Source organism: Novosphingobium sp. BAM6 (genome assembly GCF_057784955.1).
On sequence record NZ_JBYNTR010000001.1, the window covers coordinates 1 to 55,179 of the forward strand.

Genomic DNA, 55,179 nt, shown 5'->3' on the forward strand with positions numbered 1-55,179 from the left:
CAACCGGTTCATCCGCGAATACAACGCCGACAACCCCAAGCCTTTCATCTGGAAGGCTAATCCGGACGACATTATCGCCGCTCGAAATCGCGGGTTCCAAACGTTGGAGTCAATCCACTAGCCATAACGATGAACTCAAAAAACGACGGCGCGGTCGAAGTCGTTGCGATGCGAACGTTGGACAAGCCGTAGCTTCTACGTGAAAAAGCCCGGCCCAACGCTCGAACGACACATTGAACCGAGCTTCCCAAAGCGCGACGGCAAGGAAGGCGAGACGTCTCGCTAAGGCAGGAACGGAAGCCGGGCGAAATCTGGCTTAAAGCTTTGGCGGATCAATCATCCGTCATCAACGCCGATGGCAGCTAATCACCGTCGCGAACCCCAAACCGGCCATTCCGAAATCGGCCAAGATCCCCCTTCCCCCATTTACAATCTGTCATCCGCCCCGACCGCCCTCCGTCTATAGCGCCCGGACCTTCCGAGAGGCGCTGGCCGAGCCCCGGTCGCGGCGGGGGGATGGATTGCGATGATGACCAGCCGTGCCGATGCTCCCGATTCTCCAACGCCTGCGCGCCGTGCGGGGCGGCGCCGGGGAAGGGGGCTGGGCAGGGGGCTTGGGCGAGTGCTCGGGTGGTCGGTGGCGGGGCTGGTGCTGGCAGGCATAAGCGGGGCGGCGTGGCTGCGGCATCGCGTCGACAGCTACGTCGATCCGGGGCACGCGAAAGTCGCCGCTGCCGGGTTCGTGCCGAAGATGGCCGAGGTGAACGGCGTGCGCCTCAGCTATGTCGAGGGGCCGGACAATGGCCCGCCGCTGGTGCTGCTCCATGCCCAGTTGCTCGACTGGTTTTCCTACAGCCGGGTGCTGCCCGCGCTCTCGAAGCGCTTCCACGTCTACGATATCGACTATCCGGGGCACGGGGCGACGCGGGTGCCGCTGGGCTATCCGATGACCGCGAACCGCATCGGCGCCGACCTTGGCGATTTCATCGCGCGGCAGATCGGCCAGCCGGTGTTTGTCTCCGGCAACAGTTCGGGCGGCCTGCTCGCGACATGGCTGGCGGCGAACCGCCCGCAACTGGTCCGCGCGGCGCTGCTCGAAGACCCGCCGCTGTTCTCCAGCGAGTACCCGCGCATCAGGTCCACGATCGCCCAGCGTGCCTTTCGCACCAGCTATACCGCGACGAAGGACGTGCCCGATGATTTCCTGCTCTACTGGATCGAAAAGAACGCGCGCTTCTTCCGTCGCAACGTCGCGCCGGGCACGCCCTTCCTGCTGCGCCAGGCGGTGAAGGCGTGGCGGGCCGGGCATCCCCATCAGCCGGTCGAGATCGGGCTGCTGAAGAACGACACGGTGCGCATGCTGGTGCGCGGGCTCGACCAGTACGATCCCCGCTTCGGCGCGGCGTTCTATGACGGCACCTGGAACGCCGGGTTCGATCACGCGGCGGCGCTGGCGCGGATCGAGTGCCCGGTGCTGCTGCTTCAGGCGAATTTCAGGACGCTGCCCGATGGCACGCTCGACGGCGCGATGGATGCCGATGATGCGAAGCGCGCGATGGCACTTCTGAAGCACGGAACCTATCGCCGGATCGATGCGACCCATGTGGTCAATCTCGACCGGCCCGACGATTTCGTGAAGATCGCCGAAGGGTTCTTCCTCGGCGTCTGATCGGGGTAGAGGCGGGGTAGAGGGGCCTGTGCCTGTCTCTAGCCCGCTTCTACCCCGTTTTAGCCGATCTGTGTCAGCCGACCTGTATCAGGCGACCGGGTGGGCGCCGCACAGCTTGTTTCCGTCAGGATCGCGCAAGTAGGCAAGGTACAGTTCGCGCCCCGGCATCGAGCGGATTCCCGGCGGATTCTCGCAGGTTGTACCGCCTGCCGCCACGCCCGCTGCGTGCCATGCCTCGACCATTTCGGGGGTGTCCATGTGGATGCCGATGGTCCCGCCATTGGCGAAGCTCGCGGTCTCGCCATTGTTCGGCGTCAGCACCACAAGGCGCCCGCCCTTGTGCTCGTACATCAGGCGACCCGAAGCCGGATCGCTGGCTGTGGCGGTCCCGCCTGCTGCTGAAAAAATGGCGTCGTAGAAAGACTTGGAACGGGCAAGGTCATTGCTGCCGACACAGATATGCGTGAACATGGAAGCTCTCCGAATGCGAAACTCGCGTGCGTCGAGTGCGCTTGCCCGCCGCACTTGTCCACCTGTTTAGCGCCCCCCCCGCAAATCCGTGGGTGGACGCGCCTCGGAGCCTTTGGCATGCCGAAAAACCATGTGGCACATCTACCAATTCCCGCTCTGCCCCTTCAGTCGCAAGGTCCGTCTGCTGATGGCCGAGAAAGGGATCGCCTATGAACTCCAGACCGCAAGGCCCTGGGAAGGCGAGGATCGTTTCTTCGCGATGAACCCGGCCGGGCGTACTCCGGTGGTCCATGAGACCGAGCGCGCAATCACGCTGTCGGACAGCCGGGCGATCTGCGAATACTTCGAGGAAACCGTCGATCGTAATCCGTTGATCAGCGGAACCGCCCAGCAACGCGCGGAAATCCGCCGTCTGGTGGCGATGTTCGACGAGAATTTCTACGCCGCCGTCACCGAGCCGCTGCTCCATGAGCGTATGAAGAAGCGCCTTGTCCTGCGCCAGTCGCCCGATGCGAAGATGCTGCGCGAAGCGATGAAGCTGGCGCACGATTATCTCGATTATATCGACTACCTGATCGACAACCGCCCCTGGCTGGCGGGCGCGACGATCACACTGGCGGATTTCGCCGCTGCCGCGCAGATTTCGGTTGCCGACTATCTTGGTGGGCTCGACTGGTCGAGCCACGAGCAGGCGCGCGCCTGGTACATGTGGATCAAGTCGCGGCCCAGCTTCCGTCCGCTGCTGTCCGAGCGGATGGAAGTGATCCAGCCGCCCAGCCACTACGCCGAAGTGGATGCCTGAACACAGGTCGCAGGGCGGGGAGCGCAGCTCTGCGATGCCGTCACCCTTCGTCTCGCCGCGAGAGGGGCTGTTCGGTCGTATACAGAGCTGCCTTGCCAATCATCAGGGGTTGCGCAGCGTTCGCCGTGCTCTCGTCTCGCGCTTACCTTTTCCCAAGCTTGTCAGCGATGTGCGCGATGTGATCTATGCCAGCTGGGTGGTACCGGTTGATCGTTTGGTCGATGTGACCCCGCCTGGCGTCACGGTGCGGAGCGTCGATGGCCATGCCATCCTGACCGTGCTCACTTACGTACACGGTCATTTCGGCCCCGCGTTGGCAGGCCCTTTGCGCAGGCTGTTTCCCTCGCCAAAGCAAAGCAACTGGCGGCTTTATGTCGAACACATAGGCGGGCAGGAACCAGCGGCCGCGACCGTGCTGTTCCTTTGCAACGCGTTCGACAGCGACCTCTACGCGCTTGGCACCAGGCTGTTCAGCGATGCCATGCTCTCGCATCGTGCAGTGAATTTCGGTCATCGCCGCGATGGGCTTGACTGGATCAGCGGCGCCACCTCGGGCGGTGGCAGCGCGCCGGACTGGTGTTTGCGCGCGCAGGATACAGAAGACCGCACTCTGCCTGCGGAATTTGCGCCTTTCTTCAGCGGATACGATGAAGCGCTCGCGCAGTTGACGCTTCAGGACGAAGCCATCGCTCCTCTTGAAAACCCCGGCAGCCTTGCCTTTGCGGGAATAGATCTGCCCGTTGACCTCGACTCGATTATCCCCATGCAGGCGCTGGACTGGAGGCCGGGCGCCTTTGCAAGGGCCTTGGGACTTGATGTCCTGCCGTTGTGCTTTCGAGTGCCTGCAGTCCGCTTCACGGCGCTTTGGGAGCGTCGCGAGCGCATCTGACGCTGGTTTTACGGGATTACAGCATTGTCGTCGGTAAAGCGCCCGGTCTTGCGGAAAGGGGCCATCCAGCGGTTCAGGAAAAGCCCTATGGGGCGCGGCGTAACATCCAGAGCCTCCAAGCCGGGCAATGTCCCTGTCAGTATATTGCCAGCCTTCAGCACCTTGTACTGATCGACGCTGATTGGTGTGAAAGGCAGGGCGCGAAGCACCTTTGCCATGCCGTCCGACAGTGGCCAGATATGGCGCTTGCGCTCCTGCGCAGCAGCAATGCGCTGGGTGATTTCAAGCATCGAGATCGCCTCGGGGCCGGCAATCTCGTAAATCTTGCCTCCATGGCGCCTGGGGTTGGCGAGTGCGTTGACGATCGCCTTGGCCAAATCATCCACGTAAAGCGGTTGGAGCTTCGCTTCCGGCGCAAAGACCGGCATGACCGGCGCGCTTGCGATGGCATCGGCCAGCATCATCACGAAATGGTCATCCGGCCCGAACAATACAGAGGGGCGAAGTATCGTAGCCTGCGGATATGCAGTCAGTATTGCGCGCTCGCCTTCGGCCTTGGTCCGCAGATAGGGTACATCTGACGTAGCGTCCGCTCCGAGTACCGAGACATGAACGAACGCGCGGACCCCCGCAGCTTGTGCCGCTGCCGCGATCCTGCCCGCTCCCTCGCCCTGTACTGCATCGAGCGTGCCGGTGAACGCACCGACCAGATTGACCACCATATCCGAACCCTCGAACGCTGCCGTCAACATTTCCGGACGGGTGACGTCCGTGCCGATGAACTGGACTTGCCCCAGGTTGGCGAGCGCGCGCACGGCATAGGCTTTGCCGGGGCTGCGACTGGCGATGCGTAGGCGTGCGCCGTGCTCGAACAGGTGCTGCGCGAGATGTCGGCCAACGAAACCGCTGCCACCGATGACAGTGACGATTTTCCCGGAAAACGGGTGAGGGGCGGAAATAGAGTCGGGAAGCTGTTGGGTCACCTTGGATGTGTTCCTTGCAGGAAAGCCGGAGATGCGCACATCGCGGCTTCGTTTTCGTCAGCCATCTTCGTCAGTCATCGCCCAAATATAACGATTTTCTGCAGTTTCCTGTACCCAACGTGCAAGCGCGGCGCCGGCTTCGCGGCAAGTGAAGAATTTTCTGGGAAAATTTCTTCATGAACCGCGTTGACAACCCTCCCGTAGCTGCTTAGAGGCGCCCTCCTACCCAGCGAGGATGGCAAGCTTGCTCCCTCGCTACCGTGCCCAGATGGCGGAATTGGTAGACGCACCAGCTTCAGGTGCTGGCGCTCGCAAGGGCGTGGAGGTTCGAGTCCTCTTCTGGGCACCATTTACCTTTTCGAAGGTGAGTACAAGTAGTCGAAAGCCCCGGGAAACCGGGGCTTTTTGCTTTTCTGGCGACCGCGTATGTTCGCTCAGAAAAGGTTCTCATTCGGGACCGTGTGGGGCGCTTTTTGGGTTCTGTTCGGCGCCGAATATAGCCCTGCATGCGGCTGTTTGGTTTGTCGATGAGTGGCGGCGCTGGGTGCTCGATTGTGATCGGGGGGTGAGGCTTAGAAGCCGATGTGGAGATGTCGGCCCACGAAGATCAGGACGATCGCGCCCAAGATCGAGGCGAGACAGCCGGCGCGGTGAAATTCGGTGCGACCGCGGCTGGTGACAAGTCCGGCCACGAGCGAGCCGCCGATGCCCAGCAGGATCGTGGCGATCCAGCCCATTTCGATGGTGCCCGGATAGACGAATCGCGCCAGCACACCGACGATAAGTCCGCTGATGATGGCGCCGATGATATTGAACATGCTGTCGTTTCTTCCTGATCGCGCCGATGAGCGCTTCGTGGATGGCTCTGCTGCGCCTGCACAATGCCCGAGGCCGGGCGAGGTTTCCAGCGCGCCGTATACCTTGAGAAAGAGCAAACTGTCCGGGCATGGTGCAAGGTCTCGGCTGGTCGAGGTGAGGCCTCATTTCGTCGCACGCCCGATTCGCTTCATCGCGCATTTATGTGGAAAAATTCTGACGGAACGAGCGCATCTGACCCCTTGCCTTTGACGTATCACAGGAAAGTCCACGCGTCGCGAGAGGCGACGGGAACGATCGCTCCATTTTCGCTGCACTTGCATCGGCGTGGCAAAGGTCCACTATAGGTTGTGTCGCACGGCCCGCGTCGCCTCAAGACCTTGATGGTCCTCGGTGGGATGGCAATGTGCTGCCTCGACGGATCCGGTCAATGCGGAGCGTGTGATGCAGGTCTGTGTGATGGGGTCGGACAGGGAAGATCGTTCTCGATTGGGCTGTTCGTGGTAAAGGAAAGCGGATCGTCGCTTTCGTCGCCACGAGGCGGCCGTGTCTGGCTCTGAACGTTGGAACACAAGGCGTCAGGGCGGCAGGCCGCCTGCGCGGACAAAGGGGCGAACTGTGGATTTCAGGAACGATAGCGACGCGCGCGTGGACGGTTCGGATATCGAGGCCACGATCGACAGCAGCAGCAAGGAGGCGGGGAGCACCCCGGCCATCGCCATGGACAAGACCGATACCGCAACCGACACGCTGGTCGCCGATGCCCTGAGTGCGAATGCCCTGGGTAACGCGATGAAGGCCGCCGGTGCCGCCGCTGCCGAGAAGATCGATTCCAAGACCGTGCGTCCGCGCCGCTTCAACGTCGTCGTCGACGAGAGCCGCGATGCGCTGCTGACCGCGTTCGGCAAGGAAACGCTCGAAGACCGCTATCTTCTGCCCGGCGAGAAGTATCAGGACCTGTTCGCGCGGGTCGCTGATGCCTATGCCGACGATGAGGCGCATGCCCAGCGCCTGTACGACTATATTTCGAAGCTGTGGTTCATGCCGGCAACGCCGGTGCTGTCGAACGGCGGCACGGGCCGTGGTCTGCCGATTTCGTGCTACCTGAACTCGGTCGAGGACAGCCTTGAGGGCATCGTCGCCACCTGGAACGAGAACGTCTGGCTCGCCTCGCGCGGCGGCGGCATCGGCACCTACTGGGGCAACGTGCGCGGCATCGGCGAGCCGGTTGGCCTCAACGGCAAGACCAGCGGCATCATTCCCTTCGTTCGCGTAATGGATTCGCTGACCCTGGCAATCTCGCAGGGCTCGCTGCGCCGCGGTTCGGCGGCATGCTATATCGACGTGTCGCACCCCGAGATCGAGGAATTCCTCGAAATCCGCACCACCACCGGTGACTTCAACCGCAAGGCGCTGAATCTGCACCACGGCGTTCTGCTGTCGGACGAGTTCATGGAAGCGGTGCGCGATGGCACCGAGTTCAACTTGCGCAGCCCCAAGGATCAGTCGATCCGCAAGACGGTGGACGCGCGTTCGCTGTTGCAGAAGCTGGTCGAAGTGCGCCTGCGCACTGGCGAGCCCTACTTCGTGTTCTCCGATACCGTGAACCGCATGATGCCCAAGCACCAGCGCGATCTCGGCCTCAAGGTCTCCACCTCGAACCTGTGCTCGGAAATTACGTTGCCCACCGGTCGCGATCACCTGGGTAACGACCGCACCGCCGTGTGCTGCCTCTCCTCGCTCAACCTGGAAACCTGGGAAGAGTGGAAGGGCGAGAAGCACGTGGTGGAAGACATCATGCGCTTCCTCGACAACGTGCTGCAGGACTTCATCGACCGCGCACCGGACGAGATGGCCCGCGCCAAGTACTCGGCCGCGCGCGAGCGTTCGGTGGGTCTGGGCGTGATGGGCTTCCACTCGTACCTGCAAAAGCGCGGCGTGGCGTTCGAGAGCGCGATGGCCAAGGCGATCAACCTGCAGATCTTCCAGCACATCGCCGCCAAGGCGGACGAGGCCTCGCTGCTGCTGGCGCACGAGCGCGGCGCGTGCCCCGATGCGCAGGACATGGGCGTGATGCAGCGCTTCTCCAGCAAGATGGCGATCGCGCCCACCGCGTCGATCTCGATCATCTGCGGCGGCACCTCTGCCTGCATCGAGCCGATCCCGGGCAATATTTATACCCACAAGACGCTCTCGGGCTCGTTCTCGGTGAAGAACCCGTATCTTGAGAAGCTGCTGGCCTCGAAGTCGAAGGATTCCGCCAACGTGTGGAACTCGATCCTCGAAAAGGGCGGTTCGGTCCAGCACCTCGACTTCCTGACTCAGGACGAGAAGGACTGCTTCAAGACCAGCTTCGAGATCGACCAGCGCTGGCTGCTCGAATTCGCGGGCGATCGCACGCCCTACATCGATCAGGCGCAGTCGCTGAACTTGTTCATCCCGGCAGACGTCGACAAGTGGGACCTGCTGATGCTGCACTTCCAGGCGTGGGAGCGGGGCATCAAGTCGCTGTACTATCTGCGCTCGAAGTCGGTGCAGCGTGCGGGCTTCGCAGGCTCGGGCGGCGTTGAAGCGGACAACACCGCGATCGCCCCCAAGTTCGAGATCGGCGAGAGCACCGACTACGACGAGTGCCTTGCCTGTCAGTAAGCGCCTGTCAGTAAGCACCTGAGTTCTGATTGAACGCAAAGGGCGGTCCGAAATTCGGGCCGCCCTTTTTGTCGTCATTGTGACGCGACAGCCGGGAACCGGCGGGTTCCCCAACGCTTGTAAATTTCTGGCGTCATGCGGATTTGTGGCGGATGATCGATCCGGTCGCCGCGTCACGACGGCGCCCGGCTGGATGCCGACGAACAGGAGAGAACTTATGCGTAAGACCCGAATCATCGCTGCGCTGGCTGTCGCGGTGCTGGCCTCGACCACGCTGACCGCGTGCAACTATGGCCATCCGGGGCATCATCGCCCGCCGCATGGCGATCATGGGCATGACGGCCATCGCGGTGACGGCAACTGGGATGGTGATCACCACTAAGGATTGCACGCTTTCGTTCCCGCAGGCGCGATGTCTGCGGGAACGGGGCCGCATTTCAGGAGCCGTATTTCAGGGAAGCGCGCCTTCGCCGAAGGTCGCATCACCCCGGCGGGACAGCAACACGGTGTCGTCGTCGATGCCATCGACTTGCGAGGCCAGGACGAAGCTGCGCGCATCGTCGTTCGGCGTATCTGCGAGATGGATTTCCTCGCCCTCCACATGATCGACCGTGCCGAGAGGCACTGCGTCCGGATCGAGTACGGTCATGCCGCGCCGGATGGTTCCGGCAGAGGTCCACCAGCTGTGCTGTTCATTGATTCCGGCCATGGTCGTCCTTTCTGCCTCGTAGAGGCTCCCAAGGATCAAACCCTATCGGTAGCGAGGGTTCCGAAGCGGTCGAAAATGGGCTTTCGGGGTGCCTGAGGCAGGGGCATTCCGTTCATATCGACGCAAACCCGGCGATTCGGAGTGAACACAATCCCTTGCGATGGACTCTATCCACAGTCGCAAGATGTGCTAAAATATTTGTCAAAGCTGTGCAAACCTCAGGAAAAGCTATCCCTCTTTTCCAGGGTTTGCGGTTAGGATGACCGTCCTGCCCGTCGCTGCGCCGGCGCGGCCTTGTTGCCGCTGCCCGGAAACGCGCCGGGGCAAACAAAATTCGTCGTTCACCGGAGTTGTCCCGTCATGTCCCTTCTCGAAGCCCGCAAGACCTACAAGCCTTTCGAGTACCCCTGGGCCTACGACTACTGGAAGATCCAGCAGCAGCTGCACTGGCTGCCCGAGGAAGTGCCGCTGGGCGAGGACTGCCGAGACTGGGCGCAGAAGATTTCCGAGCATGAGCGCAACCTGCTGACGCAGATCTTCCGCTTCTTCACGCAGGCCGACGTCGAGGTGCAGGATTGCTACCACGACAAGTACGCGCGTGTGTTCAAGCCGACCGAGATCAAGATGATGCTCACCGCCTTCTCCAACATGGAGACGGTACACATCGCGGCCTATTCGCACCTGCTCGACACCATCGGCATGCCCGAGAGCGAATACGGCGCGTTCCTCGAATATGCCGAGTTGAAGGACAAGCATGACTACATGCACACCTTTGGCGTCGATTCGGACGAGGATATCGCCCGTACGCTGGCGATGTTCGGTGGCTTCACCGAGGGGCTTCAGCTGTTCGCCAGCTTCGCGATGCTGATGAACTTCCCGCGCTTCAACAAGATGAAGGGCATGGGGCAGATTGTCTCGTGGTCGGTCCGCGACGAGACGCTGCACTGCGAGGGCATCATCAAGATGTTCCATACTTTCGTGAAGGAGCGCGGCTGCCTCACCAAGTCGGTCAAGCAGGACATCATCGACTGCTGCATGACCACCGTGCGTCTTGAGGACAACTTCATCGACCTGGCCTTCGAACTCGGCCCGGTGCCCGGCATGAGCGCCAAGGACATCAAGCGCTACATCCGCTTCATCGCCGACTGGCGACTTGGCCAGCTGGGTCTGCCGCCGGTCTACCTGATCGAGGAGCACCCGCTGCCCTGGCTGACGCCGCTGCTCAACGGCGTGGAGCACGCCAACTTCTTCGAGACCCGCGCCACCGAATACTCGAAGGGCGCGACGCGCGGTGACTGGAACACCGTTTGGGCGAACTTCGATTCGCGTCGCAAGGCGAAGCTGGGCGAGACCGCCGCGAATGTCGAAGGCGGCGAGCCGGGCCTGTTCGGGACGACCGAAGCGGCAGAGTGATTGCACTCAGTCAGATGAAACGATGCGAAGGGCGGCTGTAAGGTCGCCCTTTTCGTATGGGGCCTTTCTGTATCGGGATTGCGCGGTTACGCGACGGACCATGCCTGATCTCTCCCAGCTGATTCTCGTCGCGCTCGTTTGCGTGAACCTTGCGGCTTTCGTCATGTTCTGGGTGGACAAGCGGCTGGCGCAGGCGGGGCGTTCGCGCCAGCGCATTTCAGAGCGCCATTTACTCACACTGGCATTTTTCGGTGGGACGCCGGGCGCCTATGCGGCGCGTTCGCTGTTCCGGCACAAGACGCGCAAGCAGCCGTTTGTGCGCAACCTTCACGCCATCGTGATTCTGCAGGCCATTGCGCTGGCGATCGGCGGCGGCTGGTGGCTGGGTGGTTGATGAGCCGTCGACGTGTTGAAGAATATGAGCCGGGTCTGGGTAAACCGAAGGCGTCGGAAGACGTAATGGGGGCGGGGCCGCTGGCCCCGGAACTGTCTTTTTTTCTGAACCAGCCGCCCGATCAGACCAGCCAGGTCTTGGGCGAGGGCATGGGCTCGTGCTTCTGGGCCAGCAGCAGGGACTTCACGCTGCGCACGATCACCAGCACGCTCGTGGCGATCAGCAGGATGATCCCGACCACTACGACGCTGAGCGCGATGCCGACCACGGTCCACAGCACGCTCATCCAGAACGTGCGGATCATGTAGGTGTAGTGCGAGACTTCCCACTCGGCGCGGGGCTCCTTGCGCCACAGGTAGGCCATGACCAGTCCGGCGATCGTCGAGACGCCGAAGGTCAGCGACCCGCCGAGATAGAGCAGCGCCAGAACTGAGGGCTGGTTGGCCTCGAAGTTGCTCTTCCTGCTGTTGCTGGCGCTGCCGCTGGTGGGCTTGTCCGTCACGTCATCATCCTGTCTGTTGTCGTCGCAGGAAAGCCCTGCGCGCAAACGCCGGGCGAGGCAACTGGCTCAACCGCACCTGCCTCGCCCGGTCCTGTCAGTGCAGACCGAGGAACAGTCCTGCCAGCGCCGCGCTCATCAGGTTGGAGAGGCTGCCGGCGGCCAGCGCGCGCAGGCCCAGCTTGGCGATCACCGGGCGCTGGTTGGGCGCGAGGCTGCCGGTCACGGCCAACTGGATCGCGATCGAGGAGAAATTGGCGAAACCGCACAGCGCGAAGGTCACGACGGCGACGGTGCGCTGGCTGAGCAGCGGGTCCTTGCCCATCTCGATGAAGGCGACGAATTCGTTGAGTACGATCTTGGTGCCGAACAGGCCGCCCGCATGCATCGCCTGTGTCCAGTCCGGCGCGGCGAGCAGGTAGAAGATTGGCGCGAAGACGTAGCCGAGCAGGGCCTGCACGGTCACGTTCTGGAATCCGAGCAGGCTGGCGATCGAGCCGAACAGGCCGTTGGCGAGCGCGATCAGTGCCACAAAGGCCAGCACCATCGCGCCCACGGCCACGGCCAGCTTCACGCCGGTTTGCGCGCCCTGCGCGGCGGCCATGATGATATTGGCGGGCTTTTCCTCGTCGTGCGGCACTTCGACCGGAATGTCGCCCTGACTGTTCGCCACTTCGTCGACATGGACGCCGGGTTGGTGTGCCACGTCCTGCCGGTTGAGCGCGGCGGCGGCGAGACCGGCGGGGGGCGGGGTGTTGTCGGAAAGGTGCGCCAGCGGATGGGTCTCGCCCGGCAGCGGGTCGGGCATGATCATCTTGGCCATGAAGATACCGCCCGGCGCGGCCATGAAGGCGGCGGCGACGAGATAGTCGATGCGGATGCCCATGCTGGCGTAGGCGGCCAGGATGGTCCCTGCGACACCGGCCAGGCCCACGCTCATCACGCAGAACAGCTGCGAGGGGTTGAGCGCGGCGAGATAGGGCCGGATCACCAGCGGGCTCTCGCTCTGCCCCACGAAGATGTTCGAGGCTGCGCACAGGCTTTCCACCTTGCTGATCCCCGTTACCTTCTGCAGCGCGCCGCCGATCCAGCGGATCACCAGCGGCATGATGCGCAGGTAATAGAGGATCGAGATCAACGAGGCGAAGAAGATGATCACCGGCAGTGCCGAGATCGCGAAGCTCGCCCCGCCCACGTTTGGCGCGGCGAGCGGGCCGAACAGGAAATCGACACCGGCATGGGCATAGCCGAGCAGGCTCTCCACCGCCGAGGCTGCGCCCGACAGCAACGTGCGCCCGAACGGAACGTAGAGCACCAGCGCGGCAAAACCTGCCTGAAGCGCGAAGGCAGCGCCCACGACTCGCAGGCGAATCGCACGGCGATTCGAGGAAAGCAGGTAGGCAATGGCAATGATGAGAGCGACGCCGAGGGCGCTGAAAAGGGTTGGCATCGAGAAAACTGTCCCCCGGGGCAGGTCTGAAGCGAAAATTGCGTGGAATTCTATAGGCCGACTGTCGCTGGCTTCTAGTCCAAAGCGCCACATTTGCCTAAATGCCTTGAGGATGTCGACCCGATCCTGCCCTCCCGCCCTGATGTTGTTCACTGTCCTGTACGGGGGCATGGTCACGCTGGGGGGCGTTCTGGGATCGAAACAGGTCGCGCTGGGGCCGCTGGCGGTGGAGGCGGGGATCTTCCCGTTCCTGACGCTGGTGGCGACATCGAGCGGCATCGCGCAGCTTTACGGCGCATCGACGGCGCAGCGGCTTGCCCGCTTCGGAATGATCCCGCTGGTGATGGCGATCCTGCTGACCCTGTTCGTGCTGCGCCTGCCCACTGATCCGGGCATGTACGAACCTGCCAAGGCCGCGTTCCCGATCGTGCTGGGACAGTCGTGGCGGATGATGGCGGCGGGTATCTGCGCCTATGCCGTGTCGCTGACGCTCAACATCTTCATCTTCTCGCGCCTGGGTGGTGCTGTGGGCGGAGGGCGCCTTGCGCCCTTGCGTGGCGCCATCGCTGCGGCGCTCTCGCAGATCGCCGACACGATGATCTTCATCACCCTCTCGTTCTATGGCGAGCGCGATATCCTGCCGATCATGCTGGGCCAGATGCTGGCCAAGGTCGTGCTCTCGGCCGTGCTCGTGCCGATCATCATCACCATCGTGGTGCGCATCGGGCGCAGCATTGATGCGCGGGAAGGCGGATTTTAAGCGTCGTTCGGCCACAAATGGCTTCAAATCCGGCGCGAGGGGGTTAAAGCACCCCCATGCCGAATCCGCACGATCCCCAGCTTCTCTCCAAGGCCGCAACCCTCGTCGACGCGCTGCCCTATCTGCAGCGATACGCCGGGCGCACGTTCGTCGTGAAATACGGCGGCCATGCGATGGGTGATCCGGCACTGGCGGAAGACTTCGCCGAAGACGTCGTGTTACTGAAGGCGATCGGCATCAACCCGGTGGTCGTCCATGGCGGCGGACCGCAGATCGGCAACATGCTCAAGACCATGGGCGTCGAATCGCAGTTCATCGACGGGCTCCGCGTCACTGACAAGCAGACCGCGCAAGTCGCCGAAATGGTGCTGTGCGGCGCGATCAACAAGGAAATCGTCGGCTGGATCGCCAAGGCGGGCGGCAAGGCGATGGGCATTTCCGGCAAGGACGGTGGCCTCGCCACAGCGCGCAAGGTCGCCCGCACGAAGAAGGATCCCGACAGCCAGATCGAGAAGGTCGTCGACCTCGGCTTCGTGGGCGAGCCCGAGCATATCGACATCCGCGTGATCGAGACGATCTCATCGGCAGGCTACATTCCGGTGATCTCGCCGATCGCGGCGGGGCCGGATGGCGAGACCTACAACGTCAATGCCGATACGATGGCAGGCGCCGTCGCCGCGGCGCTGGGCGCGGCACGCCTGTTCCTGCTTACCGACGTGCGCGGCGTGCTCGACAAGCAGGGTGAACTGCTGACCGACCTGACGCCTGCCGACATAGCCGCGCTTCAGGAAGACGGCACGATCTCGGGTGGGATGATCCCCAAGCTGGAAACCTGCATCCATGCGGTGGAAGCAGGCTGCGAAGCCGCCGTCGTGCTTGACGGACGGGTCTCGCATGCCATGTTGCTGGAAATCTTCACGCAGGAAGGAGCCGGCACGCTCATCCGCGCTGGCTAGTTTTCCTCGTCAAGAGGCTAGAACCAGAAAAAGGCCGTATAGTTTATCATGATGAAAATGCCCGCATTCCGCCCCGTTCGTCGACTGGCTCCTGCCGCAAGCGCGCTGGCCGTCGTCTCGCTGGCGCTGGCGGGTTGTCAGGGCGACAGCGATCCTTCGTCGGCGGCCAGTGCCTCGGCCAGCGCTGCCCCGGATGCACAGCCGTCTGCCGACGCCACGGGTTCGGCCAATGGTGCGGTCGTCTCCAACCTCGATTTCGGCGCGCTGACCGATCGCCAGCAGCCCGAGCGCCTGCTGCAGTTCTACACCAGCGCGATCCGGGCGCAGAACTGGAACGCCGCCGCGCGCGCATGGAGCCTCGATGCGCAGATGACGCCTGACAAGCTCAAGGCGGAATTCGCCGGTGCCGGTGCCCGCCTGACGCTGGGCAAGGGCGATGTCGAGGGTGCTGCCGGTTCGCTCTACTATGAGGCGCCGCTCGTCGTGGACTTCTCGGACGGTCGACCCTCGCAGCGGGGTACCATCGTTGTGCGCCGCGTCAACGACGTGCCGGGGGCGAGCGAGGAACAGCTCAACTGGCGGATCGAGCGGACGTCGACCTTCTCGTCCTGATGCCGGTCGGAGTGTGGCAGCGCCCGGTATGCCGGTCGCGGACCAGATTGTTCCCCGCGCACTCTTGCCGGAAGGCCGGGCTGCCCGCTATTGAGCGCGGATATCCATCCGGCAGTCCAGGAGCACGCCTTGATCTTCTTCACCCTCTACCAGATCGTGAACTATCTCATCACGATCATCGTGTGGATCGTGATTGTCCAGTTCGTGCTGGGCCTGCTGATCGCATTCAACGTGGTCAACACCCACAACCAGTTCGTCGCCTCGGTGTGGCGTGCACTCAATGCGTTGCTCGAACCGCTGCTGGCGCCGATCCGGAGAATCCTGCCCAATACCGGCGGGATCGACTTTTCGCCGATGGTGCTGATCATCGGCCTGAACGTGCTCAACATCATCCTCGGCAACCTTGCCCGCACCTATATCTGAGAGCTGATCCCGACATGACCGATACTGCGACCGCCGCTGCCGCCATCATCGACGGCAAGGCCTTTGCGCAAGGGCTGCGCGAGAAGGTGGCCGTCGCTGCCGCCGATTTCGAGGCGAAGGCCGGGCGCAAGGCGGGCCTTGCGGTGGTGCTGGTGGGGGAAGACCCGGCCAGCCAGGTCTATGTCCGCTCCAAGGGAAAGATGACTGTCGCCTGCGGGATGCACAGCTTCGAGCACAAGCTGCCTGCCGACGCCAGCGAGGCCGAACTGCTGGGCGTGGTTCAGGCGCTCAACGCCGATCCGGCGGTGGACGGCATCCTCGTCCAGCTGCCGCTGCCCGCGCACATGAACGAGCAGACGGTGATCGCGGCGATCGACCCGGACAAGGATGTCGATGGCTTCCACGTCATCAATGTCGGCCGCCTTGGCACCGGGCTGCCGGGCTTCGTGCCCTGCACGCCGCTCGGCTGCCTGATGCTGCTGAAGGACAAGCTCGGTTCGCTCTCCGGCCTCGATGCGGTGGTGATCGGTCGCTCGAACATCGTCGGCAAGCCGATGGCGCAGCTACTCACTGCCGAGAGCTGCACCGTTACGCTGGCGCATAGCCGGACCAAAGACCTGCCCGATGTCGTGCGCCGCGCCGATATCGTCGTGGCCGCCGTAGGCCGTCCCGAGATGGTCCGGGGCGAGTGGATCAAGCCCGGCGCGACCGTGATCGACGTGGGCATCAACCGCGTCGAGGGCGCCGAGGGCGAGAAGGCGCGTCTGGTCGGCGATGTCGATTTCGCCTCGGCCAGCGCGGTCGCCGGTGCGATCACCCCGGTGCCGGGTGGTGTCGGGCCGATGACCATTGCCGTGCTGCTGCGCAACGCCATTGTTGCTGCCCATCGCAACGCCGGGATCGCCTTCGACGACGCCAGCCTGTGACGGCGCGGCCGTGATCCGGTCGAGGCCTCTCGCCCTTGCGGTGGGCGCGCTCGTGCTCTCGGCGCTGCTGGTGCCGGGAGTGGCGGAGGCCCGCAAGCGGATGCGGCTTGGCGTCGGGCCGGGTACGGCCAACCCCAGCGAGCTGATCGCCACCGAGATCGCGCTCGAACGCCGGGCCGCAGATAAAGGCCTCGGCAAGGCGCTGCGCGATACGGCGGCGGACGAAGCGGTCGTGCTGGCACCCGATCCAGTGCCTGCGAAAGACTGGCTCTCGCGCCACGGGAATGGGCTCGCCCCGCAACGCTGGGATGCAAAGTCTGTCTGGATGAGCTGCGACGGCACGCTGGGTGTAACGCGCGGAACGTGGCACGATGCCTCGGGCAGCGGGACTTTCGTAAAGGTCTGGCAGCAGCGCAAGCCCGGTGACTACCGCTGGGTCGCATTCGCCGAGGGGCCTGCGGAACCGGAGACGCGGGCGGCGACCGTCAAGCCCGATGATGGGCTGGAAACGCTCAGTGCCAGCGTTGCCGAATGCATTCGCCGGGCGCCCGATGCGCCCCCTGTGCCCAGCGTTTCGCTGGAAAGCCGGGCCTCTACTGTGGGCAGTGGCGGCATGTCGCGTGACGGAACGCTCGCATGGGCCTATGCAGCGGCAGATGGCGGCGGCACGCTCGAAGTGTCGCTGCGCAAGGCCGGGGCGATGGTCCCGGTGATCGATTTCAACCTGTCCGCCGCCTCTGTCGCGGCGCTGAGACCCCCGCGCGGATACTTGCGCGCGGGTAGGGAGGCCCGCTGAGCGATGCTCGATTTGTTCATGTCCGCCTTCGCGACGCTGTTTGTGGTGATCGATCCGCCGGGCTGCGCGCCGATCTATGCGGGGCTCTCCGCCGGAGCATCGCGCGCGCAGGCGATTTCGATGGCGGCGCGCGCCTGTCTCATTGCTGCGGGGATTCTGATCGTTTTCGCGCTGTTTGGCGAGAAACTGCTCGGCTTCCTGCATATCGACCTTAATGCCTTCCGCATGGCAGGCGGCATCATGCTGTTCATCATCGCGCTGGAAATGGTGTTCGAAAAGCGCACCCAGCGTCGCGAGGAGCGCGCCGAGAAGCTGCTGACCGAGCATCCCGAGGTTGAGGACGTCTCGGTTTTCCCGATGGCGATGCCGATGCTGGCAGGTCCCGGTTCGATCGCGACGATCATGCTGCTGACCCAGCGCGCCCATGGCGCCGAGGAAACCGCGATGGTGCTCGGTGCCATGGCGCTTGTGTTGCTGATCAGTTTTGCCGGCCTCGCTGCCGCAGGGCCGCTGATGCGTATTCTGGGTGACAAGGTCGAGGCGGTCATCACGCGTCTGCTCGGTGTGCTGCTGGCTGCGCTTGCCGCGCAGTTCGTGATCGACGGGATCAAGGCCGCGCTGGTAAGCTGATCTGCCCGCGGGGGTGCATTCATCTGGCATTCATCGGCCGGGGCGGAATTTTCGTCCCGGCCGATGTCGTTTCGGGCATCCGGCGGTTTGCAAAGGATATGCCCGATGCGCCTGCCTGCTGTGCTGTTGTTCACCTGTTCCACGCTGATTGCGCTTCCTGTGCAGGCGCAGATCGTTGGGCCTTTGCCGGACGGCTCGACGGTGGATCGCACGAACCATGCGCAGACTCAGTCCGAGGCTGTCGGTTATGGAGAGGATCGTCTGCGCACCCGCGCGGTGATCGACGAAGCCCGCAATTCCGGCCATCTCAGCCATCACGAATCGAAAGCCCTGCGCAGGCAGGCACGCGATATAGACATGCTGGCGGATCGCTTCGGTGCGGACGGTTATTCGCCCAGCGAATTGAAGGAGCTGGACTTCCGCGAGCGGGCGCTGGAAGGTCTGGCGGGCGCAGCGAAATCGCGCAACGCGAAGCGTTGAAGCGGATTTGTTAGTCCCGGACTGCTGGCTGGGCGTTACTGAAGCGTCACCCCGTCCTCGTCGCCATTGCGGCGGCCGAAGAACTGCATCAGCTGCACCAGCAACTCGCAGCGTTGGGCCAGCGTATCGACTTCCAGCAGGGCCTGCTTGGCGGCGCTGTCGAACGGAGCGATCTGCGCGACGCCATTGATCAGCGAGGTATCGTCGAGGCGGACCACTTTGTCCCAGTCTACCGAATAGCCCTGCCGGTCGGCGAAGCGGCGCGCCTCCCGCTCGAAGCTGGCGCGCTCGATGGGGGAGAGGGCTTCCAGTTCGGGATCGGCGATCAGCTCCGCCTCGATCTGCCGGAACGGCGTGGTGACGTCGAGTTCGCGCAGGATCCGGAAGCGCCGTTCGCCTTCGAGGATGATGTTGAAGCGTCCGTCCTCCAGCGCTTCCACCTCCGCGATCCGGCCAAGGCACCCCACCGCATAGAGCGGGGCGCCCTCGGCATTCGCCTGAGGCTGGATCATGCCGATCCGCCGGTCACGGGCGAGGGCGTCCGTCACCATCGCGCGATAGCGCGGCTCGAAGATGTGCAGCGGCAGTTGCAGCTCGGGATAGAGCATCGCGCCGGTCAGCGGGAAGATCGAGATCCGCGTCACGGCGCGCCTGCTCCGCCCGCTCAGCCGAACAGGATCGTCGAGAGGCGACGGCGGGTAGCCGCGACCCACGGGTCTTCCAGCCCGACCACCTCGAAGATCTGGAGCAGCTTGGCGCGCGCGGCGCCTTCGCTCCAGGCGCGGTCGGCCTGCACCATCGCCAGCAGCGTATCGGCGGCGGTGTCGCGCTCCCCTGCGGCAAAGGCGGCGTTGGCGAAGGCGAGCTGCGCGTCCATGTCGGCGGGCCGCTCGGCAGCGGCGGCGCGCAGGGCGGCGAGTTCGCTGTCCTCGGGCTTGTCGGCGGCCAGTTCCAGAGCGGCGCGGGCGCGTTCGATATGGGCGTCGGCCAGCATCTCGGGCGTCAGTCCTTCGAGCAGCTGGCGGGCCTCGTCGATCCGCCCGGCAGCGACGAGTGCCCGGATGAAGCCGGCGGCGGCCTCGGCATTATCGGGCGCGACCTCAAGGATCTGCATGAACATGGCGGCGGCGCGCTCCGCATCGCCTGCGGCCAGCGTTTCTTCGCCCATCGCGAGCAGCGGGGCCAGATCGGGCGCGGGTTCCTCGCCCAGTGCGCCGGGCTGGACCGGCAGCTGCGAGAGCAGCTGGTCGAGCACCTGACGCAGCTGCGTCTCGCTGCGCGCATTGGTCAGGTCGGCCACCGGCTGGCCCTGGAACATCGCATAGACCGTCGGGATCGAGCGGACCTGGAACTGCGAGGCGATGAACTGCTCCTCGTCCACGTTCACCTTGGCAAGGATCACGCCCTTTTCGGCATATTCGGCGGCGATCTTTTCCAGCGTGGGGGTCAAGGCCTTGCACGGCCCGCACCATTCCGCCCAGAAATCGAGGATGACCAGCTTGGTCATCGACGGTTCGGCCACGTCCTTGCGGAATCGCTCGACGGCCTTCTGTTCCTCGATGTTCAGACCCATGCTGGCCACGCGTAATCTCCATTCGTCGCAAATGTGTTTTGCAGGTGGCGGCCTAGATCGCCCTTCGGAGGCGATTTGTGAAGGGGCAAACCCCGTAGCGTCCAGCCTTTTGCCGAGGCTTTGCCATCGCTGCTGAAGTTTTTGAACTTTTTCGCTTGCCGAGTCAGACGCCCCCTGTTAGTGGCCCGCCTCACCCGAGGGGACAGGCCATTTGGCCGGTTCTTTCAAACGCCAGAGCGGGCGTAGCTCAGGGGTAGAGCACAACCTTGCCAAGGTTGGGGTCGAGGGTTCGAATCCCTTCGCCCGCTCCAGTTTTCCTAGAGAAATCAGGCGTTTCGCGAAGCTGCATGGTTCGCGTTCCGGGTTTACCTGTGCAGCCTTATCGGGCTGCACCAGCGCCAGAGCGGGCGTAGCTCAGGGGTAGAGCACAACCTTGCCAAGGTTGGGGTCGAGGGTTCGAATCCCTTCGCCCGCTCCAGTCTTCCTACAGATCAGTCTCAGCGCTTCCTCGATCGCCGGGGCAGCAGCGCGTTGCGCATCGCGAAGCTCGAACTGATGCGGGTGACGCCCGGCAGGCGGGATAGCACTTCGCCGTGGATCGCCTCGTAGGCGGCGGCGCTTTCGGTGCGTACGCGCAGCCAGTAATCGACATCGCCCGCCATCAGGAAGCATTCCTTGATTTCCGGGCACTGGCGCACGGCAGCCTCGAAGCGTGACAGGAAATCCTCGCTCTGGCGCTCCAGCGTGACCTGCACCAGCACGTCGACACCGTTCACCTCATCGCCGATGCCGGTCAGCGCGGTATAGCCCGCGATCACGCCGCTGTCCTCCAGCAGGCGGATGCGGCGGTGACAGGCGGAGGGCGAGAGGCCGACTTCGGCGGCGATCTCCGAATTGGGGCGCCGGGCGTTGAGCCGCAGCAGCCGCAGGATCGCGCGGTCGGTGGAATCGAGTGGTGCGGGCATTCGTTCTCCAGACTTGCGAAGATCGTGCGAAAAATCGTGATCTGTGCAACGATCTTCGACAAACAGGCATAACATTCAAGTCGATATTCGATAGAGTGGCGGCGAAGGAGTTTTTCCCTTGGCTTCTACCCCGTCCGATATTCCGCCCGAATTTGCAGGCGCTACGCTGCGTATCGACCTCGATGCACTGGCCGCGAACTATCGCCTGATCCGCGATCGTGCCGCGCCGGCCCGCGCTGCCGCCGTCATCAAGGCACGCGGCTATGGTCTGGGTGCGGAACTGGTCGGTACGAGGCTCTATGCCGAGGGCTGCCGCGATTTCTTCGTCGCCATGCCGGGAGAGGCGGTGCCGGTGCTCGCCGCGCTGCCCGCCGCAGCCCGCGTCTTCGTGCTCAACGGCCTGCTGCCCGGCGCGGAAGGGGCTTGCGCAGCGCTGGGGGCGATCCCGGTGCTCAACTCGCTCGACCAGATCGCCCGCTGGTCCGCCTGCGCGAAGGCGCGTGCAGAAGTGCTTCCCGCCGCCGTGCAGGTGGACAGCGGCATGTCGCGTCTTGGCCTCTCGCCCGAGGAACTGGCGATCCTGACCGCAGAGCCGGAGCGCCTGGATAGCATCGACCTGCTGCTGGTCATGAGCCACCTTGCCTGCGCCGACAGCCCTGAGGCCGAGGCGAACGTCGCGCAGGCCACGCGCTTTGGCACCATGGCCGAAGCGTTTCCCGGCGTGCCCCGCGCGCTCGACAACAGCGCAGGCAGCTTCCTGCCGCGCGGGCACTTCGATCTCGTCCGCCCCGGCATCGCGCTCTACGGCGGCGCGCCTTACGAGGGCGAGAACCCGATGCGTGCGGTCGTCTCGCTGGAGGCGCGGCTGGTGCAGACCCGCAAGGTGCCCGTGGGCACCGGCGTCGGCTATGGCCTGACCCATGTGACCACGCGCGAAACCACCGTGGCGACGATCCCCGTGGGCTATGCCGATGGCTGGCCGCGCCATCTTTCCAGCGTCGGGGCGGTCTATCTCGGCGGCCATCGCGCGCCGATTCTGGGCCGCGTCTCGATGGACAGCATGACCGTGGACGTGACCGACGTGCCCGAAGCGCATGTCTATCCCGGCGCGCCGGTCGAACTGATCGGGCCGCACCAAAGCCTCGATCAGGTTGCGAGCGATGCCGGCACCATCTCCTACGAAATCCTCACCCAGCTCGGCCCCCGCTACCACCGCGAAGTGCTTCCGGTGCAGGCGCATGCCGAAGCTATCGCCCAAGCCGTTACAGGGAGCGATGCAGCATGAAGGTCATCATCCTTGGCAGCGGCGTGATCGGCGTCACCTCCGCCTGGTATCTCGCGCAGGCGGGGCACGAGGTGACGGTGATCGACCGGCAGGAAGGCCCGGCACTCGAAACCAGCTTTGCCAATGCGGGCGAGATTTCGCCGGGGTATTCCACGCCGTGGGCTGCACCGGGCATCCCGATGAAGGCGATGAAGTGGCTGACCATGCGTCACGCGCCGCTGGTGCTGCGTCCCCAGCCGGACATGGCGATGGTGCGCTGGATCGTCGCGATGCTGCGCAACTGCAACGCGCGCGACTATGCGATCAACAAGCGCCGCATGGTGCGCGTGGCCGAGTTCAGCCGCGACCGTCTGGTGGAGCTGCGCGGCGAGACCGGCATTGCCTATGACGAGCGCAGTCAGGGCACGCTGCAATTGCTGCGCGAGGCGAAGCAGATGGACGGCATCGCCAAGGATGTGGACGTGCTGCGCGCCGATGGTGTGCCCTTTGAGGTGCTCGACCGCGCGGGCTGCATCGCCGCCGAGCCGGGGCTTGCCGCCTCGCAGGCCCCCATCGCCGGTGGCCTGCGCCTGCCGCACGACGAGACCGGCGACTGCTTCAAGTTCACCAATGCGCTGGCCGAGCGCTGCGCCGCGCTCGGCGTCGAGTTTCTCAACGGCACCACGATCATACAATTGATCGAAGAGGGCGGACGCATCGCCGGGGTGGAGACGAGTGCGGGCGTGCTGCGCGCCGACAGTTACCTCGTCGCCATGGGCAGCTTCTCGCCGATGCTGGTCAGGCCGCTGGGTCTCAAGCTGCCGATCTATCCGGTGAAGGGCTATTCGCTCACCGTGCCGATCACCGACGAGGCGCGCGCGCCGGTTTCCACCCTGCTCGACGAAAGTTACAAGGTGGCGATCACCCGGCTGGGGAACCGCATCCGCATCGGCGGCATGGCCGAGCTTTCGGGCTACGAGCGCACGCTGCCGCCCGCCCGCCGCGAAACGCTGGAGATGTCTGCCGGATCGCTGTTCCCCAGCGCGGGTGACTTCTCGCAAGCCACGTTCTGGTGCGGCCTGCGCCCGATGACGCCCGACAGCGTGCCGGTGATCGGCGCCACGAAGATCGATAACCTCTTCCTCAACTGCGGCCACGGCACGCTGGGCTGGACGATGGCCTGCGGCTCGGGCCACGTCATTGCCGACATCATCAGCGGCCGCCGCGCCGCCATCGAAACCGCCGATCTCTCGATCGACCGCTACTGATTTTACAAGGACTGAACGCATGACCACGATCACCCGCATCGACGAAGGCAGCCGCATGAGCGAGGCCGTCGTCCATAACGGCACCGTCTACCTCTCCGGGCAGGTCGGCGAGGTAGGCGATTCGGTCGCCGACCAGACCCGCACCGCGCTCGTCGAGATCGAAATGCTGCTTGCCAAGGCGGGCAGCAGCAAGGCCCACATGCTCGCCGCGCAGATCTGGCTGGCCGACATGGCCGACTTCGAGGCAATGAACACCGTCTGGGATGCCTGGGTCGGCGATGTCCCCCGCCCGACCCGCGCCACCGGCGAATCCAAGCTCGCCGATCCGGGCTATCTCGTGGAAGTGATCGTCACCGCTGCCGTGGCGTGATCTTCGGTTGAGGGTGAAAAGGTAGGGTCAGAGCAGGGGGCCATCGCCCCCTGCACCCCCGGTACGTCTCCCGGCGGTGGGCTGAGGTATGGGGCTGGCTTTGCGTTTGTGGGCTATGCGGTAAGCGTTCCCTTGCGGACGGTCCGCTTTGGCCTATTCTCCAATTATGACGACGGACATGGCCAACGCAGATACGGTTGTCGAGGAGATCGACGAGGGCACGCTACGACCGCGCACTCATGAAGTGGTTCGCGCCCTTCATCGGCATATGCGTTTGGCGGAGGTCGTTCAGCAGAGGGCGTTGGAGACCTTCGACCGTGGTGAACAAAATACCAAGGGTTTGGCGCTTCAAAACGAAATGTGGGTGATGATGAGAACTTTGCCCATCGATCAGCAGAGTGGGTTGCGCCTCTCAAATTGCCTCGCGAGACCAGATGAAGAGGTAGATTGGCATCTTGCTGGATACCTTACGCTCTGGGCGCGTCAGCAGGGAATATCAGAACAGCAAATCATCGATGCATTCCATGTGGAGTGAATGACTGTTTTCCACCCTTCTTCGTCATTCCCGCGAAGGCGGGAATCCAGTGGCACCCTCGCGGTGCAGGATGCCTTTGCGCCTTCCGCCTATATTCTCGCATCGGCGCAATCTTGCCACTGGTCCCGGTCTCGACGCGTTGCGCTGACTGGATTCCTGCCTGCGGGGGAATGGCGAAGGCCAGAATGAAGGCGGTGCCGCTCCCCTCAATCCCCCGCGACGGTCATCCCGTCCACGCGCAGAGTCGGTACGTTGACGGCGCGGAACCATTCGAGGTCGTTCGCGGCGGTGAGCGCGCCGTACATTGCCACCAGATTGCCCGCGACGGTGAACTCGGCGACGGGACCGGCGATCTCGCCGCCCACGATGCGGAAGCCCGAGGCGCCGCGGCTGTAGTCGCCCGTCACGGCGTTCACGCCCTGTCCGATCAACTCGGTGACATAGACGCCATCGGCGATATCCGCGATCAGCTCGGCGGGCGAGAGTGCGCCGGGGGCCATATGGACATTGCCGGTCGAGACGCCGGGGGCACCGGCGCCGCCACGCGCGGCATGCCCGGTGGGCTCAAGGCCAAGCTGGCGGGCGGCAGCACTGTCGAGCAGCCAGCCGGTGAGGCGGCCATCGCTGACGATCTCGCCGCCCGCCGTGGGCAGACCCTCGCCATCGAACGGGCGCGAGCGCAGGCCGCGCACGACATGCGGATCGTCGAGGATCGTCAGGCCCGGCGCGAACAGCTGGTCTTCCAGACGTTCCAGCAGGAAGCTGGCGCGCCGGGTGATCGCGCTACCCGAAATGGCGCCGATCAGCGGGGCGAGCAGCGTGCCGCCGACGCGCGGGTCGAACACCACCGGCATCGCGCCGCTGCGCAGCTTTGCCGAGTTGAGGCGGGCGACGGCCCGCTCGCCTCCGCGCGTGCCGATTTCGGCAGGGGACGGCAAGTCGGCCAGGTGGTGTACCTGGCGCCAGTCGCCGTCGCGCTGCTTCGCATTGCCTTCGCCCGCAACGACAGAGGCGCTGACGCCCCGGCTGGTCGAGGCATAGGCGCCCGCAAAGCCGTGGCTGGTCGCCAGCGCGAACACGCCGCCGCCCGAAGAGGCCGAGGCGCCGTCCGAATTGGTGACGCCCGCCACCGCGCGCGCCGCGTCCTCGGCCTCTTCGGCCATGGCGCGAAGCTGCTCGGGCGAGGGCTCCTGCGTGTCGATCAGGTCCAGCTCGGGCCAGTCGCCGTGGCTTAGGCGATCGCGCGGGGCGAGCCCGGCATAGGCGTCTTCGGGCGCGGCGCGGGCCATGTCGAGTGCGCGCGCGGCCAGTTCGTCGAGCGCGGCGACCGAAAGATCGGACGAGCCGATGCTGGCCGAGCGCTTGCCCACGAACACGCGCAGGCCGATGTGCTCGCCTTCGGAGCGCTCCACGTCTTCCAGCTTGCCCAGCCGTACCGAGATGCCTTCCGACGCGCTGGCGCTGTAGACTGCATCGGCGGCATCGGCGCCGGCGCGGCGCGCGCGCTCGACAAGGTCTGCGGCCCGCTCGCGGGCGTCCTGGGTGCTCAGCATGGCGTGTCCTGTGTCCTCAATCGCTTGAGGACGGCCCTAGCCGCCCGGTGCGTCCAGCGCAAACGGGGTGGTGCTTTCAATCCTCACCATGCACGAAACCTGCCAGTTTCCATCGAGGTACGAAAATGCCCGCTTGCGGCAGCCCCCCGTGCTGCGGTAACTCGCGCGGATGGACGCCGATAACGATCTGCACGCCCAGCCCGCAGCCGAACAGGCCGCCGAACAGCAGGCCGCTGCTGCTCTGGTCGCCGAAAAGGGCGGGCTTGAGGTCATTTCCATCGCCAAGAGCTATGACAAGCGGACCGTGCTGTCCGATATTTCGCTCTCCGTGGCGAAGGGCGAGGTGCTCGGCCTGCTCGGCCCCAACGGTGCGGGCAAGACCACCTGTTTCTATTCGATCATGGGTCTGGTGCGCCCGGATTCGGGCCGTATCCTGATGGACGGCGTCGATGTGACGCGCCTGCCGATGTACCGCCGCGCGGTGCTGGGGCTGGGCTATCTGCCGCAGGAAACCTCGATCTTCCGCGGACTGACGGTAGAACAGAACATCGCCGCCGTGCTCGAACTGAACGAGCCGGATCGCAGCGTGCGCGAAGCCGAGCTGGAGCGCCTGCTCGACGAATTCGGCCTCACCCGCCTGCGCGCCAGCCCGGCGATGGCACTGTCCGGCGGTGAGCGCCGCCGCGCCGAAATCGCCCGCGCACTGGCCGCCAAGCCGTCGATCATGCTGCTCGACGAGCCGTTCGCAGGCATCGATCCGCTGTCGATCTCGGACATTCGCGAACTCGTTCGCGATCTGAAGAATCGCGGCATCGGTGTGCTGATCACCGACCATAACGTGCGCGAGACGCTGGATATCGTCGACCGTGCCTGCATCATCTATGGCGGGCAGGTGCTGTTCGCGGGCAGCCCGCAGGCGCTGGTGGCGGACGAGGCGGTGCGCAGGCTCTATCTCGGCGAGAGCTTCACGCTGTGATTCATTCGGGGGCTTTCCATCCGGCGCAGGCGTGGGGGCGCCACGTGCCGAAGGGCCTGCCCCCCGCGGTACACTGATCCGTGGCTCTCGGGGCACGCCTCGACCTGCGGCAGAGCCAGTCGCTGGTGATGACGCCACAGCTCCAGCAGGCGATTAAGCTGCTGGCGCTGTCCAACCTCGAAATCGAGGCGTTCGTCGGCGAATCGCTCGATGGTAATCCGCTGCTCGATACCGGGGCGGCGGAAGCGGCGCCACCTGTCGAATCTATCGAAAGCATGCCGGACGAGGCGCGGCGTACCGCGCTGGAGACCTCCGGCGTCGACCAACTGATCGGCGAGGGGCGCGGCGGGGATGACCGCCCGCTCGATATCGACGCGCGTGCGCTCGATACCGATCGCGACACCGGCGACGGCGCGGCGGAATCTCCGTTCAGTGGCGGCGATGCGCTGTGGGGCGCGGGGGGAGGCGGCCTTTCGGGCGAGGAGGGCCCCGGCATCGACGAGCGCCCCGGCGCCGAAGAGACGCTGACCGAACACCTCACTGCGCAAGTCGGCACGGTGGCGCTGGATATGCGCATGGCGGCGATCATGCATTACCTGATCGGCCAGCTCGATGAGGCGGGCTATCTGCCCGCGCGCGTCTCGGAACTGGCGGCGGATATTGCGCTGGACGAACGGGAAGTGGAAGCGGCGCTGGCCCTGGTGCAGACGCTTGATCCGACCGGGGTGGGCGCACGTTCGCTCAGCGAATGCATTGCCCTGCAGGCGCGCGAGGCGGATCGCTACGATCCGGCGATGGCGCGGCTGATCGACAATCTCGATCTGCTGGCGCGCGGTGAAATCCCCCGCCTCAAGCGCATGTGCGGCGTGGACGACGAGGATTTCGCGGACATGCTGGCCGAACTGCGCGGCTACGATCCCAAGCCCGGCCTGCGCTTCGGCGGTGAGCCCAGCCTGCCGGTGACGCCCGATGTGCTGGTGACGCCGGCTCCGGCGGTGAAAGCAGGAGCTGAAGCGGAATCGTCGCCGGAGCCGTCTTCCGGCTGGACCGTGGCGATCAACCCGGCGACGCTGCCGCGCCTGATCGTCAACCGGGGTTATTACGTGGAGCTGCGCGGTACGTGCGGCGACAAGGCCTCGCGCGCGTGGCTTTCGGAAAAGCTGGCCGATGCCAACTGGCTGATCAAGGCGCTCGATCAGCGCCAACGCACGATCCTGAAAGTGGCGAGCGAACTGGTGAAGCAGCAGCAGGGCTTCTTCCAGCGCGGCGTGGCGGATCTCAAGCCGCTGACCCTGCGGGCAGTGGCGGAAGCCATCGGCATGCACGAATCAACCGTCAGCCGCGTCACCTCGAACAAGTACCTGCAATGCCCGCGCGGCACGTTCGAGCTGAAGTATTTCTTCACCTCGGGCGTGGGGGCTTCGTCGGATGGCGAGGGCGGCGCTTCGGCGGAGGCGGTGAAGGCGGCGATCCGCCAGCTGATCGATGCGGAGGACCCCAAGGCGATCCTCTCGGACGATACGCTCGTCGATCTGCTCAAGGACAAGGGCTTCCAGCTCGCCCGGCGCACGGTGGCGAAATATCGCGAGGCGATCGGCCTTGGCAGTTCGGTCCAGCGGCGGCGCCAGAAGGCGATCGCGGGGAAGTAGGGCTTAGGGAATGTTTGGAAATGCCCTAATGGGCATTTCAAGGCGGCACCGGCCCGCGCCCCCACCCTGCCACCCAACGATAGTATCCTGCGGGTGGCAGGGTGGGGGCGTGGGCCGGTGCCGCAAAATTCGCATTCCGCGAATTTTCAAACGGACTCTTACACCAGCCCCAGCTTCGCCAGTTCGCTGACCATCCTTGCAGGCATCGCATCGCCTGCCACTTCGCCCGCGCCGAGGTCTGCGGGGGCGTCTTCCTCGGACAGGTAGCGCCAGCCCTGATGCGCGCGCTTGGGCTTGGTCTGCACGGCGATCAGTTCGGGCGAGAGGTGGATGTGCCAGCGGCCGTCCTCGCGCTGGGTAAAGCGGCGGATCGGTGAGCGACCGATCAGGGCATGCTCGAAGATCCAGTAGAGCGAGCCGCCGATCATCTCCTCATGTCGCTTGGGCAGATAGCGCGTGGTCATCAACGCCTCGCCCAGCGGGGCATGAGCCTCCAGCCATTCGCGAAGGTCCGCAGGGCTGGTGGCGGAGAAAGCGATCTTGGTCATGTTGAGCGGCATGACCTTCAGATAGGGAGGCCAGCCCGATCAGGCCAGCCCGATCAAGCAAGTCCCGTCAACACCGCCAGCCCGAGGAACGAGAAAAAGCCCATGCAGTCGGTCGCGGTGGTTACGAAAACTGCCGAGGATACCGCCGGATCGACGCGGAAACGGTCGAGCAGGACGGGGACAAGAATGCCCGACAAACCGGCGACCAGATTGTTGATCACCATCGCCGCGCCGATCACCGCGCCGAGCAGTGGATTACCGAAGATCAGCCAGGTGCCCGTGCCGATCAGCAGGCCCAGCGTGGTGCCGTTGGCGGTGGCGATGCGAAACTCGCGCAGGATCATGCGCACGGTGTTGGAATCGGTCAGCTGGTTGGTGGCGATAGCGCGCACTGCCACGGCCAGCGTTTGCGTCCCCGCGTTGCCACCCATGCCTGATACGATCGGCATGAGCACTGCCAGCAGCGCGAAATGCGCGATCGCACCCTGAAACCCTCCGACCACCGATGAGGCGAGCATCGCTGTGGCCAGATTGACGATCAGCCACGTCAGGCGGGCGCGTACGGTCAGCAGGATCGGCTCGTTGATGTCGCCATCGCCGGCGCCGGACAGCAGCAGGGCGTCCTCGCCCGCTTCTTCCTGAATGATGTGAACGATATCGTCGACTGTGACCTGACCGATCAGGCGACCCGCCTCGTCCACCACGGCGGCGGAGATCAGCGCGTACTTCTGGAAGCGCAGCGCGACTTCCTCCTGATCCATGCCGACCGGGATCAGCGTCTGGTCGCGGGCCATGACATCGTAGAGTGGAATGTTGCGCGGAGTGCGCAAAATCCACGAGAGCGAGCAGGTGCCGACGGGACGATGCATCGGATCGACGATGAAAACTTCCCAGAACTCGGTCGGCAGTTCGCGATGGTCGCGCAGGAAATCGATCAGCCCGCCGACGGTCATCGTTTCGTGGACGGCCACGAAATCGCGGCTCATCAGGCGCCCTGCGGATTCCTCCGGATAGGACAGCGCAGATTCGATCGCGGCGCGGTCTTCCGGCTCCATCTCGGCAAGGACGGCCTGCTGGTCCTCCTCGTCGAGATCCTCCAGCATGGCGACGGCATCGTCGGTATCGAGTTCACCGGCGATCTCGGCGACGACATCGGCGGGTAGCGCCTCGACGATGGTTTCGCGCACCCAGTCGTTCAGCTCGGCGATGACCTCGGCGCCCATGAGGTCGCTGATCGCGCGGCCCAGCGGCGCACGCTCGCTCTCGTCGACCAGCTCGAACAGGTCGGCGATGTCGGCGGGGTGTAGCGGTTCGACGAGATCGTAGACGCGGCCGAAATCGTCCTCGGCCAGAGCCTCCTTCACCGCCCGCACGAACTCGGGCTTGAGGCGGTTGTCCTTGTCCAGACTCTCGCTCTCGGCCGCCGTCTCGGGCGCGGGCGCCACGTCTTCGGTCAGGTCGGGATCGAGGTCGGTTTCGCTCATGAAAGCCGGTCTAGGGCGGTCGTTCGCAATTGCAACCGCCAGCGCTTATCCGTCACCAATTTGGCTTAATAGAGGCGTGGTCTGCCCCGATGGGCGTGACATTGGCGCTGCGCACCTTATATCGACGTTCCAGTTTTCAAAGAAGCCTCGATGCTGGGGTCGCGCCTTCCATGGTCCGGCCCGCAATGGAGATACCCGAATGGCAGACGAATACCTGACCTTCACGCTCGACACCGGAAACGGCGAGGGCGGCGACGTCAAGATCAAGCTCCGTCCCGACCTCGCGCCCGGCCACGTCGCGCGCATCAAGGAGCTGGTGGGCGAAGGTTTCTACGACGGCATCAAGTTCCACCGCGTGATCCCCGGCTTCATGGCCCAGGGCGGCTGCCCCAACGGCACCGGCATGGGCGGTTCGGACAAGCCCGACCTGCAGGCCGAGTTCAACGACGAGCCCCACGTGCGCGGCGTGTGCTCGATGGCGCGCACCAGCTATCCGCACTCGGCCAACAGTCAGTTCTTCATCTGCTTCGATGATGCCCGCTTCCTCGACAAGCAGTACACCGTCTGGGGTCAGGTCGTCGAAGGCATGGACCAGGTTGACGCGCTGCCCAAGGGCGAGCCGCCGCGCGAGCCGGGCAAGATCGTCAAGGCAGTCGTCAGCGAAGGCTGACAAGTGTCAGGCGTCAGCGAAGGCTGATGGTTCCTGCGACATGATACAGGAAAAGGCGGTCCCGATTGGGGCCGCCTTTTTTGTGAGCCGGCATGTTTTATTAGCCGGCATGGGCGAATTTGGCGTCTGCCACGCGGTTGCCATCCTAAGCTCTCGATGATTCCTCGCGGCCCTTCGGGACGGGAGAGGGGCGGTGTCGCAAAGCGCCGTCAGGCGCATTCTCCAACGGTCTGTCAGGTGGCCGCATAAGGGGCGCCGAAAAGCGCATCGTACGCTGCCAGCAGCTTCGGGCGTTCCTTGTCCCAGCCTAGGTGCTGGTGAACCCGTTCATATCCAAAGTGCCCCATCGCTGCGGCCTTTTCCGGATCGTCGAGAACTTCGACGATCTTGCGTGCGAAGTCGATCGGGTCGTTGGCGAGCGCGTAAAGCGATGCATCCTGTGCCGAAAAGCGGCCTTCCTTGACGTCGAACTGCACGATGGGTTTACCCAGCGCCATATATTCCATGATCTTGTTCATGGTGCTGAGGTCGTTCATCGGATCGACGCGATCGGGGTTGACGCAAATATCGGCGGTGTTGAGCATGTCCATCAGCACATCGTCGGGCGCTCGTCCGGTGAAGGTGAAGAGGTCCGCCACACCTTTTTCGCGTGCGTAAGTCTTGATGAACTCCAGTTCCGGTCCGCCACCGACGATGCCGTAGTGAATGTCTTCCCGGCCCTGCGCGCGCAGCCAAGCGGCGGAATCGACCAGAAGGTCGAGCCCTTCCTGGCGGCCGATCACGCCGACATAGCCTACGAGGTGACGCTTGCCTTGCTTGAGTTCCGGCCTGGCGGGGCCTGGTTTGATCTTGGAAAGCTCTGGCCCCGAGCGAACTACGAAGACATTCTCGGGCTTCATGTGTCCGCGTCGTACGGCGATGGCCTTGTAGCTTTCATTCGTGGCGATCGAGACCTTGGCCAGTGCAAAGGTCAGGCGTTCGGCCCAGACCATCGCCTTGTACTGCAATCCGCGCGTGCCGAATTTGGTTTCGAACAGTTCCGGGCACAGGTCGTGGTGGTCGAACAGGAAGCGCTTGCCGAACGGGCGGAACAGCGCCGCGACCAGAAAGATGAGGTCTGGCGGATTGCAGGCGTGGATCACGTGGAATCCGCGTGTGAAGGCGATGCGCAGTGCGAGCCTCAACTCCGCGAACAGTGCCGAGCCATACTCCGCAATATATCCCATGAGGCCGTTGCCTTCCGTCGGCAGGGTGTGCCGATAGATATGGATGTCCTCGATAACCTCGTGGGTGGCATCGTAGCCCTTGCCGGTCGGGCAGATGATCGACACCTGATAGCCGGCGTCGCGCAGCGTGCGGGCTTCCATCCATACGCGGCGGTCGAATGGAACAGGCAGGTTCTCGACGATGATCAGAACCTTGCGGAGTGTCTGACGGGGCATGGATGTCAATCCTCGACGGCATGGGGGGACGCGGCGACGGGAGGCACGGCAGCGCCTCTGCGTTCGCCGACGATCCGGGCAGGGGTGCCCACGGCGATGGCCATGGGTGGGATGTCGCGGTTCACCAGAGTGCCGGCACCGATCACGGCGCCATCGCCGATGGTGACGCCGGGTAGCACGATGGCGCGGGTGCCGAGCCAGACGTCGCGGCCGATGATGATGTCGGCCTCGTCCATCGCCTGCCGGGCGACCGGGCTGCCGTCATGAAAGCGGTAGCTGGAAGCGGTGATCATGACTTCGGGGCCAAGCAGTACGTCATCGCCCAGCACGATGCGTGCGCGGGTGTTTCCGGCCCAGATGTGACAGCGCGAACCGATGGCGACGCGTTCGCCCAGAATGACGCGCTCGGCATGCGAAAAGACGGCATCCGGGCTGATCGCGCAACCTTCGCCGCGGCGCACGCTTCGCAGCGGCTGAACGTGCGAGTAATTGTAGTAATTGACGATCTTGAACAGATGCGCCCAGGCACGGGGATCGAGCGTCGAGGCCAGCAGTCGCAGGAAGCGCTGGCCGCGCGACAGCTTTTGCTTGGGTGTGAGGTCGGGGCCGGAAGAGGGGGTCATACCGAAGTCCGGCCTGTTGTTGCGGTAAGCATCAGCGGCGCAACAGCTTCTTGAAGACTGGTTTGCCCATCAGGAACACCTGTTCGCGAATGTCGCGCATGGGGCCGAGTACGAGCCGATCGAGCATGAGCTGCGCGGTATTCACGGAACGCGCCTTCACGTCAGCACGCAACGTGAAGTCATTGAGAATGGTGGTGGCGGGGAGGCGCCTTCCCTTGATGCGATTGGTCACATTCTCGCCGTGGACGACCTGCAGCCACATCGGAGGGCTTTCCACTTGCGTGAGGTTCCATTTGGTTGCCAGCTCATGATGCTGGGCGGACCAGATGGTCTTGATCGGCGCGGCGCCGTTTTCAACCAAGCTGGTAAAGGGATTGCTGCGGTCGGTGGCCGTGAACAGGCGACCGTCGCGCATGGCGACACCATGCGGAAAGTTGAGCACGGTGCCGGGGGCATGTTCGTGCGCGGCGGCCTGGATCCGCCTCACGAAATCGCGTGCAATACCGTCGTCGTTATCGAGGCGGGTGGTCAGGACGATATCCTCTTTCGTACCAACCATGGCGCTGACATCTCTTGCCGCGATGCCCTCGCGGGAGACGCCGACGAAGCGTGGGGAAAAGGCCATGATCTCCTGCGCGCGGGCGATGCGGTCGCGGAATTCCTGCGGCGTATTCTCATCGAAATAGATCAGCCAGTCGAACTGCCGGTCCGTCTGATCGGCAACGCTGGGCAGGCAGTAGCGCTCGAAGAGTTCGAAGCGGCGTGCCAGCCAGCCCGGCGAATTGCGGATAGCGCTTTCCCGGCCGGGGCTGGCGATGTTGAAGCGGGTCAGAATGATATGGCGCATCGTCTCAGTTCCCCTGAAGGCGGGCGATGGCCTGCCGTGCGTGCTCGGCTCCTCTGGCATACCCGTGCCACCATAGCCCTGGAGAGCGCACGAGCGGCCAGTTTACATGCCCCATGCGGGCAAAGCGCGAGTTGCGATTGCGTACGAGCTTTCCTGCGATCACCCGCTCGACGGCGGCAATCCAAACCAGCGCGCCGCCCGCTGCAGCGCCCAGCGGTCCCCAGTGCTTGCGCATGTAATGCATCTGACCGATTGCGCGGTAGACCGTGCGCCCACGCGACATTTCACCCGTCGTGCCGGTCCTGTGGATCGCTGCTGCCCGAGGCGCGAAAAGGATGGTGTAGCCGGCGCGGCCCAGACGGTGGAACAGGTCGATTTCCTCGCTGTAGAGGAAGAAACTTTCGTCAAACCCGGCCATCGCCCGATAGGCTTCGGCACGGATCATGAAGAACGCGCCGGTGACGGCGTCTACCGCGCTGGTCCGGTCCAGCGGGCGATCGCGCTGCTGGAGCCTGCCTTCCACGCCTGCCGTAGCGAGGAGCAGATGGCTGAAGGCGGGAAGGCGAATGTAATTGTGGATTTCGGGGTGCCCTTGCGGGTTCTTGACCATGCCCCCGAACACGGCAGCCTCCGGGTGCCGGCGTTCCTCTTCGAGGAGTACGGCCACTGCGCCCTCGTCAAGAATGGCATCGGGATTCACCAGCAGCAACAGGTCGGCACGGGCCTGGGAGGCCAGGCGGTTGTTGCCCGGACCGAAGCCGATGTTGCCTTCGCTCGGTACGATGCGAACATCGGGATATTCCTGGGCGACACGATGCTCGGTGCCATCGTTGCCATTGTCGATGAACAGGACTTCGCCGCCCACTGCAGTGGCTTCGCGCAAGGCCGCTGTCAGGCATTCGTCGAGAATGCTGCCGGCGTTGTAGGCCACGATCAGCAGGCTTACGGTCGGCTTTGCAGTGGTTGCGGGATTACCATCGATCACTTCAGGCACGCTCTCAGGCTCCCGCGAACATGGCAAGGTTGCGGGGCAGGTCAGGGTAGAGGATGCGGTTTGCCAGCAGCGTCCAGCGCCGCGCCAGCGCGCCACGGTTCGGCAGCGCGACGAACGCTTCGATCAATGCGCGGTTTTGTGCATCGATAGTGCCATCCAGCTGGGCAAGGACTGCAGCGGCCTGTCGTCTGCGCCAGGTCATGCCTGCACGCACACGATCCAGCTTTCCGGAAGATCCGGCGTACTTCATCATGCTGACCGGCTTCTGATCCGATGAATTTGCGCCATGGAGGCGATAGGACATTGTCGTATCGTCCAGCACGGAAACCTTTCCGGAAAAGGCGGCAAGGAGCAGCAGATACCAGTCATGCCCGGTCACTTCGTCCACGGGAACGGGCATGGCCAGCCGATGCAGGGCCCGGTTGATACCCGATGCGCAGCCGAGCATCGGTGGGCAGACGAGGGCGCGCGCAGGAGAGTCTCCAGCGCCGGGATGCATCTTCTTGTAGGCCCAGTAGCTGGCCCCTTTGGGGACGCCATTGCCATCGATCAGCCGGACGTCGGAAAAAACGTAGTGCGGAGTTCCCGATCCGAACTGCGCATCGCCGCTTTCGAGCATAGCCAGCGTGCGTTCGACCTTGTCATGGTCCCAGACATCGTCCGCATCGGCGAACAGGACATAATCGGCATCCGCCCGTTCGAGGAGGAAGCTGAAATTAGCCTTTGCCGATCCGCTGGGGGATGCACGCCGGATCAGCTCGAACCGGTCAAACCGACCTGCATAGCTTTCGACAAGATCGGCCGAGCCGTCGTTTGAACAATCGTCGCTCACCAGCAGGCGGAAGTCGCGCCGCGTCTGGGCGGCGAGCGAATCCATCAACGCAGGCAGATAGCGCGCGTTCTGATATGTGGCGAGGAGGATGTCGATGGTCGGCACAGCGCGGGCTTTCGGTTCTCAGGCCTTGGCCTGCTGGAGCGGTTTCCACCAGTCTTCGCGTTCAAGATACCACTTGAGCGTGCTGGACAGGCCGCCTTCGAAATCGTGGATGGGCACATAGCCGAGTTCGGCCTTGGCCTTGGTCTCGTCGATGGCATAACGCCGGTCGTGGCCCTTGCGATCTTCGACGAAGGTCTTGAGATCGCTGGTGGGACGCCCCTTGGCGGCGGGGGCATCGGGAAAACGCTCCGCCAGCGAGGGATCCGCCGCAAAGGCCTTGTCTACCTGGGCGCAGATCTCGTCGATCACGGCAAGGTTGGGCAGCTCTTCGCCGCCGCCGATGTTGTACGTTTCACCGGAAATGCCGTTGTTCAGGCACGCCTCGATACCGCGGCAGTGATCCTCGACGTGCAGCCAGTCACGCACGTTCATGCCATCGCCGTAGATCGGCAGCGGCTTGCCCGAAAGCGCGTTGAGCAGGAACAGCGGGATGAGCTTTTCCGGGTACTGATATGGCCCGTAGTTGTTCGAACAGTTGGTGGTCGTCACCTCCAGCCCGTACGTGTGGTGGTAGGCGCGCGCCAGATGGTCCGAAGAGGCCTTGGAGGCCGAGTAGGGTGAATTCGGCGCATAGGGCGTCGTTTCCGAGAACGCAGGGTCTTGCGGCCCGAGCGAGCCGAACACCTCGTCGGTCGAGATGTGGTGGAAGCGGTGCGGAACGCCGCTGCCCGAAAGCCAGACTTCGCGCGCAGCCTTCAGCAGGCTGTTGGTGCCAAGAATGTTGGTTTCGATGAAGGCGTCCGGCCCGGAGATCGAGCGGTCTACATGGCTTTCCGCAGCGAAATGAACCAGTGTCGAAATTTCATGCTCGCGCAGCAGCGTTTTCACGAGTTGCGTATCGAGGATATCTCCGACCACCAACTGCGCGCGAGGGACGCCGGCGATCGTCGATTCGTTGCCGGCATAGGTCAGGCTGTCCAGAACGATGACCTGGCTTTCAGGGTGCTTCGCGCTCCAGTAGTGTACGAAGTTGCCGCCAATGAAGCCGGCACCTCCCGTTACGAGCAGATTAGACAAGTCCCTGTTCCTTCTTGAGCATGGTTCTGAGATGAGTGCGCCAGTGGACCGCAGGCGCTTCGAGAAGCGCACGCGTCGCCGATGTGTCCAGAAGCGAGAAGGCAGGGCGGACTGCCGGGGTGGGATATTGTGCCGTCGCAATCGGATTGATCGTCACCGGTCGATCCAGCAAGCCGATGGCGAGGGCTTCCTCGTGGATCGCCACGGCGAAATCGTACCAGCTGGCCACCCCTGCATCGCTGTGGTGGTACACCCCTCGCGCCTCGCGCGCGGCAAGCCCCCATAGTACGGATGCCAGGCCCGGCGCCCATGTCGGCGTGCCGATCTGGTCGGCGACGACGCCGAGCGTGTCGCGCTCGCGCATCAGGCGTAGCATGGTACGCACAAAGTTCGCGCCGCCGGCGGAGTAGACCCAGCTGGTCCGCACGATCAGCGCGTCCGTTCCGGCGGCGTCTTCGCCATCGGCCTTGGTGTTTCCGTAGACCGACAGCGGGTTGCGTGCGTCTTCGGAGCGATAGGCGCGCGCGGAACTGCCGTCGAACACGAAGTCGGTGGAAACGTGAACCAGTCGGCCGTTCCCTGCTTTCATCGCGCGGGCCATTGCTGCGACCGCATCGACATTGACCGCACGTGCCGTGGCTTCGTCGCTTTCCGCCTTGTCCACGGCCGTATAGGCCGCGGCATTGAGCAGCAGGTCGGGGGCCTCGCGGGACACGCGCTCGTAGACGGCGGCGGCATCCGTCAGGTCAAGCGATGTGCGGTCGAGCGCCACGGCGTCGCAGCCGTCGGGTAGCGATGCCAGCAGTGCCTTGCCCAGCTGTCCATTGCAGCCGGTGATGAGGGCCTTCATGCAAAGGCCTCGACCGCGTCGAGTGTGACGCCGAGCAAGTCCTTGCCGGACAGTTGCGGTGTCATGCCGTCCAGCGGCCATGCGATGTCCACGGCGGGGTCGTTCCAGAGCAGGCAGTGCTCATTTTGCGGCGCGTAGGGCGCGGTGCATTTGTAGAGGAAATTCGTGTTGTCTTCCAGGGTTAGGAAGCCGTGCGCGAAGCCCTCTGGAACCCAGAGCATGCGCTTGTTCGCAGCACTCAACTCCACGCCCATCCATTGACCGAACGTGGGAGACGACTTGCGTAGATCAACGGCAACGTCATAGACGGCACCGGTCGCCACGCGCACCAGTTTACCTTGCGGCGCCGGGTTCTGGAAATGCAGGCCCCGCAGCACCCCTTTCTGCGAACAGCTGTGGTTGTCCTGTACGAACGTGAGGTCGAGCCCGATTTCGCGGAACTTCGCCTCGCTCCAGGTTTCCATGAAGAAGCCGCGGTCGTCGCCGAACACTCTGGGTTCAAGGATCAGAGTGCCGGGCAGCTTGCCCTCGATCACGTTCATGGACGCTCGCCATTCTGCAGCAACTGTACCAGGTATTCCCCGTAGCCTGACTTGCGGAGCGGCGCGGCCAGCGATTCCAGCGAGGCATCGTCGATAAAGCCCTGTCGCCAGGCGATCTCTTCAGGGCAGCAGACCTTCAGGCCTTGTCGCTCTTCGGTGACGCGGACGTAGGTTCCGGCGTCGAGCAGAGAATTGTGCGTGCCGGTATCGAGCCAGGCATAGCCGCGCCCCATTATCTCGACGTTCAGCGCACCGTCTTCCAGATAACGCATGTTGAGATCGGTGATCTCGTATTCGCCGCGCGGGGAAGGCTGAAGATCCCGGGCGCGATCGACTGCCGTTTCATCGTAGAAATACAGCCCGGTGACGGCGTAGTTGGAGTTTGGCTTTTCCGGCTTTTCGACCAGCTCGACAGCCCGTCCTTCACTGTCGAAGGAGACCACGCCATAGGCCTGCGGGTTGTTGACGCGATAGGCGAATACGCTGGCGCCCTGCTGCTGGGCGTCCGCATTCTTTAGCAGGATCGGCAGGCCGTGGCCGTAGAAGATGTTGTCGCCCAGAACGAGAGCACTTTTCGAGCCCGCGAGAAAGTCTGCGCCGATGTGATAAGCCTGCGCCAGCCCGTCCGGTGACGGCTGCACGGCATAGCTGATCGACATGCCCCACGCCGTACCGTCGCCAAGCAGGTTGGCGAATGCGGCCTGATCCTGAGGGGTGGTGATGATCAGCACTTCCCGGATACCCGCCATCATCAGTGTCGCAAGCGGATAGTAGATCATCGGCTTGTCGTAAACCGGCATGAGTTGCTTGGATGCGCCGCGGGTGAGTGGGTAGAGGCGTGTGCCCGATCCACCTGCCAGGATAATGCCCTTACGATTGGTCATAGGTTCTCGCTAAAGTATTGGCGGGGCAGAAGAGTGTGATGGCTACAGCATTGCAGCGCACAAATCCGGGTGTTTCATGGGGGGCACTTTCGACCAGAATACGGTTGAAGATCATGTCTCTTCCGAGTCTTTTGTATTGATGACCCCACATCAGTAAAATACGTATTTACGCGAAGTGTCTACGGGCGAGCGGTGGATTAGGCAACATCCTTTTAGATAGGGCCTTTCGCGATTCACCCCGCGTTGATGCGTTGTCCCTGCATCATGTTGCACTGCGGCGTTATGTGTATCTTGCTGATTTTGGAGTGTGAGTTTAAGGGTTGTTTCGTATTCGTATTTGTAGACGGGGACATGGCTTGAGGGTCTGGGATATTTGGGCTCGGAGTGTTCCGTGCGCTTTGGTTGGTCTGGCGCTTTCGGGGTGCGGGAGCACGCCTGCGCCGCCGGTTGTGGGCCGTATATCGCCGCCGGCTGTGGCGTCCCAGGGGCAGGAGGCGTTTGTGTCTCCGGGTGCGGGGAACGGTGTTCTTCGTGCAGGGGACGTGATTTCGGTTCAGGTTTTCCGGGAGGCGGACCTGTCTCTGGAGGCGACGCCGATTGCCGAGGACGGGACGATTGCGCTGCCGCTGATCGGGACGATCGAGGCGGCGGGGCTGACGCCGGCGCAGCTTTCGCAGCAGGTGACGCAGCGTCTGTCGAAGACGTATCTGGTTTCGCCGCAGGTGACGGTCAACCTTCAGCAGTATGCCTCGCACCTGGTGTCGGTCGAGGGTGCTGTGGAGAAGCCCGGGGTCTATCCGTTTGCGGGCGAGGCGCGTCTGTCGAGCGCGGTGGCGCTGGCGGGCGGTACGAGCGATGTCGCCAAGATGAAGCAGGTGGTGATCTTCCGCCACGATGCGCAGGGGCAGAGCGTTGCGGTGTTCGACTATTCGGCGGTTCAGGCCGGGACGATGATCGACCCGGTGCTGATGCCGGGTGACCGGGTTGTGGTGGGGCTTTCGGGCATGACCCAGGCCTGGCAGGACCTGGTCAAGTCGCTTCCGGCGCTTGCCATTTTCACGCGTTTGTAAGGGTCTGGATCTCCATGGATAATCGTGAACTGGCGCCGGTGGCGTCATCCTGGGCGGATCGTTACATAGCCGATGACGGGGGCGCGGGGGACTATCCTGCGGCGGGGCAGGGTGCAGGGATGATCAGCATGGCGCAGGTGCGCGGGGCGCTGTGGCGCCAGCGCTATGTGGTCGGCGGGATCGTGCTGGTGTGCCTGGTGCTGGGTCTGGTGGCGACGCTGCTGATGCGGCCGGTCTACCAGGCGACGGCGACGGTGCGGGTCGACCAGCAGATGGGGCAGATCGTGGAGGGCCAGGACCTGGCCAATCCGATGATCGCCTCGAACGAGTTGCCGCGCTATCTCAAGACGCTTTCGGCGGTGATCGGCAGCCATTCGATGGCGCTGCGGGTCGCCGATAAGCTGGGCCTGGATCGCGATCCGGCGTTTGCGGGCGACGACAAGGGCGATGGCAAGCTGCAGACCCGGCAGGCCCGTCTGGATCGGGCGGCGCGCAAGATCGCGGCGAACGTGACGGTCGATGCGCCGGGCGATACGCGGATCATGGCGATTTCGTACAAGTCGCCCGGTCGCGAGGAGGCGGCGCGTCTGGCGAATGCCTATGCCAGCCTGTTCGTGGCCGATGACGCGCAGCGTTCGATGGACACCAACAGCTACGCGCGTCAGGTCCTGCAGCAGCAGATCGATGCGACGCGCGACCAGCTGGCCAAGTCGGAAATGCAGGCGGTGAACTACGCGCGTGCGAACCAGCTGATCATGCCGATGGGCAGCGGCAGTGGCGGCGGCGATGGCGGCTCGAGCGACGGCCAGAGCGGCGGCGGCGGAGGCGGCGCCCAGACCCTGACCGGGGCGACGCTGATGTCGATGAACAGTGCCCGTTCGGGGCTGGTAGCGGCGCGGATCCAGGCCGAGCAGCACTGGAACGTGGTGTCCGGCATGCCGGCGCTGAGCATTCCCGAGGTGCAGCAGAACTCGGCGATCCAGACGCTGCAGGGGCAGCGTGCGGATCTGGCCGGGCAGCTGGCGCAGCTGAAGCAGCGTTACAAGGCGGGGTATCCGCAGGTTGACGAGCTGACGATGCAGATCCACTCGCTGGACCAGCAGATCGCGCAGACGGCCAGCCAGATCAAGGCGTCGATCAAGGCGCAGTACGAGGTGGCCAGGCAGCAGGAAGGGGCGATGGATAGCGAGATCACGAAGGTCTCGAGCCAGACGCTTGCCGAGCAGGATCGCCAGGTCGAATATAGCCTGCTGAACCGCAACACCGATGCGCTGCGCCAGCAGATGACCTCGCTGATGCAGCGCTACAACGAGATCGCTTCGGCCTCGGATATCCATTCGAACAATCTGACGCTGCTGGATACGGCCGAAGCCCCGGCATCGGCGGTCTCGCCCAACATCTACAAGAACATGATGCTGGCGCTGGGCGCGGGTATCGTGCTGGCCTTCGGCGCTGCGCTGCTGCGCGAGATGCTCGATGACAGCCTGCACTCGCCCGAGGACGTGGAAGCCAAGCTGGGCGTGCATCTGCTGGGGATCACGCCGCATGTCGAGGTGGACAAGCTGGAAGAGGCGATGGGTCGCGCAGGGGCGCTGTCGGAGGCCTATGCCTCGCTGCGCACGGCGATCGAATATGCCGCCCCGGCGATCCCGCACCGCGTGATCCAGTTCACCTCGAGCCAGGCCTCGGAAGGCAAGACGACGACCTCGACTTCGCTGGCAGGTCAGTACGCGGCGCTGGGTCGCCGGGTGCTGGTGATCGACGCAGACTTGCGCAAGCCCACGATCGGTCGGGCGCTGATCGGTCGCAAGGCCGAGCACGGTCTGGTCGACGTGCTGCTGGGGCACCGCACGTTCGAGGACGTGGTGGTGTCGGTGTCCGGCAGCATGGACGTGATCCCGTGCGGACATATTCCGCCCAACCCGGTGGAAATCCTCTCGTCGGCGGCCTTTGCGCAGTTCATCGAGAGCCATCGCAAGGCCTACGATCTGGTGCTGATCGATTCGCCGCCGGTGATCGGTCTGGCCGACGCGGTGCTGATCGGCCGTGTCGCCGATCACATCGTCTTCGTGGTCGAGGCCAACCGCTCGCACTTCGGCCAGGCCAAGGCCGCAATGCGCCGCCTCGGACAGGTCCACGCCAAGGTCATCGGCGCCGTCCTCACCAAGTACCGCGCTCAGGAAGCCGGACACTCCTACGAATACGCATACAACTACTATTCATACGGAAAAGAAAACTGATAAATAATACAGAAAAAGGGGGATGATCCCTTCAGGATAGCGCTCCCGAACCGGTCGGGAGCGCTATTGCGTTGTGAAAGATGTACAGGCCACGCAACAGGCCAATAAGGAGCGGTCAGCCGTGAGAGCCCAGTCCCCCTATGCTGTCCGCGGACACGCACCGCTATGGAAGCAGCGTGTCGTGCATTTGCAGTTTCTGTTGGTGGCCGCCTTGCTGTTCGGCGGCGGTGGGGTGGGATATGGCCTTGCCAATGCATGCGTCCAGATCCTCGCATTGCTACTGCTGGCGCTTAATGGTCATGTCGTTGCGCGCTTTTTCCGTCATGCGCCGTGGCCGGTGGTTGGCCTGCTTGTTATGACGATGTTGTGGCCCTTGTTGCAGCTTGTGCCGCTGCCTTATGCAATGTGGAGCCGATTGCCCGGCCGGGATATTGTCGAGCAATCGCTGTCTCTTGTCACCGACCCGCAAGGCGCCTGGTTCCCCGTCTCCATGGACTCCATGCGCACGCTTACGGCTTTTGTCGGGACCATCGTACCGGCAACGGTTCTGGTGCTGGGCTGGGGTATTTCGGGGCGGGATCGGCACCGGCTGCTATGGACACTGGCTATCCTTGCGCTTGGCAGTGTCTTGCTGGGCGTATTCCAGCTCAGCGGCGCGGTACCGCTGATCTATGCGACCAATGACCTTGGTATGACCAAGGTCGTCCACGGGACGTTCGCCAATCGCAATTCGGCCGGGGTGTTTCTCGATGTCGCGCTGGCGATGCTTTGCGTATTGCCTCTGCGTTCGGTGAACCTTGCCAATCTGGCTTTGCGGGTGGGACTTTTCGCGCTGCTTGGTCTGGGCGTGATCGGCACGATGTCGCGGTCGGGAACGGCTCTGCTCTTACTGCCGGTTCTTTTCTGCCTTGTTCGGCTGTGGGCGACCAGAAAGGAGTGGGTCGGAAAGGACCGGCAAGGCCCAGGGCAGGGGATATCGCGGGGTTGGCTGTTGGTGTTTGCTGTCGGCGGTCTACTGGTTATTGGCGCAGTGGTCGGGGCCGGCGGTGGCAGGCTTGCCTCGACCTTCGAGCGTTACCAGAATCTGAAGGACCAGCGTCCGGAAATTTGGGCGGATGCAATCGATTCTGCCAAGCGCTATTGGCCTGCTGGCGCTGGTACGGGAACCTTCGACGAGGTTTTCCAGGCTGACGAATCGCTTGAATATGTGACTGAGCGTCGTGCCGGGCGGGCGCACAACGATTATATCGAGATGGCTGTGGAATCCGGTCCTTTCGCAGAACTGATCGCGCTGGCCTGGGTGTTGGCGGTTCTTGCGTCGGCTTGGTGCGTTCGCAAGCGGGAAGATCGCTGGACGCTATGGGCCTCTGCGGTCGGTATGGGATGTTTCATCCTGCAATCGGGCATCGACTATCCGCTTCGAAATCAGGCCAATCTTTGCGTGGCCGGCTTGTTGTTCGCTCTCTGCGCGACGGCTTTTCGACCGCGTAATACGGAGTCAGCAGCATGAAGCGTCTGGTATGGATCCTGGCGCTGGCGTTCGTCGGTATGCTGGTTGTCGGTGTGGAACTGGATCGATCGGCCCGGATGGATTCGTCGTTGGACGATTATGTTCCGGTGCTCTTTCAGTCTTTCGCTTTGGAAAATGAGGTGGAAGCGGCCGGAAGCCAGTCTCTGGACGGTGAGCAATTGGATGGCGCGCGTAAATTGCTGCGGCAGCGCCCGGTCCCGGCTGAACATCTCAGGGCTTTGGCAGTGGCCGAAATCGCCGCTGGCAACGATGCCGTGGGCCAGCAGGCGATGGCCTTTGCGGCAGGACGGGGCTGGCGTGATCCAGTCGTTCAGGCGACGATGGTGAGGGCCGGAGCGCAGGCAGGAGCATGGGATATCGCTGCGCAGCGCCTGGCTGCGTTCTGGGCGGTGGTGAACGATCGGCAGACATTGAACGATCTTACCCATATGGTCGCACAGACCGAGCAGGGACGAGCGGCGCTTGCGCAGCAACTGGCGGGCAATGTACCGGCGCGTGATGGGATGATGCGCGGGATCGCAGACAACCTCACGCCGCAGCAGGCGGCCTCTGTCGCGATGACGGCGCAGGCGCATGGAGCCAGATTCGATTGCGAGCAGATGACCGATGTGGCGCGCAAGGTTGTCGTGTCGGATGGTGATGCCGGTCTTGCGCAGGCAATCTGGAACGGGCGCTGCAGCCGTAATTCGGCGCCGTCGCAGCCCGGTGATGTTCGCTTTGTACCAGCTGCTTCTACCGGGGATACGGGGCCGTTCGGGTGGCAACTGACTCAGAACTCGGCAGTATCTGCCGACCTCGAAGGAAGCGGAAGCGACGTTTCGCTCAGCGTTCACAATGGCGGCTCGGTGCCTGCAAAGTTCGCGGAACGCATCGTCACGCTGGCGCCGGGTGCGCATCTGTTGAAGCTGTCCGCGAATGGCTCGGGCAGCGGTGCACGAGGAGTTTCGATCTCCATATTCTGTCTGCCTGCAGGTGTTCCGCTTGCCGGGGCGACGAGCAATGGGGGAAGCCTGTTTCCGATCCCCGCTGCGGGATGCCGCGCCCAGAAGCTCATTCTTACCGTTCCTCCGGGAGATATCGAGGGGCTGCGTATTTCTTCGGGAGGGTGAAGAAAGGCCGGAAGCGATCGCCTCCGCTGGAAGGCGATGACCGGTCGCGGCCCTCTATCCTGGCAGGCCCTCTATCTCGAATGCCGGCCCTTGCGCACTGGCGCGCTGAGAATCTGACGATATTTCCATGCCGTGCCTGCAATCGTCAGGCACGCGGCAAGGTCGATGAGGTAGTTCGGTCGCAGGATGCCACCGTGATAGAGTAGGGCGTCGACGCCATGCAGCGATATCATCCGAAGGGTAATCAGCAGTATCTCTGCCACTGCCGCAATCCGCGAGGCCAGTATCATGACGGCGGCCGGATGCATGGCTGCGCGGCGCTTCGAGGTCTTGTACAGGATCCAGCAGGCGGCTCCCGTTGCCACGGCGATGATAAGCAGGACGAGCGGTGTCTGCAGGTCACGCCTTTCTGAATAGACCTGATCTGCCCTGGCGATGCCGCGCATCGTATCGGAAAAATCCTGTTCGACGTTGAACAACCGCATGCAGATCATCACGGCGAACAGGCCAATCATCAGCCACCAGTTGATCTTGTCTTTTGCCGGAAGGCTCCTGCCGATGCCGAAAACGGCCGTACGCAACGTGACGGCTGCGCACAGCGTATAAAGGATGATGGCGAACAGGGCTGCTGGAGACATCTGGTTGTTTTATCCGGATTGCGTTGCTGGAAAGCGGGTCTGCATTTTACGCAGACAAGAGCGTTGTTAGCATAAATTGGTGGTCGTGGAATGGACGCCGGGATTGCAATTGGGCAAGGCTTGTCCTGCATACGGTGCTGTTTTTGGTTGTACTTCCTGAACTGAAAGTGAGATTGGTTGCTGGCATTTTTTATCAGTCAAGTTGATTTCCGAAAATATCCATAAACGCTTGTAATGGTGTCGAATTATGTCGATTTTTTCAGTCATTAACTTCCTGCTGATTTAATGGTGATGGGCATGTTGAATGCGATATTTAGATTTTGTCATGATTTTTCCTCGATGCGCGGAAAGCTGATATTCGAATTATGTGTATCTTGCTGATTTTGGAGTGTGAGTTTAAGGGTTGTTTCGTATTCGTATTTGTAGACGGGGACATGGCTTGAGGGTCTGGGATATTTGGGCTCGGAGTGTTCCGTGCGCTTTGGTTGGTCTGGCGCTTTCGGGGTGCGGGAGCACGCCTGCGCCGCCGGTTGTGGGCCGTATATCGCCGCCGGCTGTGGCGTCCCAGGGGCAGGAGGCGTTTGTGTCTCCGGGTGCGGGGAACGGTGTTCTTCGTGCAGGGGACGTGATTTCGGTTCAGGTTTTCCGGGAGGCGGACCTGTCTCTGGAGGCGACGCCGATTGCCGAGGACGGGACGATTGCGCTGCCGCTGATCGGGACGATCGAGGCGGCGGGGCTGACGCCGGCGCAGCTTTCGCAGCAGGTGACGCAGCGTCTGTCGAAGACGTATCTGGTTTCGCCGCAGGTGACGGTCAACCTTCAGCAGTATGCCTCGCACCTGGTGTCGGTCGAGGGTGCTGTGGAGAAGCCCGGGGTCTATCCGTTTGCGGGCGAGGCGCGTCTGTCGAGCGCGGTGGCGCTGGCGGGCGGTACGAGCGATGTCGCCAAGATGAAGCAGGTGGTGATCTTCCGCCACGATGCGCAGGGGCAGAGCGTTGCGGTGTTCGACTATTCGGCGGTTCAGGCCGGGACGATGATCGACCCGGTGCTGATGCCGGGTGACCGGGTTGTGGTGGGGCTTTCGGGCATGACCCAGGCCTGGCAGGACCTGGTCAAGTCGCTTCCGGCGCTTGCCATTTTCACGCGTTTGTAAGGGTCTGGATCTCCATGGATAATCGTGAACTGGCGCCGGTGGCGTCATCCTGGGCGGATCGTTACATAGCCGATGACGGGGGCGCGGGGGACTATCCTGCGGCGGGGCAGGGTGCAGGGATGATCAGCATGGCGCAGGTGCGCGGGGCGCTGTGGCGCCAGCGCTATGTGGTCGGCGGGATCGTGCTGGTGTGCCTGGTGCTGGGTCTGGTGGCGACGCTGCTGATGCGGCCGGTCTACCAGGCGACGGCGACGGTGCGGGTCGACCAGCAGATGGGGCAGATCGTGGAGGGCCAGGACCTGGCCAATCCGATGATCGCCTCGAACGAGTTGCCGCGCTATCTCAAGACGCTTTCGGCGGTGATCGGCAGCCATTCGATGGCGCTGCGGGTCGCCGATAAGCTGGGCCTGGATCGCGATCCGGCGTTTGCGGGCGACGACAAGGGCGATGGCAAGCTGCAGACCCGGCAGGCCCGTCTGGATCGGGCGGCGCGCAAGATCGCGGCGAACGTGACGGTCGATGCGCCGGGCGATACGCGGATCATGGCGATTTCGTACAAGTCGCCCGGTCGCGAGGAGGCGGCGCGTCTGGCGAATGCCTATGCCAGCCTGTTCGTGGCCGATGACGCGCAGCGTTCGATGGACACCAACAGCTACGCGCGTCAGGTCCTGCAGCAGCAGATCGATGCGACGCGCGACCAGCTGGCCAAGTCGGAAATGCAGGCGGTGAACTACGCGCGTGCGAACCAGCTGATCATGCCGATGGGCAGCGGCAGTGGCGGCGGCGATGGCGGCTCGAGCGACGGCCAGAGCGGCGGCGGCGGAGGCGGCGCCCAGACCCTGACCGGGGCGACGCTGATGTCGATGAACAGTGCCCGTTCGGGGCTGGTAGCGGCGCGGATCCAGGCCGAGCAGCACTGGAACGTGGTGTCCGGCATGCCGGCGCTGAGCATTCCCGAGGTGCAGCAGAACTCGGCGATCCAGACGCTGCAGGGGCAGCGTGCGGATCTGGCCGGGCAGCTGGCGCAGCTGAAGCAGCGTTACAAGGCGGGGTATCCGCAGGTTGACGAGCTGACGATGCAGATCCACTCGCTGGACCAGCAGATCGCGCAGACGGCCAGCCAGATCAAGGCGTCGATCAAGGCGCAGTACGAGGTGGCCAGGCAGCAGGAAGGGGCGATGGATAGCGAGATCACGAAGGTCTCGAGCCAGACGCTTGCCGAGCAGGATCGCCAGGTCGAATATAGCCTGCTGAACCGCAACACCGATGCGCTGCGCCAGCAGATGACCTCGCTGATGCAGCGCTACAACGAGATCGCTTCGGCCTCGGATATCCATTCGAACAATCTGACGCTGCTGGATACGGCCGAAGCCCCGGCATCGGCGGTCTCGCCCAACATCTACAAGAACATGATGCTGGCGCTGGGCGCGGGTATCGTGCTGGCCTTCGGCGCTGCGCTGCTGCGCGAGATGCTCGATGACAGCCTGCACTCGCCCGAGGACGTGGAAGCCAAGCTGGGCGTGCATCTGCTGGGGATCACGCCGCATGTCGAGGTGGACAAGCTGGAAGAGGCGATGGGTCGCGCAGGGGCGCTGTCGGAGGCCTATGCCTCGCTGCGCACGGCGATCGAATATGCCGCCCCGGCGATCCCGCACCGCGTGATCCAGTTCACCTCGAGCCAGGCCTCGGAAGGCAAGACGACGACCTCGACTTCGCTGGCAGGTCAGTACGCGGCGCTGGGTCGCCGGGTGCTGGTGATCGACGCAGACTTGCGCAAGCCCACGATCGGTCGGGCGCTGATCGGTCGCAAGGCCGAGCACGGTCTGGTCGACGTGCTGCTGGGGCACCGCACGTTCGAGGACGTGGTGGTGTCGGTGTCCGGCAGCATGGACGTGATCCCGTGCGGACATATTCCGCCCAACCCGGTGGAAATCCTCTCGTCGGCGGCCTTTGCGCAGTTCATCGAGAGCCATCGCAAGGCCTACGATCTGGTGCTGATCGATTCGCCGCCGGTGATCGGTCTGGCCGACGCGGTGCTGATCGGCCGTGTCGCCGATCACATCGTCTTCGTGGTCGAGGCCAACCGCTCGCACTTCGGCCAGGCCAAGGCCGCAATGCGCCGCCTCGGACAGGTCCACGCCAAGGTCATCGGCGCCGTCCTCACCAAGTACCGCGCTCAGGAAGCCGGACACTCCTACGAATACGCATACAACTACTATTCATACGGAAAAGAAAACTGATAAATACATAAGACAAAGGGAGCCTCATGAGGCTTCCTTTTTTTGGCGGTTGTATCGAAGCCGAAGGAAATCTCATGTCTGCATCGACAGCGACCGGTGAACGGCATCTCGATGTCGTGCATGTATCCTGCGACTTTCCGGATCCGATTGTTGCGTTCAAGACACCGGTTATCCGCACTCTGCTGGAACTGACGCAAAATGATTTCAGCCATCGCGTTTATTCGCTGAACCGCCAGTCGCCGTCAGCGCTTTCGTTTGCCAAATCGGTGATTGCAGGGCTGGGAAAGCCTAGCCTGACGATGCGGGCACAACCGTTCGAATGGGGAGAGGCGATCGAATACGAGGCGCCCGGTCGCGGGCTGTTTCTGGCAACGTTCATGCGGCAGGTCGGAGAGAAGCTGGCTGCCGATCTGCGCGCTTGCGGGCGCGTTCCGGATCTTCTTGTGGCGCACAAGCTTTCGATCGAGGGTATCGCGGTTCAGCGCGCGGCCTTTCTGCTCGATCGGCCATATGCCCTGTCGATCCAGGGTGATACCGACACCAAGGTGCTGGCCGCGCGTCCGGACCTGAAGCGCGCCTTTGCGGGGATATTCCATGGCGCGGCCATGGTCTTTCCCTTTGCGCCCTGGTCGCTGAGGCAGGTCGAAGGCAGGTTGGGTGCGCGAAGCGGGCCGCGTATCGCCCTGCCATGCCCGACCGACCTTGACGAGCCGCTGCCCCCCCTTGCGGGGGGCGAGGGGCTGATCACCGCGTTCCATCTCAAAAATCATGCGCGCAAGAATCTGAAAGGCATGGTCGCAGGGCTTCGTCTGCTTGACGCAGAAGGCTTCGATGCCCGGCTTGGCGTGATTGGCGGCGGTAACGAGGCGCAGGTTGACGCCTGCAGGGATATCGTGGTCGCGCATGCCGGAACGCATCTCGAAGGCGCGCTTGATCGCTCTGCCCTGCGCCAGCGCATGCGGCAGGCGCGCGCATTCGTATGCCCTTCATTGCGCGAGAGCTTCGGGCTCGTATTCATCGAGGCCCTGTTTGCCGGTCTGCCCATCGTTTACCCGAAAGGGACAGCGGTTGACGGCTATTTCGACGGTCACGACTTTGCGATTGCCGTCGATGCCCGCGACCCCCGGTCGATCGCGCAGGGTATGCGCCGGGCTATCGAGGAAGAGGCGCAACTCAAGGCCAGCCTTGCGCGGTGGCAAGGCAGTGCCGAGGCCAGACGCTTCCAGCGCACCAGCATTGGCGAGGCTTTCGCATCGGGCCTGCGGATGGCCGCAACCGAAGCATAGCTCGTCTTGCGCCCGCAGGTCAGGCTGGTGCGGCGACTTCGCTTGCCGCTGCTGGCGTCTTGGCGGTCAGCGCATTTACGAAATCTTCCCGCCAGCGGATCACATCCTGTTCACGGACCGACGCAAGCAGTTTCTCGTGTCGCTTCTTGCGTTCGGCCAGAGGCATGGTGAGTGCGCGCTCTATCGCTTCGGAGACATGTTCGATCGAGTGCGGGTTGATGAGAAGTGCATCCTTGAGCTGGTGTGCGGCGCCTGCGAATTGCGAGAGGATCAGCACGCCGGGATTCTCCGGATCCTGCGCGGCGATGTATTCCTTGGCAACGAGGTTCATGCCGTCGCGCAGGGGAGTAACGAGCCCGATGTCGGCTGCCCGGTAAAACCCTGCGAGTTGCGCACGCGGATAGCCGCGGTTGACGTAGCGGATGGGGACGAAGCCGACGTCCGCATGGGCCCCGTTGATGTGACCGGTCTTGCGTTCGAGATCTTCGCGAATTTGCTGGTAGCTGGCGACATCCCCGCGTGAAGGCGGTGCGATCTGGAGGAGCACCACGTCCCCGGCGTTATCGGGATGATCGCCCAGATAGCGCCCGAAGCTCTCGAAACGTTCGCCAAGGCCCTTGGAATAGTCGAGGCGATCGACACCGATCATGATCTTGCGACCGCGGACGCTGGATTTCAGGCGCTCATAGGCCTCCTGCGCTTCGGGGCCGCGCGAGGCTTCGGTGAATTCTTCGTAATCGACCCCGATCGGGAAAGCACGGGCCAGTACCTTGCGGCCATTGTATTCGATGGTGTTGTCGAGGCCGACCTTCAGCCCCATTTCCTTCTGGACGTAGTGCAGGAAGCTTTCGAGCCATTCGGTCGTCTGGAAGCCGATCACGTCGCATTCCAGCATCGAGGACACCAGTCGTTCGTGAAACGGCAGCGAGGTGAGCAGGCGCGTTGGCGGCCAGGGCGTATGCAGGAACAGGCCGATGCGGTTTTTTACCCCGCGTCGGCGCAGCATCGAGCCGAGTGGCAGCAGATGATAATCGTGGATCCAGACGAGATCGTCGGGCTCGATCAGGGGGGATACGCTGTCGGCAAAGCGCTCGTTGACGCGTTCATAGCCCTCGCCGAAATTGCGGTCGTATTCGGTCAGGTCGATACGATAGTGAAACAGCGGCCAGAGCGTGCGGTTGGCATAACCGTTGTAGTATTCCTCGACGTCCTGCGGTTCCAGGTCGATCGTCGCGGTGGTGACGTCGTCATTGCGTTGCATGTCGAGGTGGCCGGTGAACTCCTCGGTTTCCTGACCCGACCAGCCAAACCAGATACCGCGATGCTCGCGCAGCGCAGAATTGAGCGCCACGGCAAGCCCCCCTTGTGCGCCGGCTGCGCCCGCAGCCTTGGGCACCGAAACCCGGTTGGAGATCACGACAAGTCGTTTCATTTTCTGCCCCTATTCGCGCTTTACAAAGCGCCTGCGGAAGGCGCGCCTCAGCGCCAGTCCCGCCAGGACCGGGACAATTGCCCGGCACAGTTGATGATACCAACAAGCGAATAGGTCTGGGGAAAGTTCCCCCACAGCTCGCTCGTCTCGAAGTCCATGTCCTCGGAAAGAAGTCCCGATTTCGTGCGATGGCTCAGCATCGCTTCGAACAGGCGGCGTGCTTCCTCATCGTTTCCGGAGCGATGCAGGGCCTCGATCAGCCAGAAGGTGCAGATGTTGAAAGCGGTTTCGGGCAGGCCGAAATCGTCCTCGTTATCATAGCGGAGCATATGCTCGCCCCGCCGTAGCGCGTTCTGCACCGCTTCCAGCGTCGATTGGAAGCGCGGATCGGCGGCATCGACGAACCGCAGTTCGACCATCTGTAGCAGGCTGGCATCGAGTTGCGAGCCGCCAAAGCTGGCCGCATAGTGGCCGCCAGCGGTATGCCCATCGACTTCGTGCCAGGCCTTCTCGTCGATGGTGGCCCGAATGGTGCTTGCCCGATCGCGCCACAGGTCGGCGCGATCGGTGAGGTCGAGGTGTTCGGCAGCGTTGGCGAGGCGGTCGCACGCGGCCCAGCACATCACGCTGGTGTATGTGTGGACGGCCGTTCGCGTACGCAGTTCCCACAGCCCCGCATCGGGCTGATCGTGAGTCTTCCAGGCCATTTCGCCTACGCGTTCAAGGCTTGCGAAGTCGTCGTGCGTGGCCGGGCGCAGCAGGCGTTCGTCGGAGAACGCCTGGATCGAGGGCAGCACGATCTGCCCGTAGCAGTCGTTCTGGATCTGGTAGTAGGCCGCGTTGCCGATCCGCACGGGGCCCATGCCGCGATAGCCGGCAAGATCCTTGGCTTCCCACTCGATGATCTCGCGCCCGCCGCTGACGGCATAGAGCGGCTGTATCGCGCCGCCTTCGGCATCGTCGATGATGTTGCGAAGATAGGCGAGATACTTTTCCAGCACGTCGAGCGCGCCAAGATGATTGAGCGCCTGCACCGTATAGTAGGCGTCGCGGATCCAGCAGTAGCGGTAGTCCCAGTTGCGTTGGGAGCCCGGAGCCTCGGGTATCGAGGTGGTGAGCGCGGCGACGATCGCGCCGGTTTCCTCATGCTGGCACAGCTTCAGCGTGATGGCGGCGCGGATCACGGCGTCCTGCCAGTCCATCGGCGTGGCAAGGCCGCGCACCCAGTTCATCCAGTAGGCCTGGGTGAGCAGACGCATCGTCTCCAGTTCGTGGCTGACGTCGCCGACGAACGGTTCGTCGGGGCCGAGGAAGAAGTGCAAGGGCCGCTCGACGCGGAAGTAGCGTTCGTCGAGGATGTAGCCCACCGGCGCATCGGTGGTGAGGCGCAGGGTGTTGCGTTCCACCAGATAGCGGATGTGGTTCGAGCCGTGGGTGATCTGGGCCAGATGGCTGCCGTAGCCGCTCATCGGGGTGAGGATCGTGCGGATGCGCGGAGAGCCTTTTACCGGCTTGACGATGCGCGCATAGGCGATCGGGCGGTAGGTGCGGCCCAGTCGCTCAAAGCGCGGGCAGAAATCGATGACGTCGACGATCCCGCCGTTGGCGTCTTCCAGCCGGGTCACGAGGATCGGCGTGTTGCGCACGTAGCCTTGCGTGGCAGACACCTGATTTTCCAGCTCGAAGCGCCAGGTTCCGGCGTCCTGCCCCTTGTCTCCGCGCAGCAGCGCACAGAAGGTCGGGTCGCCGTCCACGCGGGGGACGCAGCCCCAGACGAGCGCGCCTGCTTCGTCGATCAGGCCGGAGACCTGGCAGTTGCCGATGGGCCAGAGTTCGAGCGTGCTCATGCGGGCGGGCTCCTTGGTTGCAGCAGGGGTGTTCTGTGAAGTTGCGGTCAAGCCAGGTCTGCTCCACGCAGCCAGTCATGCACGGCAGCCACGTTGTCGAGGCGCCAGTGCGCGGCAGTGGCGCGCGATGGGCCGATCAGCACGCCACCACCGCCATGGCGCTCCATGACTTTGAAAGCGTCCTCGTCGGTTACGTCATCGCCCAGAAACAGGGGCTTGGTTCCGGTGAACAGCGGCAGGCTCATGAACTTGTCGACCGCGCTGCCTTTGTCCGATCCGGGCATGACCAGTTCGACAACCTGCTTGCCGCGCTTGGTCTTGATCCCCAGTTCGGCGGCCAGCGTCTCTGTCTGCTCGATAAGCTGATCCAGCAGATGCGGGTGTGTGCGCGTGTGGACGGCCACGCCAAAGGGCTTGGCTTCGACGATCAGGCCGCCGTTCGCCTCGGAAAAGGCGCGAAGGCCCTCGACTGCGCGGGCAGGCAGCGGTTCGGCAAGCGGCACGACCGCACTGGCGCCGGTCTCGCGGAATTCGCCGCCATGGGAGCCAGCGATCGCGACGTTGATCGGGCCGAGCAGCGCCTCCAGCGCTTGAATCGAACGGCCGGTGATGATGGCCAGACGCCCTTCAAGCCGCTGGGACAGCGCCTCGATCCGCGTGCCGAGGTCTTCGGGCACTCGCACCAGGTCCGGGCGGTCGGCGATCTCGACCAGCGTTCCGTCGAAGTCGAGGAACAGTGCGGTCTCGGGTGAGACGGTGAGCGGCGGGGGAGGGGGCAGATCGGCGACGGCAGCGTCGCTCCCCGCCCGCGAGAAGGTTTCGCTGGGATGGGTCATTGTGGTCAGTCTTGCACCTTGATCCGGAAAAAGGCCACCCCTTGGGGTATTCGGATGACTGGCGGACTAAAGTCACCCGCCGCGACTGCGAACGCATGAGCAGATGACCGGTTCCGGTTTTGAGACGATGCGTGGTCGCAGGAATGTTGCATCGCGGAAAAATGGATAGCACAATATGCGCATAGTATTCGGCTTTCTGTCGTTCGCGCCGCTTCCTGTCCGGCGCTGCCCGAGTGTCTGGGGGAATATATGAACACTGTGGTTCCGGTGATCCTCTGCGGAGGAAGCGGCACGCGTTTGTGGCCGCGCAGTCGGGCGTCCCGGCCCAAGCCTTTTCTGCCTCTGATCGGCGAACTGACGCTGTTCGAGGCGACGATCGCGCGCTGCCCCCCCTCAATCGGGTTTGCGGGGCCGGTGGT

General features: G+C 63.6%; 55 protein-coding genes, 3 tRNA genes and 1 pseudogene (1 of these 59 only partly in view). 34 read left to right on the forward strand and 25 right to left on the reverse strand.

Going from position 1 to position 55,179, the window contains the following annotated elements; genetic code table 11:
• Both AC3EC3_RS00005 and AC3EC3_RS00010 read left to right on the forward strand, forming a co-directional pair.
• Positions 1-121, forward strand: a pseudogene (locus tag AC3EC3_RS00005) (IS630 family transposase); the annotation flags it as partial.
• Between the two features lie 405 nt (positions 122-526).
• Positions 527-1,669 carry an alpha/beta fold hydrolase gene (locus AC3EC3_RS00010; RefSeq protein WP_488487704.1) on the forward strand — a complete coding sequence of 381 codons (1,143 nt, stop codon included), beginning with the start codon at positions 527-529 and terminating at the stop codon, positions 1,667-1,669.
• 87 nt (positions 1,670-1,756) lie between these two features.
• Here AC3EC3_RS00010 and AC3EC3_RS00015 read toward each other — a convergent pair whose 3' ends face one another.
• Positions 1,757-2,140: a VOC family protein gene (locus AC3EC3_RS00015; RefSeq protein WP_488487705.1), complete on the reverse strand. Its 384-nt coding sequence runs from the start codon at positions 2,138-2,140 to the stop codon at positions 1,757-1,759.
• A gap of 130 nt (positions 2,141-2,270) precedes the next feature.
• On the opposite strand from AC3EC3_RS00015, the gene AC3EC3_RS00020 reads away from it, so the two are divergent.
• Positions 2,271-2,942 carry a glutathione S-transferase family protein gene (locus AC3EC3_RS00020; protein WP_260926713.1) on the forward strand — a complete coding sequence of 224 codons (672 nt, stop codon included), beginning with the start codon at positions 2,271-2,273 and terminating at the stop codon, positions 2,940-2,942.
• A 34-nt stretch (positions 2,943-2,976) separates the two neighbouring features.
• On the forward strand, positions 2,977-3,831 hold the full coding sequence (locus AC3EC3_RS00025; protein WP_488487706.1) for a hypothetical protein: 855 nt from the start codon (positions 2,977-2,979) through the stop codon (positions 3,829-3,831).
• A gap of 8 nt (positions 3,832-3,839) precedes the next feature.
• On the opposite strand, the gene AC3EC3_RS00030 is transcribed toward AC3EC3_RS00025, so the two are convergent.
• Positions 3,840-4,814, reverse strand: coding sequence for a complex I NDUFA9 subunit family protein (locus AC3EC3_RS00030; RefSeq protein ID WP_488487707.1), 975 nt, complete (start codon positions 4,812-4,814; stop codon positions 3,840-3,842).
• 262 nt (positions 4,815-5,076) lie between these two features.
• On the opposite strand from AC3EC3_RS00030, the gene AC3EC3_RS00035 reads away from it, so the two are divergent.
• Positions 5,077-5,163 (forward strand) — tRNA-Leu (locus tag AC3EC3_RS00035).
• Between the two features lie 223 nt (positions 5,164-5,386).
• On the opposite strand, the gene AC3EC3_RS00040 is transcribed toward AC3EC3_RS00035, so the two are convergent.
• Positions 5,387-5,632 carry a GlsB/YeaQ/YmgE family stress response membrane protein gene (locus AC3EC3_RS00040; RefSeq protein WP_488487708.1) on the reverse strand — a complete coding sequence of 82 codons (246 nt, stop codon included), beginning with the start codon at positions 5,630-5,632 and terminating at the stop codon, positions 5,387-5,389.
• Positions 5,633-6,248: 616 nt separating this feature from the next.
• Between AC3EC3_RS00040 and AC3EC3_RS00045 the strand changes: the two genes are divergently transcribed.
• Both AC3EC3_RS00045 and AC3EC3_RS00050 read left to right on the forward strand, forming a co-directional pair.
• Complete coding sequence (locus tag AC3EC3_RS00045; protein ID WP_488487709.1) at positions 6,249-8,279, forward strand: ribonucleoside-diphosphate reductase subunit alpha; 2,031 nt, start codon at positions 6,249-6,251, stop codon at positions 8,277-8,279.
• Positions 8,280-8,496: 217 nt separating this feature from the next.
• Positions 8,497-8,661 (forward strand): hypothetical protein, encoded by a 165-nt coding sequence (locus tag AC3EC3_RS00050; RefSeq protein WP_488487710.1) that lies wholly within the window; start codon positions 8,497-8,499, stop codon positions 8,659-8,661.
• 69 nt (positions 8,662-8,730) lie between these two features.
• On the opposite strand, the gene AC3EC3_RS00055 is transcribed toward AC3EC3_RS00050, so the two are convergent.
• Entirely contained in the window at positions 8,731-8,988 is a 258-nt protein-coding gene (locus AC3EC3_RS00055) for a DUF2171 domain-containing protein (protein WP_488487711.1), read from the reverse strand.
• A gap of 360 nt (positions 8,989-9,348) precedes the next feature.
• On the opposite strand from AC3EC3_RS00055, the gene AC3EC3_RS00060 reads away from it, so the two are divergent.
• Together AC3EC3_RS00060 and AC3EC3_RS00065 are read left to right on the forward strand one after the other, a co-directional pair.
• Positions 9,349-10,401, forward strand: a complete 1,053-nt coding sequence (locus AC3EC3_RS00060) for a ribonucleotide-diphosphate reductase subunit beta (RefSeq protein ID WP_260926770.1) — start codon at positions 9,349-9,351, stop codon at positions 10,399-10,401.
• A 100-nt stretch (positions 10,402-10,501) separates the two neighbouring features.
• A complete protein-coding gene (locus AC3EC3_RS00065; RefSeq protein WP_488487712.1) occupies positions 10,502-10,795 on the forward strand; it encodes a DUF1294 domain-containing protein in 294 nt (97 codons plus the stop codon).
• A 121-nt stretch (positions 10,796-10,916) separates the two neighbouring features.
• Here the strand turns inward: AC3EC3_RS00065 and AC3EC3_RS00070 are convergent, their stop codons facing one another.
• Together AC3EC3_RS00070 and AC3EC3_RS00075 are read right to left on the reverse strand one after the other, a co-directional pair.
• Entirely contained in the window at positions 10,917-11,297 is a 381-nt protein-coding gene (locus AC3EC3_RS00070; protein WP_488487713.1) for a DUF4870 family protein, read from the reverse strand.
• Between the two features lie 94 nt (positions 11,298-11,391).
• Positions 11,392-12,744 carry a NupC/NupG family nucleoside CNT transporter gene (locus tag AC3EC3_RS00075; protein WP_488487714.1) on the reverse strand — a complete coding sequence of 451 codons (1,353 nt, stop codon included), beginning with the start codon at positions 12,742-12,744 and terminating at the stop codon, positions 11,392-11,394.
• Positions 12,745-12,886: 142 nt separating this feature from the next.
• On the opposite strand from AC3EC3_RS00075, the gene AC3EC3_RS00080 reads away from it, so the two are divergent.
• From AC3EC3_RS00080 to AC3EC3_RS00115, 8 genes are all read left to right on the forward strand, one after another.
• Complete coding sequence (locus tag AC3EC3_RS00080) at positions 12,887-13,504, forward strand: queuosine precursor transporter (protein ID WP_488487715.1); 618 nt, start codon at positions 12,887-12,889, stop codon at positions 13,502-13,504.
• A 56-nt stretch (positions 13,505-13,560) separates the two neighbouring features.
• Positions 13,561-14,460, forward strand: a complete 900-nt coding sequence (argB, locus tag AC3EC3_RS00085) for an acetylglutamate kinase (protein WP_260926779.1) — start codon at positions 13,561-13,563, stop codon at positions 14,458-14,460.
• 48 nt (positions 14,461-14,508) lie between these two features.
• Positions 14,509-15,072 (forward strand): hypothetical protein, encoded by a 564-nt coding sequence (locus AC3EC3_RS00090; RefSeq protein ID WP_488487716.1) that lies wholly within the window; start codon positions 14,509-14,511, stop codon positions 15,070-15,072.
• Between the two features lie 129 nt (positions 15,073-15,201).
• A complete protein-coding gene (locus tag AC3EC3_RS00095) occupies positions 15,202-15,495 on the forward strand; it encodes a YggT family protein (RefSeq protein WP_488487717.1) in 294 nt (97 codons plus the stop codon).
• A gap of 14 nt (positions 15,496-15,509) precedes the next feature.
• Positions 15,510-16,421 (forward strand): bifunctional methylenetetrahydrofolate dehydrogenase/methenyltetrahydrofolate cyclohydrolase FolD, encoded by a 912-nt coding sequence (folD, locus tag AC3EC3_RS00100; RefSeq protein WP_488487718.1) that lies wholly within the window; start codon positions 15,510-15,512, stop codon positions 16,419-16,421.
• 10 nt (positions 16,422-16,431) lie between these two features.
• Positions 16,432-17,217, forward strand: a complete 786-nt coding sequence (locus tag AC3EC3_RS00105; RefSeq protein ID WP_488487719.1) for a hypothetical protein — start codon at positions 16,432-16,434, stop codon at positions 17,215-17,217.
• 3 nt (positions 17,218-17,220) lie between these two features.
• On the forward strand, positions 17,221-17,847 hold the full coding sequence (locus tag AC3EC3_RS00110; RefSeq protein ID WP_488487720.1) for a MarC family protein: 627 nt from the start codon (positions 17,221-17,223) through the stop codon (positions 17,845-17,847).
• 105 nt (positions 17,848-17,952) lie between these two features.
• Positions 17,953-18,327, forward strand: coding sequence for a hypothetical protein (locus AC3EC3_RS00115; RefSeq protein WP_488487721.1), 375 nt, complete (start codon positions 17,953-17,955; stop codon positions 18,325-18,327).
• Between the two features lie 35 nt (positions 18,328-18,362).
• Here the strand turns inward: AC3EC3_RS00115 and AC3EC3_RS00120 are convergent, their stop codons facing one another.
• Together AC3EC3_RS00120 and AC3EC3_RS00125 are read right to left on the reverse strand one after the other, a co-directional pair.
• A complete protein-coding gene (locus tag AC3EC3_RS00120; protein WP_488487722.1) occupies positions 18,363-18,971 on the reverse strand; it encodes an LON peptidase substrate-binding domain-containing protein in 609 nt (202 codons plus the stop codon).
• 20 nt (positions 18,972-18,991) lie between these two features.
• Positions 18,992-19,900 (reverse strand): tetratricopeptide repeat protein, encoded by a 909-nt coding sequence (locus AC3EC3_RS00125; RefSeq protein WP_488489159.1) that lies wholly within the window; start codon positions 19,898-19,900, stop codon positions 18,992-18,994.
• 236 nt (positions 19,901-20,136) lie between these two features.
• Between AC3EC3_RS00125 and AC3EC3_RS00130 the strand changes: the two genes are divergently transcribed.
• Both AC3EC3_RS00130 and AC3EC3_RS00135 read left to right on the forward strand, forming a co-directional pair.
• A tRNA-Gly gene (locus tag AC3EC3_RS00130) sits at positions 20,137-20,211 on the forward strand.
• Between the two features lie 92 nt (positions 20,212-20,303).
• Positions 20,304-20,378: transfer RNA gene (locus tag AC3EC3_RS00135), tRNA-Gly, on the forward strand.
• A gap of 19 nt (positions 20,379-20,397) precedes the next feature.
• On the opposite strand, the gene AC3EC3_RS00140 is transcribed toward AC3EC3_RS00135, so the two are convergent.
• Positions 20,398-20,865, reverse strand: a complete 468-nt coding sequence (locus AC3EC3_RS00140) for an Lrp/AsnC family transcriptional regulator (protein ID WP_488487723.1) — start codon at positions 20,863-20,865, stop codon at positions 20,398-20,400.
• 118 nt (positions 20,866-20,983) lie between these two features.
• On the opposite strand from AC3EC3_RS00140, the gene alr reads away from it, so the two are divergent.
• The 4 genes from alr to AC3EC3_RS00160 all read left to right on the forward strand — a co-directional run bounded on the left by alr (position 20,984) and on the right by AC3EC3_RS00160 (position 24,302).
• On the forward strand, positions 20,984-22,150 hold the full coding sequence (alr, locus tag AC3EC3_RS00145; RefSeq protein WP_488487724.1) for an alanine racemase: 1,167 nt from the start codon (positions 20,984-20,986) through the stop codon (positions 22,148-22,150).
• The gene (locus tag AC3EC3_RS00150) at positions 22,147-23,397 is read left to right on the forward strand and encodes a D-amino acid dehydrogenase (RefSeq protein WP_488487725.1); all 1,251 of its coding nucleotides are present in this window, start codon (positions 22,147-22,149) and stop codon (positions 23,395-23,397) included. Before alr ends, AC3EC3_RS00150 begins: the two co-directional genes overlap by 4 nt.
• A 19-nt stretch (positions 23,398-23,416) precedes the next feature.
• The gene (locus AC3EC3_RS00155; RefSeq protein ID WP_488487726.1) at positions 23,417-23,767 is read left to right on the forward strand and encodes a RidA family protein; all 351 of its coding nucleotides are present in this window, start codon (positions 23,417-23,419) and stop codon (positions 23,765-23,767) included.
• Between the two features lie 166 nt (positions 23,768-23,933).
• Complete coding sequence (locus AC3EC3_RS00160; RefSeq protein WP_488487727.1) at positions 23,934-24,302, forward strand: hypothetical protein; 369 nt, start codon at positions 23,934-23,936, stop codon at positions 24,300-24,302.
• A 206-nt stretch (positions 24,303-24,508) separates the two neighbouring features.
• On the opposite strand, the gene AC3EC3_RS00165 is transcribed toward AC3EC3_RS00160, so the two are convergent.
• Positions 24,509-25,855, reverse strand: coding sequence for a TldD/PmbA family protein (locus tag AC3EC3_RS00165; protein ID WP_488487728.1), 1,347 nt, complete (start codon positions 25,853-25,855; stop codon positions 24,509-24,511).
• A gap of 169 nt (positions 25,856-26,024) precedes the next feature.
• Here AC3EC3_RS00165 and lptB point away from each other — a divergent pair, with 169 nt between their 5' ends.
• Both lptB and rpoN read left to right on the forward strand, forming a co-directional pair.
• Positions 26,025-26,831, forward strand: a complete 807-nt coding sequence (lptB, locus tag AC3EC3_RS00170; protein WP_260926802.1) for an LPS export ABC transporter ATP-binding protein — start codon at positions 26,025-26,027, stop codon at positions 26,829-26,831.
• Positions 26,832-26,911: 80 nt separating this feature from the next.
• Positions 26,912-28,480, forward strand: a complete 1,569-nt coding sequence (rpoN, locus tag AC3EC3_RS00175; RefSeq protein WP_488487729.1) for an RNA polymerase factor sigma-54 — start codon at positions 26,912-26,914, stop codon at positions 28,478-28,480.
• A 158-nt stretch (positions 28,481-28,638) separates the two neighbouring features.
• Here the strand turns inward: rpoN and AC3EC3_RS00180 are convergent, their stop codons facing one another.
• Together AC3EC3_RS00180 and mgtE are read right to left on the reverse strand one after the other, a co-directional pair.
• The gene (locus AC3EC3_RS00180; protein WP_260926806.1) at positions 28,639-29,040 is read right to left on the reverse strand and encodes a DUF1489 family protein; all 402 of its coding nucleotides are present in this window, start codon (positions 29,038-29,040) and stop codon (positions 28,639-28,641) included.
• A gap of 41 nt (positions 29,041-29,081) precedes the next feature.
• The gene (gene mgtE, locus AC3EC3_RS00185) at positions 29,082-30,512 is read right to left on the reverse strand and encodes a magnesium transporter (protein WP_488487730.1); all 1,431 of its coding nucleotides are present in this window, start codon (positions 30,510-30,512) and stop codon (positions 29,082-29,084) included.
• Between the two features lie 199 nt (positions 30,513-30,711).
• Here mgtE and AC3EC3_RS00190 point away from each other — a divergent pair, with 199 nt between their 5' ends.
• Positions 30,712-31,182 carry a peptidylprolyl isomerase gene (locus AC3EC3_RS00190; protein WP_488487731.1) on the forward strand — a complete coding sequence of 157 codons (471 nt, stop codon included), beginning with the start codon at positions 30,712-30,714 and terminating at the stop codon, positions 31,180-31,182.
• A gap of 233 nt (positions 31,183-31,415) precedes the next feature.
• On the opposite strand, the gene AC3EC3_RS00195 is transcribed toward AC3EC3_RS00190, so the two are convergent.
• From AC3EC3_RS00195 to rfbA, 9 genes are read right to left on the reverse strand one after another with little or no spacing between them, the layout of a single operon-like run.
• Entirely contained in the window at positions 31,416-32,624 is a 1,209-nt protein-coding gene (locus tag AC3EC3_RS00195; RefSeq protein WP_488487732.1) for a glycosyltransferase family 4 protein, read from the reverse strand.
• Between the two features lie 5 nt (positions 32,625-32,629).
• A complete protein-coding gene (locus tag AC3EC3_RS00200; RefSeq protein WP_488487733.1) occupies positions 32,630-33,247 on the reverse strand; it encodes an acyltransferase in 618 nt (205 codons plus the stop codon).
• 31 nt (positions 33,248-33,278) lie between these two features.
• Positions 33,279-34,094 (reverse strand): glycosyltransferase, encoded by an 816-nt coding sequence (locus tag AC3EC3_RS00205; protein WP_488487734.1) that lies wholly within the window; start codon positions 34,092-34,094, stop codon positions 33,279-33,281.
• 4 nt (positions 34,095-34,098) lie between these two features.
• Positions 34,099-35,088 (reverse strand): glycosyltransferase family 2 protein, encoded by a 990-nt coding sequence (locus tag AC3EC3_RS00210; protein ID WP_488487735.1) that lies wholly within the window; start codon positions 35,086-35,088, stop codon positions 34,099-34,101.
• A gap of 4 nt (positions 35,089-35,092) precedes the next feature.
• Positions 35,093-36,025: a glycosyltransferase gene (locus AC3EC3_RS00215; RefSeq protein WP_488487736.1), complete on the reverse strand. Its 933-nt coding sequence runs from the start codon at positions 36,023-36,025 to the stop codon at positions 35,093-35,095.
• A gap of 18 nt (positions 36,026-36,043) precedes the next feature.
• Positions 36,044-37,102: a dTDP-glucose 4,6-dehydratase gene (gene rfbB / locus AC3EC3_RS00220; protein WP_488487737.1), complete on the reverse strand. Its 1,059-nt coding sequence runs from the start codon at positions 37,100-37,102 to the stop codon at positions 36,044-36,046.
• Entirely contained in the window at positions 37,095-37,952 is an 858-nt protein-coding gene (rfbD, locus tag AC3EC3_RS00225; RefSeq protein WP_488487738.1) for a dTDP-4-dehydrorhamnose reductase, read from the reverse strand. The genes rfbB and rfbD overlap by 8 nt, the downstream gene beginning before the upstream one ends.
• Positions 37,949-38,494, reverse strand: a complete 546-nt coding sequence (rfbC, locus tag AC3EC3_RS00230; protein WP_488487739.1) for a dTDP-4-dehydrorhamnose 3,5-epimerase — start codon at positions 38,492-38,494, stop codon at positions 37,949-37,951. Before rfbC ends, rfbD begins: the two co-directional genes overlap by 4 nt.
• Positions 38,491-39,378 (reverse strand): glucose-1-phosphate thymidylyltransferase RfbA, encoded by an 888-nt coding sequence (gene rfbA, locus AC3EC3_RS00235; RefSeq protein WP_488487740.1) that lies wholly within the window; start codon positions 39,376-39,378, stop codon positions 38,491-38,493. Before rfbA ends, rfbC begins: the two co-directional genes overlap by 4 nt.
• A 500-nt stretch (positions 39,379-39,878) precedes the next feature.
• Between rfbA and AC3EC3_RS00240 the strand changes: the two genes are divergently transcribed.
• From AC3EC3_RS00240 to AC3EC3_RS00255, 4 genes are all read left to right on the forward strand, one after another.
• Positions 39,879-40,448 carry a polysaccharide biosynthesis/export family protein gene (locus tag AC3EC3_RS00240; RefSeq protein ID WP_488487741.1) on the forward strand — a complete coding sequence of 190 codons (570 nt, stop codon included), beginning with the start codon at positions 39,879-39,881 and terminating at the stop codon, positions 40,446-40,448.
• Positions 40,449-40,462: 14 nt separating this feature from the next.
• Positions 40,463-42,688, forward strand: coding sequence for a GumC family protein (locus AC3EC3_RS00245; protein ID WP_488487742.1), 2,226 nt, complete (start codon positions 40,463-40,465; stop codon positions 42,686-42,688).
• 181 nt (positions 42,689-42,869) lie between these two features.
• Positions 42,870-44,198 carry an O-antigen ligase family protein gene (locus AC3EC3_RS00250; protein WP_488487743.1) on the forward strand — a complete coding sequence of 443 codons (1,329 nt, stop codon included), beginning with the start codon at positions 42,870-42,872 and terminating at the stop codon, positions 44,196-44,198.
• Positions 44,195-45,328, forward strand: coding sequence for a type 1 periplasmic-binding domain-containing protein (locus tag AC3EC3_RS00255; protein WP_488487744.1), 1,134 nt, complete (start codon positions 44,195-44,197; stop codon positions 45,326-45,328). Before AC3EC3_RS00250 ends, AC3EC3_RS00255 begins: the two co-directional genes overlap by 4 nt.
• Positions 45,329-45,399: 71 nt before the next feature.
• Here the strand turns inward: AC3EC3_RS00255 and AC3EC3_RS00260 are convergent, their stop codons facing one another.
• On the reverse strand, positions 45,400-45,966 hold the full coding sequence (locus AC3EC3_RS00260; RefSeq protein ID WP_488487745.1) for a hypothetical protein: 567 nt from the start codon (positions 45,964-45,966) through the stop codon (positions 45,400-45,402).
• 583 nt (positions 45,967-46,549) lie between these two features.
• Between AC3EC3_RS00260 and AC3EC3_RS00265 the strand changes: the two genes are divergently transcribed.
• From AC3EC3_RS00265 to AC3EC3_RS00275, 3 genes are all read left to right on the forward strand, one after another.
• A complete protein-coding gene (locus AC3EC3_RS00265; protein ID WP_488487741.1) occupies positions 46,550-47,119 on the forward strand; it encodes a polysaccharide biosynthesis/export family protein in 570 nt (189 codons plus the stop codon).
• A gap of 14 nt (positions 47,120-47,133) precedes the next feature.
• Positions 47,134-49,359 carry a GumC family protein gene (locus tag AC3EC3_RS00270; protein ID WP_488487742.1) on the forward strand — a complete coding sequence of 742 codons (2,226 nt, stop codon included), beginning with the start codon at positions 47,134-47,136 and terminating at the stop codon, positions 49,357-49,359.
• 74 nt (positions 49,360-49,433) lie between these two features.
• Positions 49,434-50,645, forward strand: coding sequence for a glycosyltransferase family 4 protein (locus AC3EC3_RS00275; protein WP_488487746.1), 1,212 nt, complete (start codon positions 49,434-49,436; stop codon positions 50,643-50,645).
• A 19-nt stretch (positions 50,646-50,664) separates the two neighbouring features.
• Here the strand turns inward: AC3EC3_RS00275 and otsA are convergent, their stop codons facing one another.
• From otsA to otsB, 3 genes are read right to left on the reverse strand one after another with little or no spacing between them, the layout of a single operon-like run.
• Entirely contained in the window at positions 50,665-52,077 is a 1,413-nt protein-coding gene (otsA, locus tag AC3EC3_RS00280; RefSeq protein ID WP_488487747.1) for an alpha,alpha-trehalose-phosphate synthase (UDP-forming), read from the reverse strand.
• Between the two features lie 47 nt (positions 52,078-52,124).
• Positions 52,125-53,924, reverse strand: a complete 1,800-nt coding sequence (locus AC3EC3_RS00285; RefSeq protein WP_488487748.1) for a glycoside hydrolase family 15 protein — start codon at positions 53,922-53,924, stop codon at positions 52,125-52,127.
• 47 nt (positions 53,925-53,971) lie between these two features.
• Complete coding sequence (gene otsB / locus AC3EC3_RS00290) at positions 53,972-54,760, reverse strand: trehalose-phosphatase (protein WP_488487749.1); 789 nt, start codon at positions 54,758-54,760, stop codon at positions 53,972-53,974.
• 249 nt (positions 54,761-55,009) lie between these two features.
• Here otsB and AC3EC3_RS00295 point away from each other — a divergent pair, with 249 nt between their 5' ends.
• A protein-coding gene (locus tag AC3EC3_RS00295) for a mannose-1-phosphate guanylyltransferase (protein ID WP_488487750.1) crosses the window boundary here: on the forward strand, positions 55,010-55,179 show its 5' end (the start). 883 nt of this gene lie beyond the right edge of the window; 170 of the gene's 1,053 nt are visible here — the first part of the coding sequence; the start codon lies at positions 55,010-55,012; its stop codon lies off the right edge, out of view.

What these genes read in the sequence shown, in the direction of transcription:
- AC3EC3_RS00010 (WP_488487704.1), top strand. Translation starts at nt 527, where the DNA reads ATGATGACCAGCCGTGCCGATGCTCCCGATTCTCCAACGCCTGCGCGC.
- AC3EC3_RS00015 (WP_488487705.1), bottom strand. Translation starts at nt 2,140, where the DNA reads ATGTTCACGCATATCTGTGTCGGCAGCAATGACCTTGCCCGTTCCAAG.
- AC3EC3_RS00020 (WP_260926713.1), top strand. Translation starts at nt 2,271, where the DNA reads ATGTGGCACATCTACCAATTCCCGCTCTGCCCCTTCAGTCGCAAGGTC.
- AC3EC3_RS00025 (WP_488487706.1), top strand. Translation starts at nt 2,977, where the DNA reads ATGCCGTCACCCTTCGTCTCGCCGCGAGAGGGGCTGTTCGGTCGTATA.
- AC3EC3_RS00040 (WP_488487708.1), bottom strand. Translation starts at nt 5,632, where the DNA reads ATGTTCAATATCATCGGCGCCATCATCAGCGGACTTATCGTCGGTGTG.
- AC3EC3_RS00050 (WP_488487710.1), top strand. Translation starts at nt 8,497, where the DNA reads ATGCGTAAGACCCGAATCATCGCTGCGCTGGCTGTCGCGGTGCTGGCC.
- AC3EC3_RS00055 (WP_488487711.1), bottom strand. Translation starts at nt 8,988, where the DNA reads ATGGCCGGAATCAATGAACAGCACAGCTGGTGGACCTCTGCCGGAACC.
- AC3EC3_RS00060 (WP_260926770.1), top strand. Translation starts at nt 9,349, where the DNA reads ATGTCCCTTCTCGAAGCCCGCAAGACCTACAAGCCTTTCGAGTACCCC.
- AC3EC3_RS00065 (WP_488487712.1), top strand. Translation starts at nt 10,502, where the DNA reads ATGCCTGATCTCTCCCAGCTGATTCTCGTCGCGCTCGTTTGCGTGAAC.
- AC3EC3_RS00075 (WP_488487714.1), bottom strand. Translation starts at nt 12,744, where the DNA reads ATGCCAACCCTTTTCAGCGCCCTCGGCGTCGCTCTCATCATTGCCATT.
- AC3EC3_RS00080 (WP_488487715.1), top strand. Translation starts at nt 12,887, where the DNA reads ATGTTGTTCACTGTCCTGTACGGGGGCATGGTCACGCTGGGGGGCGTT.
- argB (WP_260926779.1), top strand. Translation starts at nt 13,561, where the DNA reads ATGCCGAATCCGCACGATCCCCAGCTTCTCTCCAAGGCCGCAACCCTC.
- AC3EC3_RS00090 (WP_488487716.1), top strand. Translation starts at nt 14,509, where the DNA reads ATGATGAAAATGCCCGCATTCCGCCCCGTTCGTCGACTGGCTCCTGCC.
- folD (WP_488487718.1), top strand. Translation starts at nt 15,510, where the DNA reads ATGACCGATACTGCGACCGCCGCTGCCGCCATCATCGACGGCAAGGCC.
- AC3EC3_RS00110 (WP_488487720.1), top strand. Translation starts at nt 17,221, where the DNA reads ATGCTCGATTTGTTCATGTCCGCCTTCGCGACGCTGTTTGTGGTGATC.
- AC3EC3_RS00115 (WP_488487721.1), top strand. Translation starts at nt 17,953, where the DNA reads ATGCGCCTGCCTGCTGTGCTGTTGTTCACCTGTTCCACGCTGATTGCG.
- AC3EC3_RS00125 (WP_488489159.1), bottom strand. Translation starts at nt 19,900, where the DNA reads ATGGGTCTGAACATCGAGGAACAGAAGGCCGTCGAGCGATTCCGCAAG.
- AC3EC3_RS00140 (WP_488487723.1), bottom strand. Translation starts at nt 20,865, where the DNA reads ATGCCCGCACCACTCGATTCCACCGACCGCGCGATCCTGCGGCTGCTG.
- AC3EC3_RS00150 (WP_488487725.1), top strand. Translation starts at nt 22,147, where the DNA reads ATGAAGGTCATCATCCTTGGCAGCGGCGTGATCGGCGTCACCTCCGCC.
- AC3EC3_RS00155 (WP_488487726.1), top strand. Translation starts at nt 23,417, where the DNA reads ATGACCACGATCACCCGCATCGACGAAGGCAGCCGCATGAGCGAGGCC.
- AC3EC3_RS00160 (WP_488487727.1), top strand. Translation starts at nt 23,934, where the DNA reads ATGACGACGGACATGGCCAACGCAGATACGGTTGTCGAGGAGATCGAC.
- AC3EC3_RS00165 (WP_488487728.1), bottom strand. Translation starts at nt 25,855, where the DNA reads ATGCTGAGCACCCAGGACGCCCGCGAGCGGGCCGCAGACCTTGTCGAG.
- lptB (WP_260926802.1), top strand. Translation starts at nt 26,025, where the DNA reads ATGGACGCCGATAACGATCTGCACGCCCAGCCCGCAGCCGAACAGGCC.
- AC3EC3_RS00180 (WP_260926806.1), bottom strand. Translation starts at nt 29,040, where the DNA reads ATGCCGCTCAACATGACCAAGATCGCTTTCTCCGCCACCAGCCCTGCG.
- mgtE (WP_488487730.1), bottom strand. Translation starts at nt 30,512, where the DNA reads ATGAGCGAAACCGACCTCGATCCCGACCTGACCGAAGACGTGGCGCCC.
- AC3EC3_RS00190 (WP_488487731.1), top strand. Translation starts at nt 30,712, where the DNA reads ATGGCAGACGAATACCTGACCTTCACGCTCGACACCGGAAACGGCGAG.
- AC3EC3_RS00195 (WP_488487732.1), bottom strand. Translation starts at nt 32,624, where the DNA reads ATGCCCCGTCAGACACTCCGCAAGGTTCTGATCATCGTCGAGAACCTG.
- AC3EC3_RS00200 (WP_488487733.1), bottom strand. Translation starts at nt 33,247, where the DNA reads ATGACCCCCTCTTCCGGCCCCGACCTCACACCCAAGCAAAAGCTGTCG.
- AC3EC3_RS00205 (WP_488487734.1), bottom strand. Translation starts at nt 34,094, where the DNA reads ATGCGCCATATCATTCTGACCCGCTTCAACATCGCCAGCCCCGGCCGG.
- rfbD (WP_488487738.1), bottom strand. Translation starts at nt 37,952, where the DNA reads ATGAAGGCCCTCATCACCGGCTGCAATGGACAGCTGGGCAAGGCACTG.
- rfbC (WP_488487739.1), bottom strand. Translation starts at nt 38,494, where the DNA reads ATGAACGTGATCGAGGGCAAGCTGCCCGGCACTCTGATCCTTGAACCC.
- rfbA (WP_488487740.1), bottom strand. Translation starts at nt 39,378, where the DNA reads ATGACCAATCGTAAGGGCATTATCCTGGCAGGTGGATCGGGCACACGC.
- AC3EC3_RS00245 (WP_488487742.1), top strand. Translation starts at nt 40,463, where the DNA reads ATGGATAATCGTGAACTGGCGCCGGTGGCGTCATCCTGGGCGGATCGT.
- AC3EC3_RS00255 (WP_488487744.1), top strand. Translation starts at nt 44,195, where the DNA reads ATGAAGCGTCTGGTATGGATCCTGGCGCTGGCGTTCGTCGGTATGCTG.
- AC3EC3_RS00260 (WP_488487745.1), bottom strand. Translation starts at nt 45,966, where the DNA reads ATGTCTCCAGCAGCCCTGTTCGCCATCATCCTTTATACGCTGTGCGCA.
- AC3EC3_RS00270 (WP_488487742.1), top strand. Translation starts at nt 47,134, where the DNA reads ATGGATAATCGTGAACTGGCGCCGGTGGCGTCATCCTGGGCGGATCGT.
- AC3EC3_RS00275 (WP_488487746.1), top strand. Translation starts at nt 49,434, where the DNA reads ATGTCTGCATCGACAGCGACCGGTGAACGGCATCTCGATGTCGTGCAT.
- otsA (WP_488487747.1), bottom strand. Translation starts at nt 52,077, where the DNA reads ATGAAACGACTTGTCGTGATCTCCAACCGGGTTTCGGTGCCCAAGGCT.
- AC3EC3_RS00285 (WP_488487748.1), bottom strand. Translation starts at nt 53,924, where the DNA reads ATGAGCACGCTCGAACTCTGGCCCATCGGCAACTGCCAGGTCTCCGGC.
- otsB (WP_488487749.1), bottom strand. Translation starts at nt 54,760, where the DNA reads ATGACCCATCCCAGCGAAACCTTCTCGCGGGCGGGGAGCGACGCTGCC.